The organism is Cellulosimicrobium sp. I38E (genome assembly GCF_001647255.1).
Lineage (GTDB): Bacteria > Actinomycetota > Actinomycetes > Actinomycetales > Cellulomonadaceae > Cellulosimicrobium > Cellulosimicrobium cellulans_E.
In genome coordinates this window covers 1-56854 of sequence record NZ_LUAZ01000021.1, presented here as the reverse complement: position 1 = coordinate 56854, position 56854 = coordinate 1, and the positions used below count along the sequence as shown (strand labels likewise).

General features: G+C 74.8%; 52 protein-coding genes (1 of these 52 cut by a window edge). 26 read left to right on the top strand and 26 right to left on the bottom strand.

Going from position 1 to position 56854, the window contains the following annotated elements; all coding sequences use genetic code 11:
* Positions 1-408, top strand: the 3' portion of a protein-coding gene (locus A0J59_RS07775) for a hypothetical protein (protein WP_064315751.1). The gene continues 33 nt to the left of window position 1, outside the view; only the last 408 of its 441 coding nucleotides appear in the window; its start codon lies beyond the left edge, outside the window; its stop codon occupies positions 406-408.
* Between the two features lie 19 nt (positions 409-427).
* On the opposite strand, the gene A0J59_RS07770 is transcribed toward A0J59_RS07775, so the two are convergent.
* From A0J59_RS07770 to A0J59_RS07745, 6 genes are all read right to left on the bottom strand, one after another.
* Positions 428-886, bottom strand: a complete 459-nt coding sequence (locus A0J59_RS07770) for a hypothetical protein (protein WP_047232678.1) — start codon at positions 884-886, stop codon at positions 428-430.
* 79 nt (positions 887-965) lie between these two features.
* The gene (locus tag A0J59_RS07765) at positions 966-1475 is read right to left on the bottom strand and encodes a GNAT family N-acetyltransferase (RefSeq protein ID WP_064315739.1); all 510 of its coding nucleotides are present in this window, start codon (positions 1473-1475) and stop codon (positions 966-968) included.
* Positions 1476-1516: 41 nt separating this feature from the next.
* Positions 1517-1837 carry an AzlD domain-containing protein gene (locus A0J59_RS07760; RefSeq protein ID WP_047232680.1) on the bottom strand — a complete coding sequence of 107 codons (321 nt, stop codon included), beginning with the start codon at positions 1835-1837 and terminating at the stop codon, positions 1517-1519.
* Positions 1834-2658 (bottom strand): AzlC family ABC transporter permease, encoded by an 825-nt coding sequence (locus A0J59_RS07755; protein ID WP_082141171.1) that lies wholly within the window; start codon positions 2656-2658, stop codon positions 1834-1836. Before A0J59_RS07755 ends, A0J59_RS07760 begins: the two co-directional genes overlap by 4 nt.
* Positions 2655-3239, bottom strand: coding sequence for a TIGR00645 family protein (locus tag A0J59_RS07750; protein WP_220084455.1), 585 nt, complete (start codon positions 3237-3239; stop codon positions 2655-2657). The genes A0J59_RS07755 and A0J59_RS07750 overlap by 4 nt, the downstream gene beginning before the upstream one ends.
* A 181-nt stretch (positions 3240-3420) precedes the next feature.
* Positions 3421-4905, bottom strand: a complete 1485-nt coding sequence (locus tag A0J59_RS07745) for an NAD-dependent succinate-semialdehyde dehydrogenase (RefSeq protein WP_064315738.1) — start codon at positions 4903-4905, stop codon at positions 3421-3423.
* Between the two features lie 112 nt (positions 4906-5017).
* Between A0J59_RS07745 and dapA the strand changes: the two genes are divergently transcribed.
* Complete coding sequence (gene dapA, locus A0J59_RS07740; protein WP_047234711.1) at positions 5018-5962, top strand: 4-hydroxy-tetrahydrodipicolinate synthase; 945 nt, start codon at positions 5018-5020, stop codon at positions 5960-5962.
* Between the two features lie 50 nt (positions 5963-6012).
* A complete protein-coding gene (locus A0J59_RS07735) occupies positions 6013-7698 on the top strand; it encodes a ribonuclease J (RefSeq protein WP_047234710.1) in 1686 nt (561 codons plus the stop codon).
* Between the two features lie 135 nt (positions 7699-7833).
* Here the strand turns inward: A0J59_RS07735 and A0J59_RS07730 are convergent, their stop codons facing one another.
* Positions 7834-8421 carry a TetR/AcrR family transcriptional regulator gene (locus A0J59_RS07730; RefSeq protein WP_064315737.1) on the bottom strand — a complete coding sequence of 196 codons (588 nt, stop codon included), beginning with the start codon at positions 8419-8421 and terminating at the stop codon, positions 7834-7836.
* A 109-nt stretch (positions 8422-8530) separates the two neighbouring features.
* On the opposite strand from A0J59_RS07730, the gene A0J59_RS07725 reads away from it, so the two are divergent.
* Together A0J59_RS07725 and A0J59_RS07720 are read left to right on the top strand one after the other, a co-directional pair.
* A complete protein-coding gene (locus A0J59_RS07725) occupies positions 8531-8941 on the top strand; it encodes a hypothetical protein (protein WP_064315736.1) in 411 nt (136 codons plus the stop codon).
* A gap of 97 nt (positions 8942-9038) precedes the next feature.
* Positions 9039-9404, top strand: coding sequence for an Imm51 family immunity protein (locus A0J59_RS07720; RefSeq protein WP_053371624.1), 366 nt, complete (start codon positions 9039-9041; stop codon positions 9402-9404).
* Between the two features lie 68 nt (positions 9405-9472).
* Here the strand turns inward: A0J59_RS07720 and A0J59_RS07715 are convergent, their stop codons facing one another.
* Positions 9473-10408 (bottom strand): MBL fold metallo-hydrolase, encoded by a 936-nt coding sequence (locus A0J59_RS07715; RefSeq protein ID WP_082918837.1) that lies wholly within the window; start codon positions 10406-10408, stop codon positions 9473-9475.
* Between the two features lie 143 nt (positions 10409-10551).
* On the opposite strand from A0J59_RS07715, the gene A0J59_RS07710 reads away from it, so the two are divergent.
* From A0J59_RS07710 to A0J59_RS07695, 4 genes are all read left to right on the top strand, one after another.
* Positions 10552-13386 (top strand): DNA translocase FtsK, encoded by a 2835-nt coding sequence (locus A0J59_RS07710; RefSeq protein WP_082380086.1) that lies wholly within the window; start codon positions 10552-10554, stop codon positions 13384-13386.
* Positions 13387-13493: 107 nt separating this feature from the next.
* Positions 13494-14123, top strand: a complete 630-nt coding sequence (gene pgsA / locus A0J59_RS07705; RefSeq protein WP_052877822.1) for a CDP-diacylglycerol--glycerol-3-phosphate 3-phosphatidyltransferase — start codon at positions 13494-13496, stop codon at positions 14121-14123.
* Complete coding sequence (locus tag A0J59_RS07700) at positions 14120-14674, top strand: CinA family protein (RefSeq protein WP_053371628.1); 555 nt, start codon at positions 14120-14122, stop codon at positions 14672-14674. The genes pgsA and A0J59_RS07700 overlap by 4 nt, the downstream gene beginning before the upstream one ends.
* 358 nt (positions 14675-15032) lie before the next feature.
* Positions 15033-15374, top strand: coding sequence for a helix-turn-helix domain-containing protein (locus tag A0J59_RS07695; RefSeq protein WP_047234712.1), 342 nt, complete (start codon positions 15033-15035; stop codon positions 15372-15374).
* Between the two features lie 51 nt (positions 15375-15425).
* Here A0J59_RS07695 and A0J59_RS07690 read toward each other — a convergent pair whose 3' ends face one another.
* Positions 15426-16265 (bottom strand): DNA-formamidopyrimidine glycosylase family protein, encoded by an 840-nt coding sequence (locus A0J59_RS07690; protein ID WP_047234706.1) that lies wholly within the window; start codon positions 16263-16265, stop codon positions 15426-15428.
* A 65-nt stretch (positions 16266-16330) separates the two neighbouring features.
* Positions 16331-21454 carry a DEAD/DEAH box helicase gene (locus A0J59_RS07685; protein WP_064315735.1) on the bottom strand — a complete coding sequence of 1708 codons (5124 nt, stop codon included), beginning with the start codon at positions 21452-21454 and terminating at the stop codon, positions 16331-16333.
* A gap of 119 nt (positions 21455-21573) precedes the next feature.
* On the opposite strand from A0J59_RS07685, the gene A0J59_RS07680 reads away from it, so the two are divergent.
* The 5 genes from A0J59_RS07680 to A0J59_RS07660 all read left to right on the top strand — a co-directional run bounded on the left by A0J59_RS07680 (position 21574) and on the right by A0J59_RS07660 (position 26809).
* On the top strand, positions 21574-21807 hold the full coding sequence (locus A0J59_RS07680) for a DUF3046 domain-containing protein (RefSeq protein WP_047233744.1): 234 nt from the start codon (positions 21574-21576) through the stop codon (positions 21805-21807).
* A gap of 69 nt (positions 21808-21876) precedes the next feature.
* A complete protein-coding gene (locus tag A0J59_RS07675; RefSeq protein ID WP_064315734.1) occupies positions 21877-24060 on the top strand; it encodes a phage holin family protein in 2184 nt (727 codons plus the stop codon).
* Positions 24057-24857 (top strand): MBL fold metallo-hydrolase, encoded by an 801-nt coding sequence (locus A0J59_RS07670; RefSeq protein WP_064315748.1) that lies wholly within the window; start codon positions 24057-24059, stop codon positions 24855-24857. The genes A0J59_RS07675 and A0J59_RS07670 overlap by 4 nt, the downstream gene beginning before the upstream one ends.
* 210 nt (positions 24858-25067) lie before the next feature.
* Complete coding sequence (recA, locus tag A0J59_RS07665) at positions 25068-26183, top strand: recombinase RecA (protein ID WP_053371631.1); 1116 nt, start codon at positions 25068-25070, stop codon at positions 26181-26183.
* Between the two features lie 116 nt (positions 26184-26299).
* Positions 26300-26809, top strand: a complete 510-nt coding sequence (locus tag A0J59_RS07660; RefSeq protein WP_231581877.1) for a regulatory protein RecX — start codon at positions 26300-26302, stop codon at positions 26807-26809.
* A 5-nt stretch (positions 26810-26814) separates the two neighbouring features.
* On the opposite strand, the gene A0J59_RS07655 is transcribed toward A0J59_RS07660, so the two are convergent.
* The 4 genes from A0J59_RS07655 to A0J59_RS07640 form a co-directional block, all read right to left on the bottom strand.
* The gene (locus A0J59_RS07655; RefSeq protein WP_053371632.1) at positions 26815-27717 is read right to left on the bottom strand and encodes an amino acid ABC transporter permease; all 903 of its coding nucleotides are present in this window, start codon (positions 27715-27717) and stop codon (positions 26815-26817) included.
* Positions 27714-28403 carry an amino acid ABC transporter permease gene (locus tag A0J59_RS07650; RefSeq protein ID WP_064315733.1) on the bottom strand — a complete coding sequence of 230 codons (690 nt, stop codon included), beginning with the start codon at positions 28401-28403 and terminating at the stop codon, positions 27714-27716. Before A0J59_RS07650 ends, A0J59_RS07655 begins: the two co-directional genes overlap by 4 nt.
* A gap of 99 nt (positions 28404-28502) precedes the next feature.
* Positions 28503-29378 carry a glutamate ABC transporter substrate-binding protein gene (locus A0J59_RS07645; RefSeq protein ID WP_053371634.1) on the bottom strand — a complete coding sequence of 292 codons (876 nt, stop codon included), beginning with the start codon at positions 29376-29378 and terminating at the stop codon, positions 28503-28505.
* Positions 29379-29481: 103 nt separating this feature from the next.
* Positions 29482-30300, bottom strand: a complete 819-nt coding sequence (locus A0J59_RS07640; protein WP_082141369.1) for an amino acid ABC transporter ATP-binding protein — start codon at positions 30298-30300, stop codon at positions 29482-29484.
* Positions 30301-30402: 102 nt separating this feature from the next.
* On the opposite strand from A0J59_RS07640, the gene miaB reads away from it, so the two are divergent.
* Positions 30403-32076: a tRNA (N6-isopentenyl adenosine(37)-C2)-methylthiotransferase MiaB gene (miaB, locus tag A0J59_RS07635; protein WP_064315732.1), complete on the top strand. Its 1674-nt coding sequence runs from the start codon at positions 30403-30405 to the stop codon at positions 32074-32076.
* A 55-nt stretch (positions 32077-32131) separates the two neighbouring features.
* Here the strand turns inward: miaB and A0J59_RS07630 are convergent, their stop codons facing one another.
* Both A0J59_RS07630 and A0J59_RS22325 read right to left on the bottom strand, forming a co-directional pair.
* Complete coding sequence (locus A0J59_RS07630; protein WP_052877713.1) at positions 32132-32644, bottom strand: YbjN domain-containing protein; 513 nt, start codon at positions 32642-32644, stop codon at positions 32132-32134.
* Positions 32641-33237 carry a YbjN domain-containing protein gene (locus A0J59_RS22325; protein WP_369799758.1) on the bottom strand — a complete coding sequence of 199 codons (597 nt, stop codon included), beginning with the start codon at positions 33235-33237 and terminating at the stop codon, positions 32641-32643. The genes A0J59_RS07630 and A0J59_RS22325 overlap by 4 nt, the downstream gene beginning before the upstream one ends.
* Positions 33238-33448: 211 nt before the next feature.
* Between A0J59_RS22325 and A0J59_RS07620 the strand changes: the two genes are divergently transcribed.
* Complete coding sequence (locus tag A0J59_RS07620; protein WP_064315731.1) at positions 33449-34105, top strand: hypothetical protein; 657 nt, start codon at positions 33449-33451, stop codon at positions 34103-34105.
* Here A0J59_RS07620 and A0J59_RS07615 read toward each other — a convergent pair.
* Genes A0J59_RS07615 through A0J59_RS07605 form a run of 3 tightly spaced genes read right to left on the bottom strand, consistent with a single transcriptional unit; the run spans position 34095 to position 38616 of the window.
* Positions 34095-36128: a hypothetical protein gene (locus tag A0J59_RS07615; RefSeq protein ID WP_064315730.1), complete on the bottom strand. Its 2034-nt coding sequence runs from the start codon at positions 36126-36128 to the stop codon at positions 34095-34097. The genes A0J59_RS07620 and A0J59_RS07615 overlap by 11 nt on opposite strands.
* Positions 36125-38119 (bottom strand): HSP90 family protein, encoded by a 1995-nt coding sequence (locus tag A0J59_RS07610; RefSeq protein WP_082918836.1) that lies wholly within the window; start codon positions 38117-38119, stop codon positions 36125-36127. The genes A0J59_RS07615 and A0J59_RS07610 overlap by 4 nt, the downstream gene beginning before the upstream one ends.
* Positions 38116-38616, bottom strand: coding sequence for a YbjN domain-containing protein (locus tag A0J59_RS07605; RefSeq protein WP_047233752.1), 501 nt, complete (start codon positions 38614-38616; stop codon positions 38116-38118). The genes A0J59_RS07610 and A0J59_RS07605 overlap by 4 nt, the downstream gene beginning before the upstream one ends.
* A gap of 177 nt (positions 38617-38793) precedes the next feature.
* On the opposite strand from A0J59_RS07605, the gene miaA reads away from it, so the two are divergent.
* Positions 38794-39849 carry a tRNA (adenosine(37)-N6)-dimethylallyltransferase MiaA gene (gene miaA, locus A0J59_RS07600; protein WP_082918835.1) on the top strand — a complete coding sequence of 352 codons (1056 nt, stop codon included), beginning with the start codon at positions 38794-38796 and terminating at the stop codon, positions 39847-39849.
* Positions 39846-40874 carry a diaminopimelate epimerase gene (gene dapF, locus A0J59_RS07595; protein ID WP_082918834.1) on the top strand — a complete coding sequence of 343 codons (1029 nt, stop codon included), beginning with the start codon at positions 39846-39848 and terminating at the stop codon, positions 40872-40874. Before miaA ends, dapF begins: the two co-directional genes overlap by 4 nt.
* 52 nt (positions 40875-40926) lie before the next feature.
* On the opposite strand, the gene A0J59_RS07590 is transcribed toward dapF, so the two are convergent.
* Entirely contained in the window at positions 40927-41616 is a 690-nt protein-coding gene (locus A0J59_RS07590) for a class I SAM-dependent methyltransferase (protein ID WP_064315729.1), read from the bottom strand.
* 158 nt (positions 41617-41774) lie between these two features.
* Between A0J59_RS07590 and hflX the strand changes: the two genes are divergently transcribed.
* The 3 genes from hflX (at position 41775) to A0J59_RS07575 (ending at position 46642) form a co-directional block, all read left to right on the top strand.
* The gene (gene hflX / locus A0J59_RS07585; protein ID WP_064315728.1) at positions 41775-43334 is read left to right on the top strand and encodes a GTPase HflX; all 1560 of its coding nucleotides are present in this window, start codon (positions 41775-41777) and stop codon (positions 43332-43334) included.
* Positions 43335-43542: 208 nt separating this feature from the next.
* Positions 43543-45582, top strand: coding sequence for an ATP-dependent DNA helicase (locus A0J59_RS07580; protein WP_053371639.1), 2040 nt, complete (start codon positions 43543-43545; stop codon positions 45580-45582).
* 49 nt (positions 45583-45631) lie between these two features.
* On the top strand, positions 45632-46642 hold the full coding sequence (locus A0J59_RS07575; protein WP_082141374.1) for an L-lactate dehydrogenase: 1011 nt from the start codon (positions 45632-45634) through the stop codon (positions 46640-46642).
* A 96-nt stretch (positions 46643-46738) separates the two neighbouring features.
* On the opposite strand, the gene lexA is transcribed toward A0J59_RS07575, so the two are convergent.
* Positions 46739-47473 (bottom strand): transcriptional repressor LexA, encoded by a 735-nt coding sequence (gene lexA / locus A0J59_RS07570; RefSeq protein WP_047233756.1) that lies wholly within the window; start codon positions 47471-47473, stop codon positions 46739-46741.
* A gap of 332 nt (positions 47474-47805) precedes the next feature.
* Here lexA and A0J59_RS07565 point away from each other — a divergent pair, with 332 nt between their 5' ends.
* Positions 47806-48174 carry a LysM peptidoglycan-binding domain-containing protein gene (locus A0J59_RS07565; protein ID WP_255365071.1) on the top strand — a complete coding sequence of 123 codons (369 nt, stop codon included), beginning with the start codon at positions 47806-47808 and terminating at the stop codon, positions 48172-48174.
* A gap of 148 nt (positions 48175-48322) precedes the next feature.
* A complete protein-coding gene (locus tag A0J59_RS07560) occupies positions 48323-48715 on the top strand; it encodes a barstar family protein (RefSeq protein ID WP_220084454.1) in 393 nt (130 codons plus the stop codon).
* A 33-nt stretch (positions 48716-48748) separates the two neighbouring features.
* Here A0J59_RS07560 and A0J59_RS21525 read toward each other — a convergent pair.
* Positions 48749-49628 (bottom strand): IS5 family transposase gene (locus A0J59_RS21525; RefSeq protein WP_172820033.1). Its coding sequence is split into 2 segments (ribosomal slippage): positions 48749-49279 and positions 49281-49628, totalling 879 coding nucleotides; the frame shifts between segments, so codons are not numbered across the junction.
* Positions 49629-50102: 474 nt separating this feature from the next.
* On the opposite strand from A0J59_RS21525, the gene nrdR reads away from it, so the two are divergent.
* On the top strand, positions 50103-50636 hold the full coding sequence (gene nrdR / locus A0J59_RS07545; RefSeq protein ID WP_064315723.1) for a transcriptional regulator NrdR: 534 nt from the start codon (positions 50103-50105) through the stop codon (positions 50634-50636).
* A gap of 62 nt (positions 50637-50698) precedes the next feature.
* Here the strand turns inward: nrdR and A0J59_RS07540 are convergent, their stop codons facing one another.
* Positions 50699-51790, bottom strand: a complete 1092-nt coding sequence (locus tag A0J59_RS07540; protein ID WP_053371641.1) for an aldo/keto reductase — start codon at positions 51788-51790, stop codon at positions 50699-50701.
* A gap of 166 nt (positions 51791-51956) precedes the next feature.
* Between A0J59_RS07540 and A0J59_RS07535 the strand changes: the two genes are divergently transcribed.
* Positions 51957-52151 (top strand): DUF5302 domain-containing protein, encoded by a 195-nt coding sequence (locus A0J59_RS07535; protein ID WP_047233781.1) that lies wholly within the window; start codon positions 51957-51959, stop codon positions 52149-52151.
* A gap of 59 nt (positions 52152-52210) precedes the next feature.
* Here the strand turns inward: A0J59_RS07535 and A0J59_RS07530 are convergent, their stop codons facing one another.
* The 3 genes from A0J59_RS07530 to A0J59_RS07520 form a co-directional block, all read right to left on the bottom strand.
* Positions 52211-52630, bottom strand: a complete 420-nt coding sequence (locus A0J59_RS07530; protein WP_053371642.1) for a pyridoxamine 5'-phosphate oxidase family protein — start codon at positions 52628-52630, stop codon at positions 52211-52213.
* Positions 52631-52748: 118 nt separating this feature from the next.
* Complete coding sequence (serA, locus tag A0J59_RS07525; RefSeq protein WP_047233761.1) at positions 52749-53948, bottom strand: phosphoglycerate dehydrogenase; 1200 nt, start codon at positions 53946-53948, stop codon at positions 52749-52751.
* Between the two features lie 96 nt (positions 53949-54044).
* Entirely contained in the window at positions 54045-56342 is a 2298-nt protein-coding gene (locus tag A0J59_RS07520; protein WP_082918832.1) for an AAA family ATPase, read from the bottom strand.
* A gap of 181 nt (positions 56343-56523) precedes the next feature.
* Here A0J59_RS07520 and A0J59_RS22320 point away from each other — a divergent pair.
* Positions 56524-56854 (top strand): response regulator (locus A0J59_RS22320; RefSeq protein WP_255365070.1); only part of this gene is annotated, 331 nt, incomplete at its 3' end.

Below are 56854 nucleotides of genomic sequence, written 5' to 3'. Positions count from 1 at the left end.
GCGCTCTACGTGTGGCAGGTCGCCGGCCGCGCCGCCGCGCTCGTCGGCACGGGCGAGCCCGTGGCGATGGTGATCGGCGCGGGAGTGCTCGTCCTGCCTCTGCTCGTGGTGGGGCTGGTCGGGCGCGAGTTCGCGCTCGCCGGCACCGTGCAGCGCATGGCCGACGACCTCGCCGCCCAGGGCCGGCTGCCGGTCGACGACCTGCCGCGCTCGCCCGGCGGGCGCATCGACCGGGAGGCCGCCGACGCGGCGTTCGGCCCCTACCGCGACGCGGTCGACGCCGACCCGCAGAGCTGGGAGGCCTGGTACCACCTCGCGTTCGCCTACGACGCGGCGCGCGACCGGCGGCGTGCGCGCGAGGCGCTGCGCAAGGCCGCGGCGCTCTACCGCTCGCGCCGCCGCGCCTGACCGCGCCCGGGCACGAGGGTCACAGGCTGGTCCAGCAGTAGAGCCGGTGACCGGCGTCGTCGGCACGGGCGCACAACGCGGAGAGCCGGTGCAGCGCGTCCGCGAGGTCCGCGGGGTCGGACCCCTCAAGCTCCTCGGTCGCGGCCCACCGCACGGCGACCTCGTCGAGTGCCGCAGGCGTCGCACCGGCGAGGGCGCCCACGAGGGTGTCGGTCACCGAGACCACCCACGGCCCCTCGTCCCCGGCGGTCGCGACGAGCGACCCGTGACGGGCGTCGGCGGTCACCTCGGCGTACGGCCGGTCCGTGAGCAGGCTGGTCAGCGTGCCGGCCACGACGAACGGGTCGATGCCCTTGAGCTCCACCGTCGCGAACGCGGGCTGGGAGGTCAGCGGGTCCGGAGAGTCGGGGCCCAGAGCCGCGGCGGTCGCGGCCCGGGTGTCGTCGGGAGCGGCGAAGTAGTCGGTGAGGATGCCCATGGCGGTCGATCCTCGCAGGTCAGTTGCGCGGACGGGTCACGGCGGTGTCACGGGTGCGTGACGAACAGGGACCCGAGCCTCAGATCTCGGCGGTCCAGCGCCGCTCGACGACGTCGCGCACCCCGGTCGCGAGCGTGCGGGTCCGCCCGTCGGGCCCGAGGCCGGCCCCGGCGAGGAACGCCTCGCGCGCGGTGTCGCCGTCGAGCACCCAGGTGACGACCTCCTCCGCGCCGTCGCGGCGCAGCCGGTCGACCGCGGCCGCGAGCAGGCGCGACCCGTGCCCGCCGCGCTGGTGCCGCGGCTCCACCTCGAGCGCGAGGACCTGTCCGGGCGCCACGGCGGCGAACCCGACCACGTCCGCGCCCGCGCACGCGACGAGCACGCCGAAGCCCGGACCCGGGGGCGAGGAGATGGCGGCGGCCCACTGCTCGCGCATCCGCACGTTGTCGAGCGCGTCGAGCACGTCCTCGCCGAGGACCTCCTCGTGCGACGAGCGCCACGCGCCCACCTGGATCGCGGTCATCGCGACGTCGTCGCCGGGCACGGCGGGGCGGACGGAGACGTCGGCGGTCTCGCGGAAGAGGCTCACGGGCTCACCCTACGAGACCTCGGGGGCACTTCCGGCCGGAGTCATCCCCAGCCGAGGGCACGCAGACCCGCGGCCGTGGCGGCGGCGAGCACCACGACGACGATGAAGGGCGCGCGCAGCGCGAGCGCGACCGCCGCCACGCCGAGCGCGGGCAGGCGCGCGTCCACGACCAGGGCCTGCCCGTCGCCGACGGTCTGCACCGCGACGAGCGCGGCGAGGAGCGCGGCGGTCACGAGCGCCGCCGTGCGCGCGACACGCTCGTCGGCGAGCCAGTGCTCGGGCACGAGGTGCCCGGCGAGCTTGAGCGCGAAGCACACGGCGGACGCGGCCAGCACGACGACCCACACGGTCGCTGACGTCATGAGGTCTCCTTCTGCGGCGGTCCGTCCGTGGACGACGAGGGCGACCCGCCCGCGGCGGCGCGCCGACGTCGCACGTCGACCTGCCCGATGACGATCGCGACCGCGGCGGCGGCCAGCACCGGTACACCGCCCGGCGCGACCGGGATCAGCAGGACCGCGACGAGGACGGCCGCCGCCGCGGCGAGCTGCATCGCCCGCGCGGCGAGCCGGGGCCACAGGAGGGCGAGGAACGCGGCCGCCGCGGCGGCGTCGAGCCCCCACGCGCGCGGGTCGCCGAGCGCGTCGCCGGCGAGCGCCCCGACGAGCGTCATGGCGTTCCACAGCACGAAGATGCCGACGCCCGTCCACCAGAACCCGGCCCGGACGGCGCGGCGCGAGCGCTGGGCGGTCGCGACCGCCGTCGACTCGTCGATCGTGAACTGCGCCGCGACGACCTTGTGCCACGACCGCAGCGCGAGCAGCGGGCCGAGCTGCGCCCCGTACAGGGCGTTGCGGACCCCGAGGAAGCCTGCGGTCGCGATCGCCGCGGTCGGCGCGCCGCCGGCGCCGACCACCCCGATGAGCGCGAACTGCGACCCGCCCGAGAACATGAGCAGGCTCAGCGCCATGGTCTGCGCGACGTCCAGCCCCGCGACCACCGACAGCGCCCCGAACGAGATCCCGTACAGCCCCGTCGCGACGGACACCGACACGGCCTGGCGCACCGCGGCACGGACCTCGTCCTCGACCGCATGCTCGACGGCGTCGGTCACCTCGGCGTCGAGCGACGCCGGGGCGTCGGTCTCGGCGCCGGGGCGCGGGACGTCGTCGGGCCGGCTCATACGTGCGGGTCGGCCGGGCCCTCGCCCGCCGCGGCCGCGTTGGCCGCACGCTGGTGCGCGGTGAGGGACATGCGGTCGATCGCCGCGAGCGCGAGGGCCGAGACGACGAACGCCAGGTGGATGATCACCTGCCACATCATGACGTCGCCCGTGATCCGGCCGGTGGACGACTCGATGAAGGTGCGCAGCAGGTGGATCGACGAGATCCCGATGATCGACATCGCGAGCTTGGTCTTGAGCACGTTCGCGTTGACGTGGCTCAGCCACTCGGGCTGGTCGGGGTGACCGTCGAGCCGGATGCGCGACACGAACGTCTCGTAGCCGCCGACGATGACCATGATGAGCAGGTTGGAGATCATGACGACGTCGACGAGGCCGAGGACGGCGAGCATGATCTCCTCGGCGCCGAACGCGTGCGACACCATCTCGTGCGTGGCGGGGTCCTCGACCGTGTGCTCGCCGGTGAACCCGCCGACGATGAGGTGCCACAGCTCCTTGAGGAACTGCCAGACGTAGACGACCTGGGCCACGATGAGGCCGAAGTAGAGCGGTGCCTGGAGCCAGCGGGACGCGAAGATCATGTATCCGACGGTCGTGACGCGGGCGCTGGGCGAGGGGGCGTTCGGGCTGATGGTCGACGCGGGCGACGAGGGCACGGGCGTGGGCTCTCCGGGAGTCGGTGGCAGGGGAGCGTCAGGCTACCAACGCCGGGTGACGGCCCGACGACGCCGGCCACGCCCGCAGCAACGCGGACGACGGGCGTCAGAGCGCGACGTAGACCGTCTCGAGGTACTCCTCGAGTCCCGCCTCGCCGCCCTCGCGGCCGAGGCCGGACTGCTTGAGCCCGCCGAACGGCGCGCTCGCGTCGGACACCATGCCGCGGTTGATGCCGATCATCCCGGCCTCCACCTCCTCGGACACGCGCACGGCGCGGTCGAGCGAGGACGTGTACGCGTAGGCGGCCAGCCCGTACTCGGTGGCGTTCGCGAGCGCGAGGCCCTCGTCGTCGTCGCCGAACGCGACCACGGGCGCCACGGGACCGAAGATCTCCTCGGTGACGACGCGCGCGTCGGGGTCGACGCCGGAGAGCACGGTCGGCGCGTAGAAGTACCCCGTGGTCCGCGGCCGGTCGGCGCCGGTGAGCACCTGGGCGCCGCCGTCGGACGCGGCGTCGACGAGCTCGGCGACCTTGTCGACGGCCTTCGCCTCGATGAGGGGGCCGACCTGGGTCCCGTCCTGCGCGCCCGGGCCGACGCGCAGGCCCTCGAACGCGGCGGCGAGGCGCTGGGCGAACTCGCGCGCGACGGCGTCGTGCACGAGGAAGCGGTTGGCCGCGACGCACGACTGGCCCGCGTTGCGCAGCTTCGCGACGAGCGCCCCCTCGACGGCGGCGTCCAGGTCGGCGTCCGCGAAGACGAGGAACGGCGCGTTGCCGCCGAGCTCCATCGACGTGCGCAGCACCTGGGACGCCGCCTTCTCGAGCAGCGTGCGCCCGACGGCCGTGGAACCCGTGAACGACAGCTTGCGCAGGCGCTCGTCGGCGAGCAGCGGTTCGGTCACGTCCGCGGCACGCGACGACGGGACGACGTTGACGACGCCGGTCGGCAGCCCGCGGTCGGCGAGCTCGGACCGGATGACCTCGGCCACGAGCGCCGTCGTGAGCGGCGTGAGCCGTGCCGGCTTGATCACGACCGTGCAGCCGGCCGCGAGCGCCGGGCCGATCTTGCGCGTCGCCATCGCGATGGGGAAGTTCCACGGCGTGACGAGCAGGGCCGGGCCCACGGGCCGGCGGAAGACGAGCTGCCGGTTGCCGCCGGCCGGAGCCGTGCGCGCGAGGCCCTCGGCCCGCACCGCCTGCTCGGCGTACCAGCGCAGGAAGTCGGCGCCGTAGAGCACCTCCGCGCGCGCCTCGGCGAGCGGCTTGCCGCACTCGGCGGTGATGAGCGCGGCGACGTCATCGGCCCGCGCGACGACCCGGTCGTAGACGGCGCGCAGCACCTCGCCGCGCTCCCGCGGGGGCGTCGCGCGCCACGCGGGTGCCGCCCGGTGCGCGGCGTCGAGGGCGCGCAGGGCGTCGGCCGGGCTCGCGTCGGCGACGTCGAAGAGGGACTCCTCCGTCGCCGGGTCCTCGACCTCGAACGTCCGGCCGCCCTCCGCCGGTCCCCAGTGGCCGTCGACGAGCAGCCCCGTGGGCACGTGCGCGACGAGCGCGGGGGAGAGGTTCGACGTGGAGGCGGGACGGGACATGCTCCGAGTATCGCCCTCGGGGTCGCGGGGACGCACCCGGGCGGTGGTCGAGGGCCGGGCACCGGCCTGGACGGGCGCGGTGCGGGGACCCGCCGCACGGTAGTTTGTGCACATGGTCCTTCCCGCCACCCCCGCGCGCCCGTTCGGTGCCGTCCTCACGGCCATGGTCACCCCGATGACGCCCGACGGCGCCGTCGACCTCGCGGCGGCGGCCCGGCTCGCGAAGCGCCTGGTGGACGACGGGAACGACGGCCTCGTGCTGAGCGGCACGACGGGCGAGTCGCCCACGACGCACGCGCCGGAGAAGCAGGACCTCGTGCGGGTCGTCGTCGACGCGGTCGGCGACCGCGCGGCGGTCGTCGCCGGTGCCGGGTCCAACGACACCGACCACGCCCTGCGCATGGCGGAGCAGGCGGCCGAGGCCGGGGCCGACGGGCTCCTCGTCGTCTCGCCCTACTACTCGCGCCCCAGCCAGGAGGGCGTGTACCGGCACGTGACGGCGATCGCCGACGCGACCGACCTGCCCGTCATGCTCTACGACGTCCCCGGGCGCACGGGCGTGCGGATCGCGCCCGCGACCTACGCGCGGCTCGCGGCGCACGACCGGGTCGTCGCGAGCAAGGACGCGACGGGCGACGTGTACGCCGCCGCCAAGCTCGCCGCCGCGACCGGGCTCGCGTTCTACAGCGGCGACGACGGCCTGCTGCTGCCGTTCCTCGCGCACGGCGCGGCCGGCATCGTCTCCGTCTCCGGGCACGCGGTGGCCGGGCCGTTCGCCGAGGTCGTGCGCCGCTTCGACGCGGGCGACCACGCGGGCGCGCTCGAGGTCTTCCTCACCACGACGCCCGTCATCGACGCGCTCAACGGCGCGGGCTTCCAGGCCGTGATGGCCAAGGCCGCCGTCGAGCTGCTCGGCCTCACCGACAACCGCTTCCTGCGCCTGCCGAACGTCGCGGCGACCGAGGACGACGTCGCGCTGGTCCGCGACGCCCTCGCCGCCGCAGGCGTGCTCGTCGGCGCGAGCGCCGCGGCGGCCACCGCCGCACCCACGAACTAGCGAGGGCAGGAGCCCTCGAAACCCCCGGCTCAGCCACGACAGGAGGCCCCGTGAGCCATCCCCACCCCGAACTCTCCCTGCCTCCCGAGCTCCCCACCGGAGGGCTGCGCATCGTCGCCCTCGGCGGGCTCGGGGAGGTCGGCCGCAACATGGCCGTCCTCGAGTACGACGGGCGCCTGCTCGTCATCGACTGCGGCGTCCTCTTCCCCGAGGACAACCAGCCCGGCGTCGACCTCATCCTCCCGGACTTCGACTACATCGCGGACCGGCTGGACGACATCGAGGCGATCGTCCTCACACACGGCCACGAGGACCACATCGGCGCCGTCCCGTACCTGCTGCGCCTGCGCCGCGACATCCCGCTCGTCGGGTCGCAGCTCACGCTCGCGTTCGTCGAGGCCAAGCTCAAGGAGCACCGCATCTCGCCCGTGACCCTCGCGGTCAAGGAGGGGCAGGTCGAGCAGCTCGGCGTGTTCCGCTGCGAGTTCGTCGCCGTCAACCACTCGATCCCCGACGCGCTCGCGGTCGCCGTGACGACCGGTGCCGGGACCGTGCTGCACACGGGCGACTTCAAGATGGACCAGCTCCCGCTCGACGGGCGCATCACCGACCTGCGCGCGTTCGCGCGCCTCGGCGAGCAGGGCGTCGACCTGTTCATGGTCGACTCGACCAACGCCGAGGTCCCGGGGTTCGTCACGCCCGAGGTCGAGATCGGCCCGGTGCTCGACAACGTGTTCGCCGCGTCGGAGAAGCGCATCATCGTCGCGTCGTTCTCCTCGCACGTGCACCGCGTGCAGCAGGTCCTCAACGCCGCGCACCACCACGGGCGCCGCGTCGCGCTCGTCGGGCGGTCCATGGTCCGCAACATGACGATCGCGGCCGAGCTCGGGTACCTGCACGTGCCCGAGGGCGTGCTCATCGACCTCAAGAAGGTCGACTCGCTGCGCGACGACGAGATCGTGCTCATGTGCACGGGTTCCCAGGGCGAGCCCATGGCGGCGCTGTCGCGCATGGCCAACGGGGACCACAAGGTCCAGGTCGGCCACGGCGACACGGTGATCCTCGCGTCGTCGCTCATCCCGGGCAACGAGAACGCCGTCTTCCGCATCATCAACGGGCTCACGCGCCTCGGCGCGAGGGTCGTGCACGGCGGCAACGCCAAGGTGCACGTGTCCGGGCACGCAAGCGCGGGCGAGCTCCTCTACTGCTACAACGTGCTCAAGCCCAAGAACGTCATGCCGGTGCACGGCGAGGTCCGCCACCTCGTGGCGAACGGGGCGCTCGCGGTCCGCACGGGCGTGCCGGCCGACCGGGTCGTGCTCGCCGAGGACGGCGTCGTCGTCGACCTCGTCGACGGCAAGGCGTCGGTCGTCGGCGCGGTCCCGTGCGGGTACGTGTACGTCGACGGGTCGAGCGTCGGCGAGATCACCGACGCCGAGCTCAAGGACCGGCGCATCCTCGGCGAGGAGGGCTTCGTGTCCGTCTTCGCCGTCGTGGACTCCGCGACCGGCAAGGTGCTCGCCGGGCCGCAGATCCTCGCGCGCGGGTTCGCCGAGGACGACAAGGTGTTCCAGGACATCCAGCCGGAGGTCGTCAAGGCGCTCGAGGACGCGATCGCGGGCGGAGCGACCGACACGCACCAGCTCCAGCAGGTCATGCGCCGCGTCATCGGGCGGTGGGTCTCCAACCGCCTCCGGCGCCGCCCGATGATCGTCCCAGTGGTCGTCGAGGCCTGACCGGCGCGCCGGACGCGCCGGAGGTCCCCTCAGGGGCTCGGTCGGCGCGAGAAGCGAGACGTGGCCCCTGCCGCCGTTCTGGTGGGGGCCACTTCTCGTGTCTCGGGAAGAGCCCGCGCGACCGGACGGGGGCCGTCACCTCCCGGTGCGCCGGACCAGACCGGGGCCGACGGCGGCGAGCGTCGCGCCAAAGCGCGCGGCGCGCTCCGCGTCGTCGCCGGGGACGAGGCCGGCGAGCTCGAGCGAGACCAGCCCGTGCACGAGGCCCCACAGCCCGAGGGCGACGTCGTCGGCGGTCGTCGCGTCCGGCACGAGCCGTGCGACCGCGTCGCGCAGCACGAGGAACGTCGCCTCCTCGACGGCACGCGGGCGGTCCGCGGCGGGCCGGACCCCGCGCGCGAACATCACGGCGTAGAAGTGCGGGTCCGCGAGGGCGAACCCCCGGTAGGCGTCGCCGAGCGCGGCGAGGTCGGCACCCGGGTCGTCGGTCCGCTCGACGGCCGCCAGGCGGGCCGCGAACCGCCGGAAGCCCTCCGCCGACACGGCCGCCACGAGCTCGTCGCGGCTGCCGAAGAGCGCGTACACGGCCGACGGGCTCGTCCCCGCGGCCGTCGCCACCGAGCGGACCGTCACGGCACCCTCGCCGTGCTCGGAGATGGCTCGCGACGCCACGTCGAGGAGGCGGTCGCGCAGGGCGTCGTCGTGCAGTCGAGGTCGTGCCACGCGACGAGTCTAGAGGGCTTGACACGGGTTTGCGAACGCTGTTCTATAACAGCGTTCGGAAACTCGCGGCGTGCCGCGCGCCGAGTGTCCCGCCACCTCAGGAGGTCCCGTGCTCGAGCTCACCGACGCCGCCCGCATCACCGCGGGCGTCGTCCTCCTCACGGTCGTCGGCATCGAGTCAGGCGGCGCGTTCCTCGTCAAGGTCGTCACGCGCCGCGTGCCGGCGACCGGCTTCCAGACCTCCTTCTTCCGCGCCGGACACGCGCACGCGGGCGTGCTCGTGATCCTGGGGCTCGTGTGCCTGCTGCTCACGGAGGCCACCTCGCTCGAGGGCTTCTGGCGGTGGCTCGCCGCCACCGGGGTGCTCGTCGCCGCCATCCTCCTGCCCGCCGGGTTCTTCCTCTCCGCCGTGGGCTCGGGGCGCGAGGCGCCGAACCGGGCGGTCGTGCTGCTCCCTGCGGGCGGCGTGGTCCTCGCCGCGGGCGTCGTGACGCTCGCGATCGGGCTCTTCCTCGCCTGACGATGGTGGGGCTCAGGCCCAGGCCCGGTCCCGGGCCCGGCCGGCGTCGCGGGAGGTCCGCCGCGGCGTCGTGGGTGGTCAGCGCTACGTTTCCCGTATGACGAACGCCGAGGACTTCGCCCCGCTCGCCCCTGTCCACCTCGTGACCCAGGCGCAGGGGTGGAGCATCATCTACTCGCCCGGCGGCCCGGAGTGGCACCAGCACAAGGGCGCCCTCGAGCGGCACGGCATCGAGGGCTCCGGGTACGACTTCTCCGGCGCGCTGCGGGCCACGCTGACCGACCACGAGCCCAGCGTCCTGGACGCCGTCGGGTTCGATCCCGAGGGCGGCATGGTGAGCGTCTACGGGTCGGACCTCGGCGCCCTGCACGCCGCGGCACGGCACCTGCACCGCCTGGTCACCGACGAGCACGAGCTCGACGCGGCGCTCGCCCGGTCCGTGGAGCTCGGGCTCGACGACTGAGCCCCGGCGACCTGCGTCGGCAGCGCTCCGGCTCGCCTCTGCACCGCCCGTGGGAGGGTGGTGCGGCTTCAGTGCGAGCGCAGCGCCTCGACCTGCGCGTCGTGCCACTCGGCGACGTAGCCCGTGAGCCGACGGTCGTCGGGCAGGGTGCCGCCGCGCAGAGCGGCGTCCAGGGCGTCGAGGTAGGCGCGGTCGGCCGCGAAACGCGCGGCGACCGCCGCGCGTCCGAGGGCGGGGCTCCCGTGACCCGGGACGAGCGCGTCCACGTCACGAGCGGCGAGCTCGAGCGCGTCGAGCGCACCTCGGTAGACCGCGACGGGGTCGCGGGCGTCGGTGTCGACGAGCGGCACCTCGACGTCGGAGAGCATGTCGCCCGCCACGAGCACGCACCCGTCCGGCGTGCGCACCACGAGCGCGGCGTGGCCCGGCGCGTGGGCGTCGTGCTCGACGACGGTCACCGTCCTCGGGCCGGTCGGTGCGGCGTCGGGCCAGGGGAGCCGGCGTGCGCCGCGGGAGAGCGAGGTCAGCGCGCCCACGAGCGCGGGGTCGTGGCCGGGGGCGGCGGCCTCGGTCGACGCGAGCACCGCGGCCCGCCGCCGCTGCGTCGCGTCGGCGGTGCGGGCCGTCGCCCAGCGGGGTGCGTCGCCGAGCCCCGGCGACCACAGCACGTGGTCCCAGTGCGGGTGCGTCGCGAACCCGGCGGTCACCCGCCAGCCGCGCGCCCGGACCGCGGCGGCGAGCCCCTCGACCTCGGCGACCGTCACCGCCGGGTCCACGACGAGCGCCTCGCCGTCCGGCGTGGTGACGACGGTCGACGTGGTCGTCCAGATCTCCGCGGTCGCGACCCAGACCCCCGGGACCGTCTCGACGAGGTCACGCGCTCGGGGCGCGTCCGCCGACCTGACCCTGGCGGCGGTGGCCCGGTCGGTCGGTGGTTCGCTCGGTCCGCCGCCCGGTGCGTCGCTCGGGACGTCGCTCCGCTCGGCGTGCGTGGGCTCGTGCACGGTTCCTCCGGTCCTGGTCGCTCACGGGTCGTCGGTCACGGGCGTCGCTCGCGGGGTCGCCGGCCGCCCGGCTGCACTCCGGCGGGGACACGCGCCGCCGGGTCCGCGTCCGTGTCGTCCCCCGCAGGTAGGTTAGGACCACTATGGCGACCCGCACGTCCCCGCAGGCACGTCGGACCGCGAGCAACCGCACACCAGCGCCCCGCACCTCGGCGCGCGGCGGTTCGTCCTCGGCCCGCGGCACGTCGCGCGCCGGCACCGGTCGGGGGCGGTCCACCTCCTCCGGCACGCGCCGGCCCGCCCGGCGCCCGGCATCGGGGCCGCCGTGGCCCGTCCGCGCGGTGCGGGCGGTCTGGCTCGGCGCCGCGCACGGCCTCGGAGCGCTCGTGCGCACCATCGGAAAGGGAGCAAGAGAGCTGGACCCGGCACACCGGCGCGACGGCGTCGCGTTCTTCCTCATCGCCCTCGCGGTCGTCGTCGCGGCCCGCGAGTGGTGGGGCATCGAGGGCACGTTCGGCAGGGTCGTGCACGGCGTCGTCGCGGGCACGTTCGGCCTCGCGGGCGTCGCGGTGCCCGTCCTGCTGCTCTGGCTCGCCGTGCGCATCATGCGCCACCCCGAGCGCGCGCAGGCGAACTCGCGCGTCGCGATCGGGCTCACGCTCATCGTCGTGTCGGTGTGCTCGCTCGTGCACATCTCCGAGGACCTCCCGGCGCCGCGCGACGGCTTCGAGGCGGTGCAGGACGCGGGCGGGATCGTCGGCTACCTCGCCGCGACGCCCGTGACCACCGGGCTCACGCCCTGGTTCGCCGTCCCCATCTTCCTGCTGCTCGGGTTCTTCGGGCTCCTCGTCGTCACCGCGACGCCGGTGCACCGGATCCCGAGCCGGCTGCGCGGCCTCTACGACGTGCTCACGGGCAACCACCGCGCGGAGGACGATGCGCTGGACGCCGACGGGCTCGCGCTCGCGGAGGGCGTCTCGCGCCACGACGGCACGGACGTGCCGGCGGGCCGTCGCCCGCGCAAGCCCCGGAAGACCAGGGCGCAGCGCGCGGCGGAGGCCGCCGAGATCGAGAAGCCCGAGGGCGGGTTCTCCGGCGACGAGGCGTTCGAGACGGCGGCGTTCCTCGACTACGAGGAGGACTCCGCGCGCGGCCGGGGCAAGAAGCGCCGCGGGGAGGACCCGGCGCCCGGCACCGCGCCCACCGAGGCCGTGCCCGCCGTCGGGCAGGGCACCGCGCAGGACACCGCGGCCGCCGCGATGAGCGCCGTCGCGCCCGACCCCGCCGACGGCGCGGGCAGCGTCCCGCCGCCCCCGCCGAGCAGCCCCCTGCCGCGCGGCGTGCAGCCGATGCTCGAGGGCGACACGGTCTACCTCCTGCCCAACGAGGACTCCCTGGTCAAGGGTGCGCCGCACAAGGTCCGGTCGGCCGCGAACGACCGCGTCGTCGAGGCGCTCACCCAGACGTTCGAGCAGTTCGAGGTCGACGCGAAGGTCACCGGCTTCACGCGCGGACCGACGGTCACGCGCTACGAGGTCGAGGTCGGTCCCAAGGTCAAGGTCGAGCGCATCACGTCGCTCTCGAACAACATCGCCTACGCGGTCGCGAGCGCGGACGTGCGCATCCTCGCGCCGATCCCCGGCAAGTCCGCGATCGGCATCGAGATCCCCAACACCGACCGCGAGACGGTCGTGCTCGGCGACGTGCTCCGCTCGTCGGCGGCGCGCCGGACCGAGCACCCCATGGTCATGGGCGTGGGCAAGGACGTCGAGGGCGGCTACGTCGTCGCGAACCTCGCGAAGATGCCGCACATCCTCGTCGCGGGCGCGACGGGCGCCGGCAAGTCGAGCTTCATCAACTCCATGATCACGTCGATCCTCATGCGCTCGACGCCGGAGCAGGTGCGCCTGGTGCTCGTGGACCCCAAGCGCGTCGAGCTGACGATCTACGAGGGCATCCCGCACCTCATCACGCCCATCATCACCAACCCGAAGAAGGCCGCCGAGGCCCTCGACTGGGTCGTGCGGGAGATGGACGCCCGGTACGACGACCTCGCGGCGTTCGGGTACAAGCACATCGACGACTTCAACGCCGCCGTGCGCTCGGGCAAGGTCAAGCCGCTGCCGGGCTCCGAGCGCAAGATCGCGCCGTACCCCTACCTGCTCGTCGTCGTCGACGAGCTCGCGGACCTCATGATGGTCGCCCCGCGCGACGTCGAGGCGTCCATCCAGCGCATCACGCAGCTCGCGCGCGCCGCGGGCATCCATCTCGTGCTCGCGACGCAGCGGCCGTCGGTCGACGTCGTCACCGGCCTCATCAAGGCCAACGTGCCGTCGCGGCTCGCGTTCGCCACCTCCTCGCTCGCGGACTCGCGCGTCGTGCTCGACCAGCCGGGCGCCGAGAAGCTCATCGGTCAGGGTGACGCGCTGTTCCTCCCGATGGGAGCCGCGAAGCCCATGCGCGTCCAGGGCGCGTGGGTCTCGGAGTCCGAGGTGCACTCGGTCGTCGAGCACGTCAAGGGGCAGCTCAAGCCGGTCTACCGCGAGGACGTCACGCAGACCGCGGCGAAGAAGCAGGTCGACGAGGACATCGGCGACGACCTCGACCTGCTCCTCCAGGCGACGGAGCTCGTCGTGACCTCCCAGTTCGGCTCGACGTCGATGCTCCAGCGCAAGCTGCGGGTCGGGTTCGCCAAGGCGGGTCGCCTCATGGATCTCCTCGAGTCGCGCGAGATCGTCGGCCCGTCCGAGGGGTCCAAGGCGCGCGAGGTGCTCGTGACGCCGGAGGAGCTGCCGTCGGCGCTCGCGCTGATCCGCGGCGAGCCGGCGCAGGACGTCTTCGACGGCCAGGCGCCGGCGCCCGCCGCGGCGCCGGGCGGCGGCGCGGGGCACGACTACGGCGAGGGCACCGACGGGCACATGCCGCCGGTGGCGACCGACTACCACGACGGCGCCGACGTGGAGTCGGGCTGGCGCTGAGCGCGCACCGCGTGCCCACCGAGCCCGCCCGGTACCGGCACGGTGTCGCGCGGCCGCGGCGGCGGACGAGGGTCGGGGCACCCCTGGGGACCCCCTAGGCTGGTCACGTGGTCAACGCCGTCCCCTCGCCGTGGAACTCCGCGAACCTCGTCACCATGGCGAGGATCCTGCTCGTCCCGTTCTTCGCGTGGGCGCTCCTCGTCGACGGCGGGGAGTCCGTCACCTGGCGGCTCGTCGCGACGGGCATCTTCGTCCTGGCCGCGACGTCGGACCGGCTCGACGGCTACCTGGCGCGCAAGTACGACCTCGTCACGGACCTCGGCAAGCTCTTGGACCCGATCGCGGACAAGCTGCTCGTCGGCACCGCGCTCGTCCTGCTCGCGTGGCCGCTCGGCGAGCTGCCGTGGTGGGTGCCCGTGGTCGTGCTCGCGCGCGAGCTCGGCGTCACGCTCCTGCGGTTCGCGGTCCTCAAGTACGCGGTCATGCCCGCCTCCCGCGGCGGCAAGCTCAAGACCGTGCTCCAGACCGTCGCGATCACGCTCTTCCTCCTGCCCCTGTCGCACCTGCCGGGGTGGATCGGCGTCGTGGCCTGGGTCGTGCTCGCCGCGGCGATCCTCGTCACGGTCGTGACGGGGCTCGAGTACGCCTACCAGGGCTGGCGGCTGCGGCGCGACGCGATCCGCGCGGCTCGCCTCGCCGAGCGCGGGGCGGCGCCGGACGGCGCGTCGGCGTCGTGACCGGGGCGGCGCGCGACGCCGAGGGGGCGGGGAGCTCGGCCGCGCGACCCGAGGTCGTCGGCCTCCTCGCGACGCTCGAGGCGCGGGGGTGGACGCTCGCGACGGCCGAGTCGCTCACCGGGGGGCTGCTCTCCGCGACGATCGTCGACGTCCCGGGGGCGTCGCGCGTGCTCCGGGGCGCGGTCGTCGCCTACGCGACGGACGTCAAGCAGTCCGTGCTCGGGGTCGACGGCGGCCTCCTCGCCGCCCACGGGGCCGTCCACCCGGAGGTCGCGCGACAGATGGCGGAACGGGTGCGGGTCGTGCTCGGTGCGGACGTGGGGGTCGCGACCACGGGCGTCGCGGGACCGGACCCGCAGGACGGCCAGCCACCGGGAACGGTGTTCGTCGCGGCGAGCGGTCCGCGAGGGACGCGCGTGCGGCGGCTGCACCTGGCCGGCGAGCGTGCGGCCGTCCGCGCCGGGACGGTCGCTGCGGCGATCGACCTCGCCCGTGGGGTGGTCGACGGACCCGCCGCGGACGACGGCAGGCCGGGTGAAATCGGCGGGTGATCTGCGGTCGCCCTGCCGGGCGGCCGCCGTCTCCGATGCGGCGCGTGGAGAGGTCGTGAACGTGCCGCGGGGAGTTCGCCGGGCAGGCGGCCGCGGGAACAAGGCCCCACGTCGGGGCGTTGCACAGCACGTGATCGCCAACAGGACCGTCAACCGACCGGTGGGCCGCACGGACAACGCGCCGACGGCCGGTCCGGCACGCCGCACCGGAGACGTGATCGGACCGCGGGCGGGGTACGGTAGGACGACCCCGTCACGCGGGGCAGTGAACAGGAAGACCGGCACGAGCAGTTCGCGCACCCAGGTGGGGGCCACACCGGCTCCCGGGGGCGCACGGGACACGGAAGGGGGTCGCCAGATGATTGTTCTTCGACGAGAGATCGGGGACGTGCTGCGAGACGCTCGCCAGCGACAGGGGCGCACCCTGCGAGAGGTGTCCTCGGCCGCACGGGTCTCGCTGGGCTACCTCAGCGAGGTCGAGCGCGGTCAGAAGGAAGCGTCGTCGGAGCTCCTGGGCTCGATCTGCGAGGCGCTCGACATCCCGATGTCGTTGGTGCTGCGCGAGGTCAGCGACCGGGTCGCCGTCGCCGAGGGTCTGCTCATCCCGGACACCATCCCGGCCGACTTCGCGACCGCGGTGCTCGGACGGCAGAACCCCGAGGGCACGGCACGACGAGAGGACCTTCAGCCCGTCGGCTGACGGTCCACGCCGGGTAGGCCCGGAGCAGGTGCCGGGGCAGCGACGCCGCCGTCACCGCCCCGCGGGCTGCGCCTGGCACGAGGGACACCAGAAGACCGGGCGGTCGTACGGCGGCTCGTTCGCCGTACCTTCGACGACAGGCGTGCCGCACACGTGGCACGCCTTTCGTGTGCGCCCGTGCACGTGGCGCACGACGCCGGCGCGGGGGTCGAACCCGTGCCGCACCGTGCGCTGCATGAGTGCACGGGCGGTGAGGAGGAGCCCTTCCAGGTCCTCGACGTCGCGCACGGGCGTCCAGGGGTAGACGCGCTCGGCGAAGAGCGACTCAGCCGTGTAGATCGTGCCGATCCCCGCGACGAGGTGCTGGTCGAGGAGGGCCTCCGCGACGGGGACGCCGGTCGCGGCCCGCTCCGGCCGGTGCCGGGGGCCGCTCCCGCCCGTCGCGTCGTCGGCCCGCATGCGCGCGACCGCCTCGGGCAGGCCGGTCTCCGGGAAGTCGTCGCCGAGCACGTCGGGTCCGAGGGGCCCGACGATCACCCGCTCGTCCGGGGTGCGCAGCACGTGCAGCATGCCGATCCGGTTCCCGACCGCGGTCCACCACTCGTTCGCGAGCACCACGCGCACGTTCGGCTCCGCGCCGCGCGCGTCCCGCGCACCCGTGCGCGCGATGCGCCACGACCCCTCCATGCGCAGGTGGGTGTGCAGCGACCGGCCGTCGTCGAGGCGTGTGAAGAGGTGCTTGCCGTACGCCACGTTCTCGACGACCGTCCGGCCGGTCAGGACGACCTCGGCGGCGCTCGGCCAGCGCAGCTCCGCGCGCACGAGGACCCGGCCGGCGAGGGCCTCGTCGAGCCGTGCGGACACGAGGCGCAGGATGTCACCCTCGGGCACGGCCGCACCCCCTGGCGGTCGCGCGCGGACGGCGGCGCGCGCGTCCCGTGCCCTCGGCCGTCACCTCAGGCCGCCCGCAGCCCGCGCGGCGTCGCGCGGAACCCGGCGTCGAGGAGGGCGCGCACCGCGTCGTCGGCGGACGTGGCCGTCGTGCCCGCGCCGGCCAGTGCCTCGACGCCGTCCACCCGCTGCACGACGACCTTGCCGAGCCTGCCCGCGCGGACCGCCCGGACGAGCTCGGCGCTCGCCTCCGCGAGCCGCGGGCCGTCGACGAACGACAGGACGGACCGGCCCCCGCGCTCGACGTACAGCGCGAGGTCGCCGTCGCTCAGCACGACGACGGCCCCGGCCTTGCGCCCGGGGCGGTGCCCGCGCGACGCGTCGGCACCGGTCACGGCGCGGTCCGTCGGCGCGGCACCGCCGCCGGCGTGCGACGCGACGGTCGGCGTGGTCGCGGCACCCGGCCCGACGGCGGACGGTCGCGCCGGCCACGGCAGCGCCGCGCCGTACGGGTTGGCGGGGTCGGTCGCGGCGAGGAGGACGGCGCCCGGGCGCGGACCGCCGCGCGCGGGCCGGGTGCCGCCGGGCACCGGGTCGTCGAGCACCGGGTCGTCGAGCATCGGGTCGCCGGACGCCGGGGCGAGGCCGCCGCCGGGTGCGCGGCGCAGCCCGCGGGCTGCGGCCGCCTCGAGCGCGCGCTCGCGGTCCTGCCCGTCGGTCCGGAGCTGGTCGACCGCGCCCGGGAGCGCGAACTGCGAGCCGCCGAGGTGCTCGACGAAGTACCCGCGCCGCGCCGCCCCGGTCGCCTCCAGCTCGCTCAGCACCCGGTACACCGCGCGGAACGATCCCGCCACGCCCTCGGCGGGCGCGACGGCGCGCGTGAGCACACCGTGGCGGTCGAGCAGGACGCGCGCGAGCGCGTGCGCCCTGCGGGTGGGGTCGGCCTCGCGCGCGGGCAGCGCCGACCAGCGGCCCGCACCCCCGCGCAAGGTGGTGTCGGGGGAGACCGGGGGGCGCAGCCCGGCGAACCGCCCGCGCCCGACCGGACGCGCGCGCGCCGGCGCGCGGGGTGCGCGGTGGGCACCGCCCCCGGCACCGAGCCGGGCGCGCAGCGAGCCGAGCCCGTCGTTCGTCACGTGGCCGGACCACACGAGGTCCCACAACGCCTCGAGCGTCGGGCGGACGTCCGCGCCCGCCCGCTCCGCGAGGCGCGGGAGGAAGTACCCGCCCGAGCCGTCGAGGAGGTCGAGGAGGGTCGCGTGCAGCCCGGCCTCGGGCGCCGGCCCGGGGTCGGGGAGCGTGAGCGGCGCCCACTCCGCGAGGTGCAGGCTGACGAGCCCGTCGCCGCCACCGGACCCCGGGAGGGCCGCATGACCGCACCAGACGACCTCTCCGGTCGTCGTCAGCTCGTCGAGCATCGTCGGCGTGTAGTCGGTGACGCGGGACGGCAGGACGAGCGTCTCCAGAGCCGAGGCGGGCACGGCCGCCCCCGAGAGCTGCTCGACGACGCGCAGCAGGCCGTCCGTCCCGCGCAGCGCCCCGAGTCCCTGCCACCGCGGCAGGAAGACGCCGAGCGTCTCCGCGGGGACCGGTTCGACCTCCGCGCGCAGCGCCGCGAGCGAGCGGCGCCGCAGCACGCGCAGCACCTCGGCGTCGCACCAGTCGTCGCCCGTGCCGCCGATCGACTCCGGCCGCAGTCGGCCGCGCACGACGAGCCGGGCACCCTCGAGCCGCTCGAGCGTCTGCAGGACGACGGCGACGCCCAGGCCGAGGCGTGCGGCGACGTCGGCGGCGGTGAACGGGCCGTGCGTGCGCGCGTGACGGCGTACGAGGTCGCCCAGCGGGTCGGGGACGGGTTCGGTGAACACCTCAGGGATGCCCACGGGCAGCGCGACGCCCAGCGCGTCGCGCAGCCGCCCGGCGTCCTCGACGACCGCCCACTGCTGCGCCCGGTCGGGGTCCACGCCCGCGAGCCGGACGCGCATCACGCGCCGCACGGACTCGAGCTCGCGGAGCCAGTCCGCTGCGGCGTCGCGCGCGTCCGCGCGCGTGCGGGCGACGACCTCGGCCTCCGTGAGGGGCCCCAGCCGGCGCAGCACGTCCCACACGTCCTCGGCGTGCCGGGCCTGCCGCTCGGGCGCCAGCGCGCCGAGCTCGGCCTCGGTCCGCTCGATCTGCGCGGGGTCGAGCAGGTCGGCGAGCTGTGCCGCGACGCCGTCGCCGCCCAGCAGCTCGGCGAGCAGGGTCGGGTCGAGCGACAGCGCCGCCGCCCGCCGCTCCGCGAGCGGGGCGTCGCCGTCGTAGAGGAACTGCGCCGTGTACCCGAAGAGGAGCGACTGCGCGAACGGCGACGGCGTCGGGGTCGTGACCTCGACGAGGCGCACGCGCCCCGCCGCGAGGTCACGCATGAGGTCGGTGAGCGCCGCGACGTCGAAGTCGTCCTGGAGGCACTCGCGTGCGGCCTCGAGGACGATGGGGAACTCCGGGTACTCCGACGCCACCGACAGGAGCTGCGCCGAGCGCTGGCGCTGCTGCCACAGCGGCTGGCGCCGGTCCGGACGCCGCCGGGGCAGCAGGAGCGCGCGGGCGGCGGCCTCGCGGAACCGTGACGCGAACATAACCGACCCGCCGAGCTCGTCGCGCACCGCGTCGAGCACGTCGTCCGGGTCGAGCAGCAGGTCCTCGACGCCGACGACGGGTGCGTCCCCGCCGAGACCGCCCGAGCCGTCGGTCGCTCCCTCGAGCCACGAGTCCCCGGTGTCCGGGAGCCGCAGGACGATGCCGTCGTCGGCGTGCATCGCGGCGGCGTCGACCCCGTAGCGCTCGCGCAGGCGCGCGGCGAGCACGAGCGCCCACGGCGCGTGCACCTTCGCGCCGTACGGCGAGTGCACGACGACGCGCCAGTCGCCGAGCTCGTCGCGGAACCGCTCGACGACGACCGTCCGGTCGTCGGGCACGCGCCCGGTCGCGTCGCGCTGCTCGCGGAGGTACGCGAGGAGGTTGTCGCTCGCCCACGCGTCGAGCCCGGCGGCGCGCAGCCGGTCGGCCGCGGCGTCGTGGTCGTCGGCCGCGAGCGCGTCGGTCTCGCGCACCCAGGCGCCGAGCGCCCGGCCGAGCTCGGCGGGCCGCCCGGGGGAGTCGCCCTTCCAGAAGGGCAGGCGCCCGGGGATGCCCGGCGCGGGCGTGACCAGCACGCGGTCCGGCGTGATGTCCTCGATGCGCCACGTGCTCGACCCGAGCGTGAACGTGTCGCCGACGCGCGACTCGTAGACCATCTCCTCGTCGAGCTCGCCGACGCGCTTGCCGCCGCGCGGGGCACGCCCGCCCGCCGTGTCCGGGTCGCCCGCCACACCTCCTGTCGCGGCGTCCGTGGCGAGGAAGACGCCGTACATCCCGCGGTCGGGGATGGTCCCGCCGCTCGTCGCCGCGAGCCGCAGCGCGCCCGGTCGCCCGGTGAGCCGGCCCGACGCGCGGTCCCACACGATGCGCGCGCGCAGCTCGCCGAAGTCCTCGCTCGGGTACCGCCCCGCGAGCATGTCGAGCACCGCGTGCAGCGAGGCGTCGCCCAGGTGGGCGTACGGCGCGCTGCGCCGCACCACGGTGGCGAGCTCCGCGACCGTCCACTCGTCGACCGCGACCATGGCCACGACCTGCTGCGCGAGCACGTCGAGCGGGTTCGCGAGCACGTGGAGCTCCTCGATGCCGCCGGTGCGCATGCGCTCGGCGACGACCGCGGAGGGCACGAGGTCGCCCCGGTGCGTGGGGAACACGACGCCGTGCGACACCGCGCCCACCTGGTGCCCCGCGCGCCCGATGCGCTGCAGCCCGGACGCGACCGACGGCGGCGCGCCGACCTGCACGACGAGGTCGACCGCGCCCATGTCGATGCCGAGCTCGAGGCTCGACGTCGCGACGACCGCGGGCAGCCGCCCGTCCTTGAGCTCGGTCTCGGTCCGCGTGCGTTCCGCACGGCTCATCGAGCCGTGGTGGGCGCGCGCGATGACGGGCTCGACGCCGGAGCTCGCGCCCGACTGCGCCTGCACCTGCGCCGCGGTGATCGTGCCCGGGTCGAGCACGTCCTCGCCCTGGCGCTCCGCCCACACCTCGTTCATGCGTGCCGTGAGGCGCTCGGCGCCGCGGCGGGAGTTCGTGAACACGAGGGTCGAGCGGTGGTCGGCGACGAGGTCGACGACGCGCTCCTCGACGTGCGGCCACACCGACGGGCGCTGCGGCCGGACGTCCGGCGCCCCGGTCGGGCGGGACGTCGCGGGCCCCGAGAGGTCCCGCTCGCCCGGCGGCAGGGGTGGCAGCGCGCTCGCGCTCGTCGCCCCGGGCGCCGCGCCACGGGCCCCGCCTGCTTCCTTGCCCGGGCGCGCGCCGGCGTCGGGCACCAGCGCGGCCGTGCCGAGGTCCGCGAGGTCGGGGACGGGCACCACGACGTCGACCTCGATGCGCTTGGTCGCGGGGGGCTGCACGACGACGACCTCGCGGCCCGCCTCCGCTTCCGGGCGGTGGCCGCCGAGGAACGTCGCCACGGCCTCGACGGGCCGGACGGTCGCCGAGAGCCCGATGCGCTGCGCGGGCGGGCGGTCCTGCGCCTCGAGGAAGGCGTCGAGACGTTCGAGCGACACCGCGAGGTGCGCGCCGCGCTTGGTCCCCGCCACGGCGTGGATCTCGTCGACGATCACGGTCTCGACGCCCGCGAGCCCCGCGCGCGCCTGCGAGGTCAGCACGAGGAACAGCGACTCGGGCGTGGTGATGAGGATGTCCGGCGGGTGCGTCGCGAGGTGGCGGCGCTCGCTCGTGGGCGTGTCGCCCGTGCGGGTGCCGACGACGACGTCCGGCACCTCGAGCCCGAGCCGCACCGCCGCCTGGCGGATGCCCGCGAGCGGGGAGCGGAGGTTGCGCTCGACGTCCGCGGCGAGCGCCTTGAGCGGCGAGACGTACACGACGTGGCAGCGCTGCTCGCGCACGACCTCGCCGGCTGCGGGGGCGCTCATGATCCGGTCGAGCGACCACAGGAACGCGGCGAGCGTCTTGCCCGACCCGGTCGGAGCGACGACGAGCGCGTGCCGGTCGCTCGACACCGCGTCCCACGCGCCGGCCTGCGCCGCGGTCGGGGCGTCGAACGCGCCCGAGAACCAGGCGCGCGTGGGCGCGGCGAAGCGCGCGAGCGGGTCCGTGGTCACGGGCCCATTCTCGCCGCGACCACCCACACGCGCCGCGCGACGGGAGACCAGCGGCCCGCCCGCGCGAGGGAAGTCCTCCGAGCGGACCGAGAGGGCGCGCGGCGTGGGAGGCTGGTCCCGTGCGCTACCGCGAGTTCTCCGAGCTGGTCGACGAGGTGTTCGGCGCGTCCCTGGGACGCGCCTACGTCCGCGAGCAGGTGCTGTCCGCGCTCGGCGACCGGACGGCCGCCCAGGCGCTCGAGGACGGCGTCGAGCCGCGCGTCGTCTGGCACGCCCTGTGCGACGCGCTCGACGTGCCCGACGCGCGGCGCTGGGGCCACGACGACCACCGCCAGGCCCCGCCGCGCCGCTGACCCGGCCCCTGCCGGTCCACGGAGGACCGCCGAGGGGCGCGACGGGCCTCTCGCCGCGATGATGGCCGCATGAGCGCTCCCGCCCGAGGCCGTGCCGCGGTCCGCGTGACCGCGGCCGACGTGCGCGGAGCCGTCTGGTCGCTCGTCTCGACGGCCGTCGGCCTCGGGCTCGCGATCTGGTTCGTCCCCGGGGTCGAGGTCACCAACCCGTGGTCGCTCGTCCTCGCGGCGCTCGCGGTCGGGCTGGGCGACGTGCTCCTGCGCCCCGTGCTCCGGCGTCTGGCGCACCGGTTCGGCGTGGTCGGCGCGCTCGTGTCCGGCGTGGTGGCCCAGCTCGCGGTCGCGTGGGCGGCGCTCACGTACCTGCCGGGGTTCCGGAGCGGCTCGTGGGTGGACGTGCTCGCGGTGCTCGTGCTCGCTGCCGTCCTCATGGCGCTCGGACGCTGGGTGGTCGGGGCGAGCGACAACGAGTACGTCCTCGGCGACCTGCTCCGGCGGGCGCGCCGGCAGGCCGGCGTGCCGCGACGCGAGCCGGGGGCCGCGGGTGCGACCGAGCGCCCGGCGGGACTGCTCGTCGTCCTGCTCGACGGCGTCGCGCGCCCCACGCTCGACTACGCGCTCCAGGCCGGGCTCGCCCCGACGCTCGCCCGCTGGCTGGGCAGCGGGAGCCACCACCTCACGACGTGGTGGGCGCGCGTGCCCGCGACGACGCCCGCCTCCACGATCGGCCTCCTGCACGGCTCGACGGAGCACGTGCCCGCGTTCCGCTGGTGGTCGCGCGCGCTCGGCCGGCTCGTCGTGACGAACCGACCCGCCGACGCGGCGGCGGTCGAGGCGCGCACCAGCGACGGTTCCGGGCTCCTCGCGGGCGGGGGAGTCGCCGTCTCCACGATGTTCTCCGGCGACGCGGCGACGAGCCTGCTCGTCATGAGCCGGGCGCGCGAGGGGCTCGGGCCCGGTCAGATGTTCGTGCACTTCTTCGCGAGCCCGTTCGTGCTCGTGCGTGCGGTCGTCGTCGCGCTCGGCGAGCTCTTCAAGGAGCTCTACCAGGGCTGGCAGCAGGCCGTGCGGGGCGTCGAGCCCCGGGTGTCGCGCCTCGGCTGGTACCCGGTGCTGCGCGCGGTGACGAACGTCGTGCTGCGCGACCTCAACACGACGCTCGTCGCGGAGCAGCTCGTGCGCGGGGCGCCGGTGGTGTGCGTCGACCTCGTCGACTACGACGAGATCGCCCACCACGCCGGGCCGCTGCGCCCCGAGTCGCTGCGCGCGCTGGAGGGCCTCGACCGGGTCGTCGGGCTCTGGGAGCAGGTCGCCGCCGTCGCGCCCCGCCGCTACGACGTCGTCGTGCTGTCCGACCACGGGCAGTCGCTCGGCTCGACGTTCGAGCAGGTCGAGGGCCGGTCCTTCCTCGACGAGGTCCGGCGCCTCATGGCCCCCGGGCCCGGCGCGCGCGCCGGGGTGCGCCGCGGCGAGGAGGACGCCCGGGCCGAGGGACGCCGTCGGGCCACCTCGCCCGACAGCGAGTCGTGGGGCCCGGCGAACACCGCCCTCAACGCGCTGCGGCCCGGGACGTCGGGCGAGGAGGCCGCAGAGCCCGGCCGCATGATGGTCGGCCCGGACCGGACCGAGCGGCGCCCTGGCGCCGAGGACGCCGCGCTGCCCGAGGTCCCGGAGGTCGCGGTCGTGGGGTCGGGCAACCTGGGCATGGTCTGGTTCCCGCGCGAGCCGCGCCGGCTCACGGGCGACGAGGTCCGCGAGCGGTGGCCGGGGCTGCTCCCCGGTCTCGTCGCGAACCCGGCCGTCGGCGTCGTCGTCGAGCGCGGTGCGGGCGGCGAGGTGCGGGCGCACGGGTGCGGTGGCTCGCGCGACCTGCGGTCCGGGGAGGTCGTGGGCGAGGACCCGCTCGCGGGCTACGGGTCGAGAGCCGCGGCGGACCTGCTGCGCGTGGCGGTGCTCGAGGACGCGGGCGACCTCGTGCTCGTCTCGCGCGTGGACGATGTCGGGATGGTGCACGCGTTCGAAGGGCTGGTCGGGTCGCACGGCGGCCTCGGCGGGGCCCAGAACGAGGCCGTCCTGCTGCACCCCGCGCACCTCGGGCTGCCCGACGACGAGCTCGAGGACGTGGACGGCACGCCGATGCTCGTCGGCGCGGAGGCGGTGCACCGTCGCCTCGTGGCGTGGCTCGTCGACCTCGGCGTGCGGTCCGTCGCCCCGGCGGCGGACGGCGCGGGGCGGCGGGCGGGGGAGCCGTGAGCGTCCGCGTGACGTGGCTCGGCCACTCGAGCGTCGTCCTCGACGTGCGGTCCGGACGCGCGGGGGTGCCGGACGTGCGCCTCGTCACCGACCCGCTCCTGCACCGGCACGCGGGGATGCTGCGGCGGCGCGGAGAGCGGCCCGCCGCGGTGTGGCAGGACAGCGACGCCGTCCTGCTGTCCCACCTGCACCACGACCACGCGGAGCTGCGCTCGTTGCGCCTCCTCGGCGACGCGCCCGTGCTCACGGCCCCGGCGAACGCGCGCTGGCTGCGCGCCAGGGGCCTGCGCGGGGTCGGTCTCGACGACGCGTGGCACGCCGTCGGGGCGGAGGCGGCGGGGGTCGAGGTGCGCCTCGTGGCGGCGGTGCACGGGCACCGGCCGATGCCGCACCGGCCCAACGCGGCGAACGGGCACCTCGTGCGGGCGGACGGCCCGGACGGGGCGCGGGTGTGGGCGGTCGGGGACACCGAGCACCACCCGGACATGGTCCACCTGCCGGCGCTCGCGGGCGGTCCGGTGGACGTCGCGCTCGTGCCGGTCGGCGGGTGGGGACCTCGGCTCTCGGGCGGGCACCTCGGCCCCGTGCAGGCGGCACGGGTGTGCGCCGAGGTGGGCGTGGGCGTCGCGATCCCGGTGCACTGGGGCACGCTCCACGCGCCGGGCGGGCGGCACCTCCCGCGCGGCTGGATGGACCACGCGGGGGCGGCGTTCGAGGCGGCCGCGCAGCGCGAGGCGCCCGGGACGCGCGTCGTGGTCCTGCGACCGGGGGAGTCGTGGTCGTCCGACGACGCGTGAGCGGCGCGGTCGTGACACGCCGAGGTGCGCGTTCCGGGATCGAACACGTGTTCGGCTAGAGTTGTGCACAGGACGCGCTCCGGCGGGTCCAGGACGCCGGTCCGGCACGACGATCCACAGGCTCGAGGGTCGCCGGAGCCGCGTGTCGGTGGCTGCCCGTAGCGTCGGGCCACAACGAACAGATGAACGTCGAACCGAAGGTGGACTGACATGCCCGCACCCGCAGACCGCGAGAAGGCGCTCGAGGCGGCCCTCGCCCAGATCGACCGGAGCTTCGGCAAGGGCTCCGTCATGCGCCTCGGCGAAGAGGGCCGCGCCCCCGTCGAGGTCATCCCCACGGGCTCCATCGCGCTGGACATCGCGCTCGGCATCGGCGGCCTGCCGCGCGGGCGCGTCATCGAGGTGTACGGCCCGGAGTCCTCCGGAAAGACGACCGTCGCGCTGCACGCCGTCGCGAGCGCGCAGCGCGCGGGCGGTATCGCGGCGTTCATCGACGCCGAGCACGCCCTCGACCCGGAGTACGCCAAGAAGCTCGGCGTCGACACGGACGCGCTCCTGGTCTCCCAGCCGGACACCGGCGAGCAGGCGCTCGAGATCACGGACATGCTGATCCGCTCGGGCGCGCTCGACATCATCGTCATCGACTCCGTCGCGGCGCTCGTGCCCAAGGCGGAGATCGAGGGCGAAATGGGCGACAGCCACGTCGGTCTCCAGGCCCGCCTCATGTCGCAGGCGCTGCGCAAGATCACGGGTGCGCTCAACGCGTCCGGGACCACCGCGATCTTCATCAACCAGCTCCGCGAGAAGATCGGCGTGTTCTTCGGCTCGCCCGAGACGACGACCGGTGGCAAGGCGCTGAAGTTCTACGCGTCCGTCCGCCTGGACATCCGTCGCATCGAGACGCTCAAGGAGGGCACCGACGCGGTCGGCAACCGGACCCGTGTCAAGGTCGTCAAGAACAAGATGGCCCCGCCCTTCAAGCAGGCCGAGTTCGACATCCTCTACGGCGTCGGCATCTCCCGCGAGGGTGGCCTCATCGACATGGGCGTGGAGCACGGGTTCGTGCGCAAGTCCGGGTCGTGGTTCACCTACGGCGGCGACCAGCTCGGTCAGGGCAAGGAGAACGCGCGTTCGTTCCTGCGCGACAACCCGGACCTCGCCAACGAGCTCGAGAAGAAGATCAAGGAGAAGCTCGGCGTCGGGGCCAAGATCGACGCTCCGGCCGACCCTGCGGCGGGCGTGACGGTCCCGGCCGACGGCGCGGCCGCGCCCGCCGCGGCGAAGGCCCCGGCCGCGGCCGCCAAGGGGAAGAAGTCGCCGTTCTGATCGACGAGCGGGACGGTGAGGACGGCTTCGAGCCGTCGGACCTGTCTGAGGAGGACGACGGGCGCCGCACCGGCCGCAAGGCCGGGCGGCGCCCGCGCCCGACCCTGCACGAGCTCGTGGAGCGCGGCGAGATCAGCGACGCCGACCTCGCTGAGCGCGCTCGGGAGACGGTGCTGCGCATCCTCACGGCCGCGCCGAAGAGCCGTGCGGAGCTCGCGCAGTCGCTCGCGCGCAAGGGCTACCCCGAGCACGTCGTCCTGCCGATCCTCGACCGGTTCGAGGAGGTCGGTCTCGTCGACGACGCGCAGTACGCCGAGATGATCGTCCGCACCCGGCACGCCGAGCGCGGGCTGTCACGCCGCGCGATCTCGACCGAGCTGCGGCGGCGCGGCATCGACGGCGAGGTCGGCGCCGCGGCGCTCGAGCAGGTCGACGACGACTCCGAGGCGGACGCGGCCCTGGAGCTCGCCCGCACGCGCCTCGCCCGCACGCGCGGCCTCGACCGCGAGGTGCGGGTGCGCCGGACCGTCGGGGCGCTCGCCCGCAAGGGCTACAGCCCGTCGCTGGCCTTCGAGATCGTCCAGCGAGAGCTCGACGCCGAGGCCGCCGAACCCCCGCTCGACTGAGGCGGTCAGCGGGTGACGGAGACCGCGGGTGCGTCCTCGGCCGGTCCGCCCGCGACGACCGTGGGGTTGCCGATGCCCGGGCCGGCGGCCGTGGCCCCCGCGGTGCGACCGCTGAGGAAGCGGGAGAGCCATCGCGCCACGAGGGTCAGCAGCCAGTTGATGACGATGAAGATCACCGCGGCGAGCACGAGCGACTGGAGGATGTTGCCGTTGCCGACGCCGTAGAGCTGCGCGGCCCGCAGGAGCTCGTTGTACGTGATGATCTGGCCGAGCGCGGAGTCCTTGAGGACGACGACGAGCTGCGAGACGAGCGCGGGGAGCATCGCGATGAGCGCCTGGGGGAGCTGGACCGAGCGCAGCGTCTGCCCCTGGGTGAGCCCGATCGCGAGCCCGGCCTCGCCCTGGCCCTTGGGGAGGTTCCCGACGCCCGAGCGGACGAGCTCGGCGATGACGGAGCCGTTGTAGAGCACGAGCGCGAAGACCACGGCGAGGAACGGGGCGTCGTCGACCTTGCTGAGGCCGAGCAGCAGCCAGAAGAAGATCATCATGAGCAGCACGGGAACGGCCCGGAAGAACTCGACCACGATGCCGCTCACGACGCGCACGGCGCGCAGGTGCGAGAGCCGGCCGGTGCCGAACAGGAGCCCGAACGCGAGCGCGCCCACGATGGCGAACCCGGCGGCCCGCAGCGTGTTCTGGAGGCCGGGGATGAAGTAGTACTGCCAGGCGTCGGCGGTGAACAGCGACGACCACAGCTTCGGGTCGAGCTGGCCCTTGTTGCCGAGCGCCACGAGCACGAGCGCGGCGATCCCGAGGACGACGATCGCGCCGACGATGTTGCCCAGCAGGATCGCGCGGCGCGCGCGCGGACCGGGGGCGTCGAAGAGGACGGACTGCTGGGTGCTCATCGGCGGACCGCCAGTCGGTTGGAGAGGGACGTGGTGAGCAGGCCGATGGGGATGACGAGGATGACGTAGCCGATCGCGAACGTCAGGAAGATCCCGTAGATGTAGTTCGAGTTGAACTCGATCATGGTCTTCATGAGGCTCGAGGTCTCGGTCGTGACGCTCGCCGCGGCCGCGACGGTGGAGTTCTTCAGCAGCGCGATGAGCGTGTTGCCGAGCGGCGCGATCGAGCCGCGGAACGCCTGGGGCAGGATGATGAGCCGCGCCGCGGGCAGGAACGACAGGCCGATCGCCCGCGCCGCCTCCGCCTGGCCGAGAGGCACCGTGTTCACGCCCGACCGGATCGACTCGCACACGAACGCGGCGTGGTAGATCGCCAGGCCCACGACGGCGAGCCGGAAGAAGTTCGCCGCGAAGTCAGGGGCGAGCGTGACGTTGAGCTGCCCCCACAGGCCCAGCACCATGAACGTCATGATGATCGTCAGCGGCGTGTTGCGGAACACGTTGACGTACGCGGTCCCCGCCCAGCGCAGGCTCGGCACGGGGGAGATCCGCATGAGCGCGAGCGCCGTGCCGAGCACGAGCGAGAGGATCGCGGCCCAGAACGTCAGCTGGATGTTGACCCAGAACGCGCCGAGCACGTCGTACTCCCGGGCGAGCGCCCAGGTCTGCGACAGGTAGTCACCCACGGTTGGTGGTCCTCCGGGAGGGTACGTGCCGGGCCGCGTCGACGGCCCGGCGGCCGGGGGAGCGGCGCACCGGCGCGCGGCTCCCCCGACCGTGGACGGTCAGGCGCAGGGGTCGACCGTCGGCGGGTTCTCGCTGGCGTTGGGCGTGTACCCGGTGCCCTCGGTGTTCTTGGTGACGAACTCCTCCCAGGAGCCGTCCTCGATCATCTTCTCGATCGCGGCGTTGACGTCCTCGCAGACGTCGTTGTCCTGCGGGAGCCCGACGCCGTAGCGCTCGGTCGAGAACGGCGCCCCGACGACCTTGACCTTGCCCTTGTTGGCCGGCTGGGCGGCGAGGCCCGCGAGGATGATGTCGTCGGTCGTGACGGCGTCGACCTGGCCGGCGGTGAGCGCGGTGACGCACTCGGCGTACCCGGGGCGCTCGAGGAGCTGCACGCCCGCGGCGTACTCGTCCTTGATGCGCTGCGCGGACGTCGAGCCCGTGACGGAGCACAGGTTCTTGCCCTCGAGCGACTCCGGCCCCGTGATGTCCGTGTTGTCCTCGGCGACGAGCAGGTCCTGCCCGGCCACGAAGTACGGACCCGCGAACGCGACCGTCTCCTTGCGGGTGTCGGTGATGGAGTAGGTCGCGAAGATCATGTCGACCTGACCGGTCTGGAGCATCGTCTCGCGCTGGGCGGACGGCGCCTCGACCCACTCGATCTGGTCCTCGCCGTAGCCGAGCTCGCCCGCCACGTACGTGGCGACGTCGACGTCGAAGCCCGTGTAGGTGGAGCCGTCCTGGTACCCGAGCCCCGGCTGGTCGAACTTGATGCCGATCTTGATCGAGCCCTCGGCGCCACCGCCGGTGTCGCCCGAGTCGGTGGCTCCGTCGGTCGCGGTGTCCTCGCCGCCGACCTCGCCGCCGCCGCACGCCGCGAGCGTGAGCGCGGTGAGAGCGGCCAGCACGGCAGCACCTGCGTGTCGTGTGCGCATCGTTCCTACCCTTCGTGAGTGGTGGACGCCCGCCGAAGGTGTGCCTCGACGGTCGACCGGGTTCTGGGGCTGTCGGGCCGGGCCCGTAGGTGCCCGGCGGGCTTCAGTGGGTGAGGATCTTCGAGAGGAAGTCCTTGGCGCGGTCGCTCTTGGGCGCCGTGAAGAACTCCTCGGGGTGGGCCTCCTCGACGATCTGGCCGTCGGCCATGAAGACGACCCGGTTCGCGGCCTTGCGAGCGAAGCCCATCTCGTGCGTGACGACGATCATCGTCATGCCCTCCTTGGCGAGGGCGACCATGACGTCGAGGACCTCGTTGATCATCTCGGGGTCGAGCGCGGAGGTCGGCTCGTCGAACAGCATGACCTTGGGCTGCATCGCGAGCGCGCGGGCGATGGCGACGCGCTGCTGCTGCCCGCCGGAGAGCTGGGCGGGCATCTTCTGCGCCTGGTTCATCACGCCGACGCGGTCGAGCAGCGCGAGCGCGCGGTCCTTGGCGACCTTCCCCTTCTCACGCCGCACCTTGACGGGGCCGAGCGTGACGTTGTCGAGGATCGTCTTGTGCGCGAAGAGGTTGAAGGACTGGAAGACCATGCCGACGTCGGAACGCAGGCGGGCGAGCTCCTTGCCCTCCTCGGGCAGGGGCTGCCCGTCGACGCGGATCTCCCCGGAGTCGATCGTCTCCAGCCGGTTGATCGCGCGGCACAGCGTCGACTTGCCGGAGCCCGACGGGCCGATGACGACGAGCACCTCGCCGCGCCGGACCGTGAGGTTGATGTCCCGCAGCACGTGCAGGTCCCCGAAGTGCTTGTTGACGTCGCGCAGCTCGACGAGCGGCTCACCGAGGACCTGCTCGGCGGGGAGGGGCTGAGCGTCCTGCGCGCTGCGCTGCGCGTCGGACGGCGAAGAGGTTTCGTCGGCCATTCCTGGACACTATGTCCCTTCTGTTGCACGGTGCCACCTCATCCGGCAACAGTCGGGCAACAGTTCAGTAACACGGCACCCGGCGCCGTACCCTGGACGGTGATGTCCACGATCGCCCCCGCCCCCGTCCCGGCCGCACTCGCACCCCGTGCCACTCCCGGTGCGCCGGTCGACGACGCGCACCCGCGCACCTACGTCGTCCGCACGCTCGGCTGCCAGATGAACGTCCACGACTCCGAGCACATGGCGGGGATGCTGGAGGAGGCGGGGTACACGCGCGCGAGCGCGGACGACGAGGCCGCGAACCGCGCCGACGTCGTCGTGATCAACACGTGCGCGGTGCGGGAGAACGCCGCGACGCGCCTCTACGGGAACCTCGGCCAGCTCGCCTCGGTCAAGGCGGCCCGGCCCGGGATGCAGATCGCAGTCGGCGGCTGCCTCGCCCAGAAGGACCGCGGCACGATCGTCGAGAAGGCGCCGTGGGTCGACGTCGTGTTCGGTACGCACAACCTCGACGCGCTGCCCGTGCTGCTCGAGCGGGCGCGCCACAACGAGGCCGCGCAGGTGGAGATCGCCGAGTCGCTCCAGGTCTTCCCCTCCACGCTGCCGACCAAGCGTGAGTCGGTCTACGCCGGCTGGGTCTCGATCAGCGTCGGCTGCAACAACACGTGCACGTTCTGCATCGTCCCGCACCTGCGCGGCAAGGAGCGCGACCGCCGCCCGGGCGAGGTCCTCGCCGAGGTCGGGGCGCTCGTCGAGGCCGGAGCCATCGAGGTCACCCTGCTCGGCCAGAACGTCAACAGCTACGGCGTCGAGTTCGGCGACCGCGGTGCGTTCGCCAAGCTGCTGCGCGCGTGCGGGACGATCGACGGGCTCGAGCGCGTCCGCTTCACGTCGCCGCACCCGGCCGCGTTCACCGACGACGTCATCGCGGCGATGGCCGAGACGCCGAACGTCATGCCCCAGCTCCACATGCCGCTCCAGTCGGGGTCCGACCGGATCCTGCGCGCCATGCGCCGTTCCTACCGCTCCGAGCGCTTCCTCGGCATCCTCGACCGCGTGCGCGCCGTCCTGCCCGACGCCGCCATCACGACGGACATCATCGTCGGGTTCCCCGGGGAGACCGAGGAGGACTTCGCGGAGACGATGCGCGTCGTCGAGGCCTCCCGCTTCTCCTCGGCCTTCATGTTCCAGTACTCGCCCCGCCCCGGGACGCCCGCCGCGACGATGGAGGACCAGCTCCCCAAGGAGGTCGTGCAGGAGCGCTTCGAGCGACTCCAGGCGCTCCAGGAGCGCATCGCGGGCGAGGAGTCGGCCTGTCAGGTCGGACGGACGGTCGACGTGCTCGTCGGCGAGGGCGCCGGTCGCAAGGACGGCGCCACGCACCGCGTGACCGGACGCGCCCCCGACAACCGGCTCGTCCACCTCGCGCTCCCCGTCGACGTCGTGCCCACGGTGCCCGACGACGCCGCGCCGGCCCCCGCCGCCACGCCCGCGTCCGCGGACCCGCGCCTCGCGGACGACCTCGACCCTCGCCTGCCCCGGCCGGGCGACGTCGTGACGGTGGAGGTCACGCGCTCGGCACCCCACCACCTCATCGCCGACTCGGCGCTCGCGGGCGGCTCGTTCGTGGTGCGCCGCACCCGCTCCGGCGACGCGTGGGCGACGCGCGAGCGCGCTCGCCTCGGCGGTGGCGACGACGACCACGGGCACGGGCACGGCGGCGGCGCCCCGTCCGGCCCGGTCGTCCTGGGCCTCCCCACGCTCCGCGCCTGAGCCGCTGATCCCGCCGGCGGACCCGACCGCGCGTGCCTGGCCGCGGCGGCCGGCGTCAGTCGTCCAGCGTTCCCGGGGGGAGCTGCGCGCCGATGGCGTGGAAGAGCTGCACGGCGGTCCCGAGACCGCACGAGACGGTCTGCGCGAGCTGGTCGTCCGTCGCGCCGTGCTCGAGGTCCACGGAGACCTCCGCGTAGAGCGCGAGCCGGCCCGCCTCCTCGCGGACGTAGACCTTGGGCCAGATGCGCTCGCGGTTCCAGTCGTTGACGGCCTGGAGGGTCACGAGGCGTGACTCGAGGGGGAGCGACGTCGACCAGCGACCCCGGACCTGGAGGATCTCGGACCGGTCGCCGAGCAGCAGGAACCAGAACCGGTGCCCGTCCCACGTCCCGGTGATGTCGCCGTCGTCGTCCACGCGGAAGTGGTAGCCGCGCCGCGTGAGGTGGTCGCCGATGCGCGCCATCGACAGCGCGCGCGGCAGCTCCTCCTCGCGCGGGAGCGAGTCGGGCGCCTTCGGGCGGCGGTTGCCGAACAGGCGCGTGAACCAGTTGGTACGGGCCTGCGTCATGGCGCCTGCCTCGCGGGGTCGGGGTAGAACTCGTCGAGCGCGTCGAAGAACATCGACCCGGTGCTCAGCCCGCACTGGAGGAGCTGGTCGAGCTGGTCGTCCGTCACCCCGTGCTCGAGGTCCACGGTCACCTCGGTGAAGACCTGGATCATCCCGTTGTCGCGCACGCGCGTGTACGTCTTGGGCCAGATCCGGTCCGCGTTCCACTCGTTGCAGAACTCGAGGATCTCCTCCAGCCGCTCGAGCGCGAGGTCGCGGTTCCACTGACCGCGGACCTGGAGGATCTCGTCGCCGTGGCCGAAGAGCAGGAAGTAGAAGAGCCGACCGTGCCACAGCCCGCCCACGTCACCGTCGGAGTCGACGAAGTAGCTGTAGCCGCTGTCCGTGATCCACTCGACCACCCGGGAGAGCGCCAGCGGGGTCGGGGGACGGAGCACGTCGGTCGCGACCTGTCCCAGCTCTCGCGCCAGGAGGTCCTCGACCTGCGACTGCAGATCGTCCCCGGCGCGGCCGGGCGCCGCCCCGCCGTCCGGAGCCCCGCCGGGATCACCGTCCCGCCGGTCGTCGTCGTCCCGCGCCCCGAAGAACCTCACCCACCCACCGTACTCGCGCGCGCCCCCGCACGTCGCATCGCGGACCTCGTCCGTCGTCGCCCGTGGCAACGCACCCGGGCCGCTGCACGACGTCCGCACGGAACGGCCCCGCCGCATCGACCCGTGCCGTGGGGCGCCGCCGCCCCTGCTGCCGTCCGTCGCCGGGTCCGGGCTGACCGGACCTCGTGCCGACGACGGCTACGGTGGGCCCGTGACCGTCCGCGCCGTCGTCCTGCCCGGTACCCCGCTCCTCGTCCCCGGCGCCGCGGGCGACACCACGGTGCTCGACGACACGCGCGCCGCGGCGCTCGCGGCGCTGGGCCGACTCGTGGACGGTGCCCGGGCCGTGCAGGGGGACGGGACCGCGCCCGTGGTCGTCGTCGCGCCGGGACCCGCGCCGGGACCCGCGCCGGGACCCGCGCCGGGATACGCGCCGACGCGGGGTCCGGCGCGAGCGTCGCTCGCGGCGGCGGGCGTCGCGGACGCCTGGCTCGACACCACGTGGGCGGTCGCGACACGCTCGGCCGCGCGGGACTGCCCGGTGGCGGGGGCAGCCGCGTCGGTGGGGCTCCTCGCGCTCGCCGGCGCGGGCTGGACGGGCCCCGTCGACGTCGTCGAGCTCGACGACGCCGACGCACCCGCCGCGCACGCGCTCGGCGCGCGCCTCGCCCGGCAGGGCGCGCGCCTCGTCGTCGTGCACGACCCGCGGGCCGCGGCGCCGGACGCGGTGCTCGCCGGGTTCGGCGCCGCGCCCGACGCCGGGCACCGGCACGTCGCGACGGGGGAGTACGAGCAGCGCCGCTACGAGGTGCGCTGGTACTACGACGTCGCCCCTTGCGCCCCGGCCGGCAGGTCCGTCAGCCGCTGAGCCCCGCGCCGACGGCCGCGGCGTCCTGCTCGCGACCGAGGCGACGCAGGGTCGCGACGAGCTCGTTGGCGACCAGCGTCCGCGCGTCGCGGTCGTGGACGATCGCAAAGCCCTCCATCGCGGACTCGAGGAGGTCGACGGCCTCCGCGTCGGCACCGGCCTCGCAGCGGGAGCGCCCCGCGAGCCAGAACGCGTGGGCCGCGTCGCCGACCTGCCCCGCGCGCGCGAACTCCTCGGCCACGGCCTCGGCGAGCGTCGCGGCGGCGTCGAGCTCTCCCGCGGTCGCCAGCAGGCGCGCGCGGGTGTCCCGCAGGTCGCGGCGCTCCTGCTCGTCGGCCGCCGTGTCCCGCTCGACGAGGTCGGCAGCGCGGGGGACCTGCTCGGCGACGGCCGGACCTGCCGCGTCGAGGTCGTCCAGCGTGCGCTGGAGCTGCGCGAGCGCTCCGGTCACGTCGCCGCGCCCGGCCTCCAGCCGGGCGTACGCACGGACGATCGGGCCGACGAACCGGGGTGCGACTCCACCCGCGCGGACCAGCGCGAGGGCGCGCACGAACGCCGGGGCGGCGCCCTCGTCGTCGCCCTCGACCGCGGCGAGCTGGGCCGCCTCGGCGAGCGCGAACCCGGCCCGGTCGAGGTGGCCCGCCGACTCCAGCAGCGCCGACGCGCGCCGCAGGAGCTGGGCCGCGCGCACCGGGTCCTCGCCCGCGACGTCGTCGGCGAGCCGGAGCATCCCCTCGGCGTCGGTCGGCTCGGCCGAGGCCTGCCCGACGTGCCCGGAGCCGTGCTCCGTACCGAGGTCCGCGCCGGTCGCACTGCCGGGGAGCGAGGGGGTCGCGCCGCCCGACGAGGACGTCGCCCGGACGTCCGCGCCGTCGTCGCCCACCGCGAGACCGGCCGGGTCGCCCGCTCCGGGCTCCGGCGCGGGCGACAGGACCGAGAGGTCGACGCGGAGCGTGCGGGACCCCTGGTCCCACGCGGCCCGTAGACGCTCGGACGCGGCAGGCGTGCCGTTGCGGGCGTCGAACGAGGATGCGAGGTCGGCCGCCTCGCGGCGGACCCAGTCGTCAAGCTCCGCGACGGTCGTCGCGGGCACGTCGCGCAGGGCGAGCGGCGCGTCCGCGTGCTCGGCCCGCAGCACGCCTGTGGCGACGCTCACGCTCGTGAGGAAGCCGAGACGGTCGCCCGGCGAGTCGGCCTCGGTGAGGAACGCCTGGTGCTCGCCGAGCAGGCGCAGCGCGCGCGACGCGTTGCCCGTGCGCGCGAGGAACTCGACGTGCCGGCCCTTCGGGCCCGTCATCGAGACCCCGGTGTCGAGGTGTCGCAGACCGCGCCGGTGCGTGCGGGCGGCAGCCTCGGCGTCGCCGACCTCCACGTACGCGAGCTGGAGGTGGGAGAGCATGTCACCGGGCTCGGTGGCGCACGCCGGCGACCCCTGGAGTACCTGCTCGAGGAGCCGGATGCCCTCCTCGTGGCGGCCCGTCTCGAAGAGGTACGCGGCGCGGTCGCCGGGCTCGCACGCCTCGCACTGGGAGTACTCGTCCCGCGGGGTCGCGACCCATGCGCGATACGCGTCCTCGACGTCCGCGCCGCCCCGCTCGCGGGCCCACTCGAAGCGCTCCAGCTCGACGGCGTTCGTCCCGTTCCCCGCGAGCGCGTAGCGCCGCGCCATGTCGTCGAGCGTGCGCTCGATCTGCGCGGCGGGGACGGCGGGGAACTCCATGAGGTGCCCGACCATCCACTTGAACGACCAGAAGAGCGAGTGCGCGTCCTCCGCGTCGAAGTGCTCGGGGTGCTCGTCCCACCAGCGCAGCATCTTGGTGAACGGCAGGTAGGCCTTGGTGACCTCGCCGCCCCAGACGTACGACTCGACGAGGACGAAGAGCGCGTACGCGCGCGCTCCCTCCGGCCCCTCGGCCTCGACGCGCTCGACCTCGGCCGCGGCGGCCGTGGAGCGGGCGAGGCCGTAGGGCATGCGGCGGACGTCGTACAGCGCGGCGTTCACCTGGTCCACGGACCGGGTCATCGGTTCTCCTCGTCGGTGTGCTCGGTGTGCTCGGTGTGCTCGGTGTGCTCGGTGTACTGGCGGGGGCGGGGGTTTGCGAGGGCGCGGGCCAGCAGGAGCGACAGCGAGTCGTTCATGAGCGCGGCCTCGACGGGCTGGAGCGCCTTGCCCGACGCCAGCACCGCGGTGACGTACAGGGACCGGGCTCCCGCGGCACGGACGTCGGCGTCGGGACTCGCGAGCAGGTCGCGCACCGTGTCGTTCGCGTCGTTGAGGACCAGCCGACGAGGGCGGGCCGGGCCGCTGAGACCCGCGAGGATCTCGCCCCACAGGTCGTCCGTCTCGGCCACGCGGGCCGCCTCGCGCGCGTGGTCGCCGTCGCGGTCGTGCAGCAGCATCGCGGGCAGGGCGTCCGGCTCGTACCGCCGCAGCACGACGTCGCAGTCCTGGTCGGCGAGCGCGGCGTCGACCGACGCGAGCGCCTCCGCGACCTCGAGCTCGCGCAGGGGCTCGACCTCGGCGAGGACGTGCGCGACGTCCGTGGCGGAGACCGGCGACAGCCGCCACTGCGGGAACCGCGCCGCGACGCGCTCGAGCAGGTCCGCGTCGTAGACGTACCCGCCGTTGACGACGGCTAGGCCCTGGGCGGCCGCGACCGGGGCGATGCGGCGGAACTCCTCCACGCTCGAGGCGTAGAGCAGGCGGCCCTCCGGTCGAGCGTCCGCGAGGTCGGCGAGCGTCCCGGCCCCGGCGGTCGTCTCGAACGGCAGCACGCGCGCCGCGACGTCGAGCATCTCGTCGTCGGTGAGCGCGAGGGCTCGGACCGCGAGGTGGTGGGTCTCGAGGAAGCGTCGCGCGAGGACCGTGTCCGCCGCGAGCGTCTCGAGCAGCCACCGGCGGACCTGCGCGCCGAGAGCGTCCCGGGTCGCGAGCAGGACCTCGTCCTCGTACAGGCCCTCGCGCGACGCGGTCGGACGCAGCACGGACGCGTCGAGCACGCACCGGACGAAGAACGCCCACGGGGGGAGCAGGTCGTCGACCGCGCTGCCGAGCAGCATGCGCTTGAGGTAGACCCGGTGCCGCGCCGTGGTCGTCGGCGCGACCGCGGCCGGGAGCACGTACGCCACGCCGGACAGGCCCGCGAGGGGCAGGTCGAGGTCGATCCGGGCGAGCGGGCCGAAGCCCAACGTCCGCTCGGCGTAGCGCGTCAGGGCCGCGTCGCGGGCAGCGGGCGTCGGGTGCGCGGCCCGCCAGGGGAGCTCGTCGCCGCTCAGTCGGCGCAGCACGACGGGGGCGGCGTCCGCGCCGTCGGCGGCTTCGCCGTCGAGACGCGTCTCGACGAGCAGCTCGACGGGCAGGAGCGAGCCGAAGTCCTGCGCGAGCGCGACCACCGTCTCCGGTGCGAGCCAGTGCTCGGTGTCCCGGCGCGGGCGCAGCCGCACGACGCTCCCCGGCTCCGCGGGCGCGTCCGGGTCGTCCGGGCCCAGCTCGACGAGCTCGTACCGGCCGTCCGCCCGGCCCCGCCAGCGGACCGGGGCCGCCCGTCCTCCCGAGGGCGACGGGCGGGCGGAGCGCGACACGAGCTCGATCTCGTCGGCGACCATGAACGCCGAGAGCAGCCCGATGCCGAACTGGCCCAGGAACTCCTCGCGCCCCGAGCCCAGCTCGACGTCGCGCTTGGAGCTGCGCCCGATGGTGGCGAGCAGCTCTTGCGCCTCGTCGCGGGTCAGGCCGACGCCCGAGTCGTGCACCTCGAGACCGCCGTCCGGGAGCGGGCGCAGCAGGATGCGGCTCGGGGTCTCCGGGCCCTCCAGGGCGACGCGCGCCGTGATCGCGTCGACCCCGTTCTGCAGGAGCTCGCGCAGGTACACGCGCGGGCTGGAGTACAGGTGCCGGGCGAGGAGGTCCACGACGCCCCGCAGGTCGACCTGGAACGCCGCCGTCGCGTCCCCGCCCGGGGCCGTGCCGTGCGGGTGGCGCCCGCCGTCGGTGCGCTCGTGCGCCGCGCTCACCGCGCGTCGACGTCGGCGGTGCCGTCGGGGACCACGCCCTGCGCCGCCGTGTCGGGGAAGCGCTCGTCGAGCGCGTCGAAGAACTGGAGGCCCGTGAAGAGGCCGCACTCGACGAGCTGGCCGAGCTGGTCGTCGGCCGCGCCGAACTCGAGGTCGGTCGCGACCTCGGTGTACACGGCGACCTGGTCGTCCTCGACCCGCGTGTAGACCTTGGGCCAGATCTTGTCGCGGTTGAACTCGTTGGCGACGAGCACGACCTGCGCCTCCGCCGCGGCGGGCAGCGTCCGGTTCCACCGGCCGCGGACCTGGAGGATCTCCTGCTTCTCGCCCATGAGGAAGAAGAAGAACACCTTGCCGTCCCAGTTGCCGCCGAGGTCTCCGTCGGAGTCGACGAAGTACTTCCAGTCGCGGCTCTTGAGGAACGCCTCGACCCGCTCGCGCGTCAGCGGCGCGTTCTGGCTCGTCGGGGCGGCGTCCGGCTTGGTGAAGAAACCCATGTCTCGAGTCCTTGTCGTCGGTGTCAGGGTCCGTGCACCGCCCGCGAGAGGGCAGGTCGGGGCACGCGACGGGGTTGGGTGGCGGGCCCGCGAGCAGGCGGACCGTCCACCGGACACACTACGCATCACCGCCCACACGACCCAGGTCCGGGCCACCCGGCCGGTACCGTTGCGCGGGTGAAAACCGAGCACGACCCGACCGGCGCGCGGGACGGGGGCGATCGGCGCGACCGCCGCGTCGTCGTCGCCGTCGTGGGCCCGACCGCCACCGGCAAGTCGGACCTCGCCCTCGACCTGGCCGAGCGGCTGTCCGTCCCCGGGGCTCCGGCGGAGATCGTCAACGCCGACGCCTACCAGCTCTACCGTGGCATGGACGTCGGCACCGCGAAGGTCCCCGTCGACGAGCGCCGCGGCGTGCGTCATCACCTGCTCGACGTGATCGACCCCGTCGAGGACGCGTCGGTCGCGCGCTACCAGGCCGAGGCCCGGCGCGTGCTCGACGAGATCGCCACGCGCGGGGCGCGCGCGGTCGTCGTCGGCGGGTCGGGCCTGTACGTGCGCGCGCTCCTCGACGACATGCGTTTCCCCGGGACCGACCCGGCCGTGCGCGCGGCGCTCGAGGCGCGCGCCGAGGCCGAGGGCACGCGCGCGCTGCACGACGAGCTGGCGCGGCGCGATCCCGCGGCCGCCGCGAGCATCGGCCCCGCCAACACGCGGCGGATCGTGCGCGCCCTGGAGGTCATGGAGCTCACGGGCGAGCCGTTCACGGCGAACCTCCCGCGGCAGGCCTACGTGCGCCCGACCGTCCAGGTCGGTCTCGACTGCGACCGCGAGGTCCTCGACGCGCGGGTGGCGGGACGGGTCGAGCGCATGTGGGCGCAGGGACTCGTCGACGAGGTGCGCCGCGTCGAGGCGCAGGGCATGGGCCGGACGGCGCGGCGCGCCGTCGGGTACGCCGAGGTCCTGGCCGCGCTCCACGGGGAGACGACCGAGGACGCGGCGCGCGAGGCGGTCACCGCCAACACGCGTCGCCTCGCGCGCAAGCAGATGGGCTGGTTCGGCCGCGACCCGCGCGTGCACTGGCTCGACGCGCAGTCCCCGACCCGCGTCGAGGACGCGCTGACCCTCGTGGCCCGGGCGGACGAGCACGCGGACGCCGTCGCGCGGGGCGACGTCCCCGAGCCGGACGAAGCGGACAGCGACGCCCCGGTGCGCCGTAGTCTGGGCTCATGACGCGCACCCGCTTCACCAAGGGCCACGGGACCCGCAACGACTTCGTGCTGCTCGCCGACACGAAGGGCGAGCTCGACCTCACGCCCGAGCTCGTGCGCGCGCTCGCCGACCGCCGCGGCGGGATCGGTGGCGACGGGGTCATCCGCCTCGTGCCGACCGCGCTCGTGCCCGAGTCGCGCGAGGTTCTCGCCGAGGACCCGCACGCCATCTGGTTCATGGACTACCGCAACGCCGACGGTTCGGTGGCCGAGATGTGCGGCAACGGCGTGCGCGTGTTCGCCGCGTTCGCCGAGCGGCTCGGGCTCGTGAGCTTCGCGGGCGGGACCGAGGTGCCCGTCGGGACGCGCGCGGGCGTCAAGCGCGTGCGCAAGGAGGCCGACGGCTGGTTCGCGGTCGACATGGGCCGCTGGTTCCTCCCGGGCGGTCGACCCGCGCTGCACGACGGCTACGACGCGACGGTCATCGTGCGCGGCTGGGAGGTCCCGCGGCCCGCGCTGAGCGTCGACCTCGGCAACCCCCACACCGTGCTCGCCGTCGCGCGCGAGGACCTGCTCGACCGCGCCGACCTCACGGAGGCGCCCGTCGTCGAGCCGCACCCGACGCACGGGACGAACGTCGAGCTCGTGGTGCCGCTCGGCGAGACGACGGCCGACGACGGCACGCTCGTCGGGCGCGTCCGCATGCGCGTGCACGAGCGCGGGGTCGGGGAGACGCCGTCGTGCGGGACCGGCGCGTGCGCCGCGGCGCTCGCGGTCCGCGTCTGGGGCGGTCCGGACGCGCCGGACACCTGGCTCGTCGACGTCCCGGGCGGGACCGTCCGCGTGAGGGCGCTCGAGGGGGACCGTGTCGAGCTCGCGGGGCCTGCCGAGCTCGTGTACGCGGGCGAGGTCGACCTCGCGTCGTTCCTGCCCGCCCCCGCGGCGGCGGGGCCCGAGGGGGACGACGGGTCGGAGGCCGCCCGACGCACCGACTCCGGTGAGGGCGCCCCTGACGGGACGCCGGACCCGGAGCGCACCGCGGTCTGACGGACTGCTGCGCCCTCGGTCCGGCGGACCGGTCGCGTCGCGTCGGTCCGGCTCAGCCCGGCGCCACGACCTCCAGGACCCGGAAGCCCTTCGCGCTCGCGGCGCGCTCGACGACCGCGCCCGGCAGAAGGGGCGGCAGCGCCTCGGCGAGCCAGCGCTGGAGCGAGTCGGACCCGAGGTTGCGCTGCACGACGAGGTGCGCGCTCGCGCCCGGCGCGAGGCGCGGGAGCCAGTGCAGCAGCATCGAGTGCAGGACGTCCTTGCCGACCCGGATCGGCGGGTTGGACCACAGGGCGGCGAGCGCGACGTCGTCGGGCACGTCGTCGGGGCCGACGGCGCGGACGTTCGGCAGGCCCAGCCGCTCCGCGTTGCGCCGCACGAGGTCGAGCGCTCGCTCGTTGACGTCGACGGCCCACACGGTCGCGTCCGGGGCCTCGAGCGCCATCGTCAGCGCGACGGGGCCCCAGCCGCAGCCGAGGTCGAGGACGTGGGCCGGGCCGGCGCCGGCCCGGGCCGCCACGACCTCGTCGAGCGGCGGGATGGTGCGGAGCAGGACCTGCGTGCCGAGGTCGAGGCGACCGGGGGAGAAGACGCCGGACGCGACCTCGACCTCCACGTCCCGGCCTGCCAGGCGCACCGAGATCGTGCGGCGCTCGGCGGCGGAGGCCGGCTTCGCGGTGAAGTAGTGGTCGTGCGAGCCGTCCTGCGCGGGGTCGGCGGCGGGGTCCTGGTCCTCGGTCACGTCGGCCGATCCTACGCGGGGGCGTCCCTCGACGACGCCGGCCCGGCCCCTCGGCACGGGCCTCACCCGCTTATCCGCTGGCCTCGGGACGATTTTCCGTGCCACGCTTGTTCTCCTACCACGGCGCACGAGCGCCGCTCCCTGACGAAAGGCGGCACATGAGCGCTACCCCGGCAAACACCCCAGCGACCCCCACCCCGGCTCAGGACGAGCCGACCGGCGCGACGCGGGACATCGCGAGCGACGTCGTGGCACGGGTTCTCGCTCGGGCCGGGACGGCGCGCGCCGAGGGCGGGACGGTCCACGCACAGCACGACGGCGAGCAGCTCGAGCTCGAGGAGCGCAGCGCGCTGCGCCGCGTGGTCGGTCTCTCGACCGAGCTCGAGGACGTCACCGAGGTCGAGTACCGGCAGCTGCGACTCGAGAAGGTCGTGCTCGTCGGGCTGTGGAGCCCCGGCTCCGACCCGCGCGAGGACGGCGCGCCGAGCTCCGCGGAGGAGGCCGAGATCTCGCTGCGCGAGCTCGCGGCCCTCGCCGAGACGGCGGGCTCCCAGGTGCTCGACGGCGTCATCCAGCGCCGCGCGAAGCCCGACCCGGGCACGTACCTCGGCTCCGGCAAGGCGGCGGAGCTCGCCGACGTCGTCGCCGCCAGCGGCGCGGACACCGTCGTGATCGACGGCGAGCTCGCGCCCTCCCAGCGTCGTGCGCTCGAGGACATCGTCAAGGTCAAGGTGATCGACCGGACCGCGCTGATCCTCGACATCTTCGCCCAGCACGCCAAGTCCCGGGAGGGCAAGGCCCAGGTCGAGCTCGCCCAGCTCGAGTACCTCCTCCCGCGCCTGCGCGGGTGGGGCGAGTCGATGTCTCGGCAGGCCGGCGGCCAGGTCGGCGGCGCCGGCGCGGGCATGGGGTCGCGCGGCCCCGGTGAGACGAAGATCGAGCTGGACCGCCGCCGCATCCGCAACCGCATGGCGAAGCTCCGCCGCGAGATCCAGGCGATGGCCCCGGGGCGCGAGACCAAGCGCGCCTCGCGCAAGCGGCACGCCGTGCCGTCCGTCGCGATCGCCGGCTACACGAACGCGGGCAAGTCGAGCCTGCTCAACGCGATCACGGGAGCGGGCGTGCTCGTCGAGAACGCGCTGTTCGCGACGCTCGACCCGACGGTGCGCCGCACGCGCACCGAGGACGGCCGCGTCTACACGCTCGCCGACACCGTGGGGTTCGTGCGCGCGCTGCCGCACCAGCTCGTCGAGGCGTTCCGCTCGACGCTCGAGGAGGTCGGCGACGCCGACCTGCTGCTCCACGTGGTGGACGCGTCGCACCCCGACCCGGAGGGTCAGATCGCGGCGGTCCGGCACGTCCTGGCCGACATCCCGGGCGTGGAGGACGTGCCCGAGGTGATCGTCCTGAACAAGGCGGACCTCGCGGACCCGGAGACCATCGCGCGCATCCGCCTGCGCGAGCGGCGCACGGTCGTCGTGTCGGCGCACACGGGCGAGGGGATCGAGCACCTGCGCGAGCTCATCGCGCACGAGCTCCCGCGCCCGGACGTGGAGATCGACGTCGTCGTGCCCTACCACCGTGGTGACCTCGTGCACCGCGTGCACACCGAGGGCGAGATCGACCACGAGGAGCACACGCCCGAGGGCACGCTCCTGCGGGGTCGTGTCGCCCAGGCGCTCGCGACCGAGCTCGTCGGGGTCTCGACGCAGGGCTGAGCACGTCGCCCCGGGAGGCCGGCCCGACGTCCTCCGCGACCCCGTACGGCATGCGTCGTGCGGGGTCGTGCCGCGCCCGCGCCGTCGTCCACAGGGCGGCCGGCCCGTGGGCGCCCGACCGTAGACTCGGCGGGTGCCCCCCTCCACACGACCCGCCCCCGACCGCGTCGACGCCGAGGGGTCGGGCACGACGGCCGGCACCCCGGGTATGGGCGACGTGCCCGAGGTGGACGCGCTCCTCGACGTCGCCGTCACGCGCCTGGGCGGTGCGCGGCGCGACGGCCAGCACGCGATGGCGCGCGCGGTCACCGAGGCGATCGAGGGGTCGGAGCACCTCGTCGTCCAGGCGGGCACGGGCACGGGCAAGTCGCTCGGGTACCTCGTGCCGGCCGTGCGGCACGCCGTCGCGACGGACGAGCGGGTGATCGTCTCGACGGCGACCCTCGCGCTCCAGCGTCAGGTCATCACGCGCGACCTGCCGCTCGTCGCCGACGCCGTGGCGGACCGTCTCCCGCGGCCCGCCACGATCGCGCTGCTCAAGGGGTGGCACAACTACCTGTGCGTCCACAAGGTCGCGGGCGGGTACCCCGCCGACGAGCCGACGCTGTTCGACCTGCCGGGCGAGTCCGCGGGAGCCGCCGACCACCCCGCCGCGCGCGGCGGGACCAGCGCGGCCGCGCTCGGAGAGCAGGTCGTGCGGCTGCGGGAGTGGGCCGACGAGACGTCGACCGGCGACCGGGACGACCTGGTGCCCGGCGTGAGCGACAAGGCGTGGCGTCAGGTCTCGGTCACCGCCCTCGAGTGCCTCGGCCAGCGGTGCCCGATGCTCGCCGAGTGCTTCCCCGAGAAGGCGCGCGCGACGGCCCGCGAGGCCGACGTGGTCGTGACCAACCACGCGATGCTCGGCATCGCCGCGATGGGTTCGCCCGGCGTGCTGCCCGAGCACGACGTGCTCGTCGTCGACGAGGCGCACGAGCTCGCGGACCGGGTGACGGCGGCCGCGACGGTCGACCTGTCGGTCCCGGCGATCGAGAGCGCGGCACGGCTCGCGCGCCGGCACGGCGGCGTCACGACGGACGCGCTCGACGCGGCGTCGGCGGCGTTCGGGACGGTCGTCGGCGCTCTGCCCGCCGAGCGGTTCCCGGACGGGCTGCCCGACGCCGCGCGCTCGGCCGTCGCCGCGGTGCGCGACGCGGCGCGCGAGGTCCTCTCGACGCTCAAGCCCGAGACCGGGGTCACCAAGCCCGCCCAGCCGGACTCCGGGCTGAAGATGGCCCAGTCGACCATGCTCCAGCTCTTCGAGGTCGCCGAGCGCATGGCCGCCGACCCGACCGGGCACGACGTGCTCTGGTGCTCCCGCCCCGGCGAGGGCGGCTGGTCGGCCGACCGGTTCGGCGAGGGCGCCAGCCGCCTGCACGCCGCCCCGCTCGGCGTCGCCGGTCTCATCCGCACCCACCTGCTCGCCGAGCGGACCGGGGTGTTCACGTCCGCGACGCTCGCACTCGGCGGGAGCTTCGACGCCGTCGCGCGCACCTTCGGCCTCGGGAACGGCGGCGAGGGCGGCGACGCCGACGCGCCGCGGTGGCGCGGGCTCGACGTCGGGAGCCCGTTCGACTACGCGCGGCAGGGCATCCTCTACGTCGCCAAGCGCCTGCCCACTCCGGGCCGCGAGGCGTCGACGGAGCACCAGCTCGACGAGATCGCGGCCCTCGTCGAGGCTGCGGGCGGGCGCACGCTCGGCCTGTTCTCGTCGCGCCGCGCCGCGGTCGCCGCGGCGGAGGCGATGCGCGAGCGGCTCGACGTGCCGGTCCTGTGCCAGGGCGACGACCAGCTCCCGACGCTCGTGCGCGAGTTCGCCGCCGACCCGGCGACGTGCCTGTTCGGCACGCTGTCGCTGTGGCAGGGCGTCGACGTGCCGGGCCCGTCGTGCCAGCTCGTGCTCATCGACCGCATCCCGTTCCCGCGCCCGGACGACCCGGTGAAGTCGGCCCGGGCCCGTGCGGTCGAGGCCGCGGGCGGCAACGGGTTCATGCAGGTCTCCGCGACGCACGCCGCGCTCCTGCTGGCGCAGGGCGCCGGCCGGCTCGTGCGGTCCACGGCGGACCGGGGCGTGGTCGCGGTCCTCGACCCGCGTCTCGTGACCGCGCGCTACGGCACGTTCCTCACGCGGTCCATGCCGGGGTTCTGGCAGACGACCGACCGCGACGTCGCTACCGCTGCGCTCCGGCGCCTCGCCGCCCTAGGCTGAGTCCTTCCCGCGAGCATCAGGGAATCCAGCGAACTTTCACGGAGGCGAGATGACGACGAGCACGTCCCCGCAGGGCACCGGCGACGCGACCACGGGCGGTCCGGGAGGGGGAGCGCGGACCACGAAGCTCGCGATCGTCGGGGCCGGCGCGGTCGGGTCGACGCTCGCGTACGCGGCCCTCATGCGCGGCGCCGCGCGCACGGTGGCGCTCCTGGACGTCAACAGGGCGAAGGTCGAGGCGGAGGTGCTCGACCTCCAGCACGGCATCCAGTTCATGCCGATGGCTCGGGTCGAGGGCTCGGACGACGTCGCGGTGTGCGCGGGGGCGGACGTGGTCGTCGTGACGGCGGGGGCGAAGCAGAAGCCCGGCCAGACGCGGCTCGACCTCGCCGAGGGCACGATCGGCCTCATGCGCACGATCCTGCCCGGGCTGGTGGAGGTCGCCCCGGACGCGGTCTACGTCATGGTGACCAACCCCGTCGACATCGTCACGTACGCGGCGCTCAAGTTCTCCGGGCTGCCGCCGACGCAGCTCTTCGGCAGCGGGACGGTGCTCGACTCGTCGCGCCTGCGCTTCCTCGTGGCCCAGCACTGCGGCGTCGCGGTGCAGAACGTCCACGCGTACATCGCGGGCGAGCACGGCGACAGCGAGATCCCCCTGTGGAGCTCCGCGACCATCGGCGGCGTGCCGCTGCTCGAGTGGCCCGGCCTCGGCGGGCGGGGGCCCCTCACGGGGGAGGTCCGTGACGACATCGCGCGCGAGGTCGTGCAGTCGGCCTACCGGATCATCGAGGGCAAGGGCGCGACGAACTACGCCGTCGGGCTCGCGGGCACGCGCATCATCGAGGCCGTGCTCGACGACGAGCACCGCATCCTGCCGGTCTCGACGCTCCTGGACGGCGCGTACGGGCTCGACGACGTGTGCCTCTCGCTGCCGACGCTCGTCGACCGCCGGGGCGCCGCCGAGCGGGTCGAGGTCCCGCTGGCCGACGAGGAGCTCGCCGGCCTGCGCTCGTCCGCCGAGTCGCTGCGCGCCGTCGCCCGCCGCTTCGGTCTCTGACCGGCCGGGCCCGGCGGCCGGGCCAGAGCACCGCGAGAGCCGGGTGGTCGACGACCACCCGGCTCTCGGCGTGCTGCGGGGTGGGACCCCGGTCGCTCAGAGGCTGCGCAGGACGGAGACGACGCGCCCGAGGACCTGGGCGTCGTCGCCCGGGATCGGGTCGTACGCGGCGTTGTGCGGCATGAGCCACACGTGGCCGTCCGCGCGACGCAGAGACTTCACCGTGGCCTCGCCGTCGATCATCGCCGCGACGATCTCGCCGTTCTCCGCGACCGGCTGGCGGCGCACGACGACCCAGTCCCCGTCGCAGATCGCGGCGTCGATCATCGAGTCGCCCTGGACCCGCAGGAGGAAGAGCTCGCCCTCGCCGACGAGCTGGCGGGGCAGCGGGAAGACGTCCTCGACGACCTGCTCCGCGAGGATCGGCCCGCCGGCGGCGATGCGACCGACGACCGGGACGTACGACGGCGCGGGGTGCGCCTCGTCGTACGCGGGCTGGGGCGCGGCGCCCGCCGTCCCGAGCGGGGTCGCGCGGCGCGCGTCGTCCGGCTGGACGACCTCGATCGCGCGGGGGCGGTTCGGGTCGCGCCGCAGGAAGCCCTTGCGCTCGAGCGTCGTGAGCTGGTGCTTCACGGACGACGGGCTCGTCAGGCCGACGGCCTCGCCGATCTCCCGCATGCTCGGCGGGTAGCCACGCTGCTCGACGCAGGCGCGGATGGTCTCGAGCACGAGGCGCTGCCGCGGCGTGAGCCCGTCACCCCCCGCCGACCCGTCCGGGAGCTCGCGCACCTCGGCGAGCCCCCGTGCCCTGTCCGTGCCTCGTGCCGCCATGGTCGCTCCGCCTTCGTCCGTCGCGGCCGCCGACGCCTCCCGGCCTGCGGCCTCCCCTCCCCGGGGCGTGCGCCTCGGGACCTCGGTCGTTCCTCCAGGTCCGAGCGGACATGTCCGGCGAACCGACCTGACACCAGGCTAGGGGAGGTTGCGACACGAATCAAACACCTGTTCGAGCATGTCTCGACTCTGTCGGTCGTTCGTGATAGACCTTCGTACAGGTGTTCTACGTACACGTGTTCGACCGACCCGGTCGGCACGGAGGCAAGAGGCTCGCGGCGTCCGATCGACCGGGGAAGGCGATCGGGCCCGCGGGCCGGGACGGAGCAGGCATGGATGCGATGGCGATCTCTGCGGTCGGGCCGCTCGGCCGCGCTGGCGGGGCTGCGGCGCCGGAGCGCGCGGGCGAGCGGCCGCTGCGGCTCACGCGGCGGGGCCGCGTGGTCCTCGTGCTCCTTGCGGCCGTGCTGCTGCTGCTCGCCGCGCGCGTGGGCGTCGCCGTCGCGGGCGCGCCGGGCGAGCCCGTGGAGGTCCGGGTCCACGTCGTCACCGCAGGGGAGACGCTGTGGGAGCTCGCGCAGGGCGTGGCGGCTCCGGGCGAGGACCTGCGGGACGTCGTGAACGGGCTCGCCGAGCTCAACGGGCTCTCGTCGTCGGGCCTCCAGGCCGGGCAGAAGATCCTCCTCCCGGCGTCCGCCTAGGGCGTGTCTCCCAAGACGCCAGCTGCGTAGCATCTCGTGGGTGAGCAAGTCCTCGTCTGGAGCGGTCCCATCGGCAGGTCATGCTCGTGAACCCTTGGCGAGTCTCCCGGTGACGGTGTTCTCTCGGCGTTCAGAACTCGATGGGGCTGTGGAGGAGCTCACTGCCCGAGGGCTTCAGGTAGTGGTACTTGATGCTGGTTCCTGGTCGACGGGCCCGGAAGTGCATCGCGGTCTCGCAGTGGCGTTGGACTTTCCCGCCTACTACGGCCGGAATCTCGATGCGCTGAACGACTGCCTTTCAGACGTTGTCGCACGGGAGTATGGCTGGCAGCCGTCGGCGGCGGGCCTGGCGCTGGTGTTCCTCGGGTTCGACCGCTTCGCCGCGGCACTGCCTGACTTCGCTCCGGCCTTGATGGACATCTTTGTCACCCAGGCGCGCGGCGCGGCCGAGGCTGGCGCCACGATGGCGTTGCTCCTACAGAGCGACGACCGTGAACTCGGCAGCGACTCGATGGGCGCTCCCCGTGCCGTTGGGCTGTGACGAACGTCGAGACTGGGCCCAGGTACGAGTTAGTCAGGGAAGCCAGAGCAGGATCGCTGCGAGAACGGCGCCACCGCGGTAGACGAGCGCGTGCTTGTCGTAGCGGGTCGCGAGTGCTCTCCACTGCTTGATGCGGTTGAAGAACCGCGCGACCGTGTTGCGGCCCCGGTAGGTGACGCGGTCATAGGTCACGGGCCGACCACCGCGTGACCCGCGTCGGCGACGGTGGGCCTGCTGGTCACGCGGCTCGGGGATGACCGCGACGATGCCGCGCCGGCGCAGCTCTGACCGGATCGCGCGCGAAGAGTACGCCTTGTCGCCCAACACGGCGTCGGGAGTGGTGCGCGGGCGTCCCGCCCCTGCCCGAGGGACCCGGATCGCGTCCAACAGCGGCAGACACATCGGCGCGTCACCGCCCTGGCCCGGTCCCACGAGCACCGCGAGCGGTCGCCCGTCGCCGTCGACCGCGGCGTGGATCTTCGTCGACAACCCGCCCCGAGAGCGACCCAAGGCGTGGTCAGCCGGTTCTCGCCGTTCCGGATTCTTGTGATTCGCCAGTGCCCCCCGTGGTCCGCGGCAACGTGGCGGCGTGCTGGTGCGCCCGGTTGATCGTGGAGTCCACGCTCACCCGCCAGTCGATAACTCCGTTCGCGTCCGCGCGAGCCTGCAAGGCCGCCAGGATCTTGTCCCACGTCCCGTCGCGCGAGAACCGCGCATGGCACTTCCACGCGGTCTGCCACGGGCCGAACCGCTCGGGAAGATCACGCCACGCGACCCCGGTCCGATACCGGTGAACGATCCCCTCTACGACCTGACGATGATCCCGGCACGGACGCGAGCGGCCCGACACCTTCGGCATCAACGGGCCGATCACTGCCCACTGCTCGTCCGACAACTCCCGACCACGTTCCACGACCGCACACTCTGCAGCATCGGGGCTGCGCGACTAGGGAGACACGCCCTAGGGGGCGCGCGCAGTCCGTCGTCGTCGGCGGGTCCGAGTCCGGTGTGACGCAGGACACGGCAGGAAACCCTCGTGTGTCGGGTCGCAGGGGTTGCATCCCTGATTAGGCGCACCTAAGTTAGTGTCACCTCACAACGCCGGCTGGGGGGCTGGGCGGACGAGGCGAGGAGCGCGCGGTCCACCGCGACTCCTGTGCACGTCGCCGCGCGTGAGGCGAGTCACGCGCGTGATGGGGACGGGGGCGTCCCGACGGGGGCGGTCGATCACGACCGCCCCCGTTCTGCTGTCCACGGGCGGCCGCCTGTGCGCCGTCGTCCCACCCTCGACGGGGTCCCGTCGTCGGAGGCGTGTTGCACCGCCCCGCCGCGACGGCATACGTTCGTCGCGCCGACCCGTCGGCGCGAACCCGCGGAGGAGCCCGCCATGCACTGCCCGTTCTGCCGCCACGCGGACTCCCGCGTCGTCGACTCGCGCACCTCGGACGACGGCGCGTCGATCCGTCGGCGCCGCCAGTGCCCCGAGTGCAACCGCCGCTTCACGACGATCGAGACCGCGAGCCTGTCCGTGGTCAAGCGCTCGGGCGTCACGGAGCCCTTCTCGCGCGAGAAGATCGTCAACGGCGTGCGCAAGGCCTGCCAGGGACGCCCCGTCAACGAGGACGACCTGGCGGTGCTCGCGCAGCGCGTGGAGGAGACGATCAGGGCGAGCGGCAGCGCGGAGCTCGACGCGTACGAGATCGGGCTCGCGATCCTCGGGCCGCTGCGTGAGCTCGACGAGGTCGCGTACCTGCGCTTCGCGAGCGTCTACCAGGCGTTCGACTCGCTCGAGGACTTCGAGAGCGCCATCACCTCGCTCCGGGTCGAGCGCGAGGAGCGCGAGTCGGCGGCACGGGCCGATGGCCCGGACGGCGCCGCTCCCGCCGAGGACGTGCGCGAGGAGCCCGCGCCCCACGCCTGAGACGGCGACACCGTGCCCCGTCGTCGCTCGCGCGCCGTGGCCACCGGACCGCGTCCGCGGTGCTAGAGGTCGCTGGACCGCGAAGCCCAGATGTTGATGCCCGTGTCCGCGGGCAGGGCGTCGACCGCGGCGAGCTCCTCCGCGGTGAGAGCCGGCGCGTCGAGCGCGGCGAGGTTCTCGTCGAGCTGGCGTGTCGAGCTGGCGCCGAGCAGGACCGTGGTGACGCGTTCGTCCCGCATCGCCCAGAGGATCGCCGTCGTGGCGAGGCTGCGCCCGTGGGCGCGCGCGAGGCCGTCGAGCCGGCGCACGTGGTCGAGGTTCGCGTCCGAGAGGAACGCCGGACGCAGCGGCCCGCCGCGCGCCGCACGGGAGTCGTCCGGGACCCCGCGCAGGTACCGGTCGGTGAGCATCCCCTGGGCGAGCGGCGAGAAGGCCACGACGCCGAGGCCCTCGGCCCCGGCGACGTCGAGCACGGACGCCCCCGCGGGATCGTGCGGGTCGGGCTCCTCGACCCACCGGTTGAGCATCGAGTACGACACCTGGGTCACGACCAGGTCGACGCCGAGCCGCTCCGCGACGCGCAGCGCCTCCCGGGTGCGGCGCGCCGAGTAGGAGGAGATGCCCGCGTACCGCGCGCGCCCCGAGCGGACCGCCGTGGCGAGCGCGCCGACGGTCTCCTCGAGCGGCGTCGTCGGGTCGAAGCGGTGGGAGTAGAAGATGTCGACGTGGTCGAGCCCGAGGCGGCGCAGCGACGCGTCGAGGGAGGAGAGCAGGTACTTGCGCGAGCCGCCCTCGCCGTAGGGGCCCGGTCCCATGCGGTAACCGGCCTTGGTCGTCACGACGAGCTCGTCGCGCACCGGCCGCAGCTCGCGCGCGAGCAGGTGACCCAGCGACTCCTCCGCCGCTCCGCCCGGCGGCCCGTAGTTGTTCGCGAGGTCGAGGTGGGTCACCCCGCGGTCGACCGCGTGGAGCACGATCTCGCGCTGGGTCGCCCGGGGGTCGGCGTCGCCGAAGTTCTGCCACAGGCCCAGCGAGACGGTCGGCAGCGCGAGCCCGGAACGACCGAGGCGGCGGTGCGGCGGCGGGGCGCCGTCCGTGGGCGACGGCGGCGCGCTCGGTCGGGAGGCGGGGGCAGGAGAGGCGTCGGGCGGCACGGTGCCGACGCTACCGGACGCCGTCCGACGGCCGTCGGGGAGCCGGCGAGCCGGGGACAAATCAGGTGGCGTCCGGCGACGGGGTGCGGGAGGCTGGCGAGGTGCCCGCACCGTCGGGCCGACACCGCAGTGCACGACCGAGTTCCCCATCGACGAGGAGACCGCCATGGCGTCCGACCAGCAGCGATCCGCTGCAGACACCGCACCGACCGACGAGGCCAAGGCGAAGTTCCGGGAGGCGCTCGACCGGAAGAACGCGGCGCGCCACCGCACGGCGGACGGCGAGTCCAACACCGGGTCGGTGCACGGTTCCGAGACCGTCGGCCCCGTCCAGCGCACGTTCCGCCGCAAGTCCGGCTGACCTCCGTCCCGTCGTCCGGTCGTCCCGCAACGGGGCGGCCGGACGACGCATGTCCGGGGTCAGTCCTCCGACCGGGCGAAGCGCCGTCCCGTGAGCTCACGGGCCTCGACCACGACCCACTCCTCGGTCGGCACGTCGACCGTGGGGACCAGCGGGTCCGCACCGTCCTGGACGGCGTCCACCTCGTGCTCGCTCCGGACCCGGTGGGCGGTCCCCCGGGCGACCACGCTCCACGCCCCGTCGTCGTCGACGTGGTCCCACTCGAGCGCGACGCGCTCGTTGGTCGCGAGGGTCGCGAGCTTGGTCCCCGGCACGGTGCGGAACGCGAGCGTGCGCTGGTGCGCCCGCACGGTGACGGGGTAGATGTCCGGCTCGCCCCGCACGCTCACGGCGAGGCGTGCGACGTGGGTCCCCTCCACGAGGTCCCACGACGCGTCGGCGTCGAGGATCTGCGGCCCGTCGTGCGTGTATCCGGTCATGCCTCATCGTGGCACCGACGCGGACGCGGCGCTCAGCGGCGAAGGTCATGCCGCCCGGGGACCTTCGCCGCGTGCGCCGGGCGGCCGGCGCACGCGGCGAGATCGCTCGAGGTGGGCGTCAGTCCAGGACGCGCAGGGCGATCGTCTGCTCCATCGCGGCCAGCGCGTCGATGACGGCGGGCTCGACGCGCGAGCCGACGTCGGTGACGACGTAGCCGATCTCGCCACGGGTGGCGAGCAGCTGGCCCTCGATGTTCGTGCCGTGCTCCGCGAGCGTCGCGTTGACGGCCGCGAGGACGCCCGGCGTGTTCCGGTGCAGGTGCGTGATGCGCGTGATCCCGGTGGTCTGCTCGAGCGCGAGGTTCGGCACGTTGACGCTGAGCGTCGTCGAGCCCGTCGTGAGGTAGTCGCGCAGCTTGGCCGACACGAACTGGCCGATCGCCTCCTGCGCCTCCTCCGTCGAGCCGCCGATGTGCGGCGTGAGGATGACGTTCGGCAGGCCGCGCAGCTCGGAGTCGAAGCTGTCGCCCTTGCGCTTGGGCTCCTGCGGGAACACGTCGACGGCGGCGCCGGAGACGCGGCCCTCGACGATCGCCTCGCGCAGCGCGCCGTAGTCCACGACGAACCCGCGCGAGAGGTTGAGGAAGATCGAGCCCTGGCGCATGCGGGCGAACTGCTTGGCGCCGAACAGCCCGGCGTTGCCCTGGCGGCCGTCGACGTGCAGCGTGACGACGTCCGCCTGCTCGAGCAGCTCGTCGAGCGTGTCCATGCGGCGCGCGTTGCCGAGCGCGAGCTTCTCCGCCGTGTCGTAGAAGACCACGGACATGCCGAGGTTCTCGGCCACGACCGAGAGCTGGGTGCCGATGTTGCCGTAGCCCACGATGCCGAGCGTGCGGCCCCGGACCTCGTGCGCGCCCTCCGCCGACTTGTCCCAGCGGCCCTCGTGCAGCGCGCGGTCGCGCTCGGTGAGGCGGCGCGTGAGCGCGATGATCTCGGCGAGCGCGAGCTCGACCACGGAGCGCGTGTTCTGGAACGGGGCGTTGAACACGGCGACGCCCTGCGTCGCGGCGGAGCGCAGGTCGATCTGGTTCGTGCCGATGCAGAACGCGCCGAGCGCCACCAGGTCGGGGGCGTTCTCGAGCACGTTCGCGGTGACGTTCGTCTTGGACCGGATGCCGAGCAGGTGGACCCCGTCGAGGGCCTCGATCAGCTCGGACTCGTCGAGGGCGCCGGTGCGGACGGTGACGTCGATCCCCGCCGCCTCGAGGTTCGAGGCAGCGAGAGGGTGCAGGTTTTCAAGGAGGAGGGCGCGTAGCACGATCCCATGGTGCGCCCGGTCCGCGGTCCGGACCAAACGGGTCTTGACCCTCGGGACGAGGTGAACGCCCGGCCTGCGCGGCCCGGACACGCCGCCTCACGGGGCGACGCGGGCACCGCCGTCCGCGTCCGTGCTCACCCGGATGCTCTTCACCCCGGTGCCCGCTCGCGTCTCGGCGCCCGGCGCGCTGCCGGCGACGCCCGCGGGGAGCGCGCGGGCGTGCACGACGACCAGGCGCTGGGTCGGGCGGGTCATGGCGACGTAGAGGTCCGACGCGCCGGACGGGCCGGTCGCGACGTCGGAGGGCTCCACGAGCACGACGGCGTCGAACTCCAGCCCCTTCACCTGCACCGGGTCGAGCACCGTGACCGGGGCGTCCGGACCGGCGTCCTCGAGGCCGAGAGCGACGCGCAGGTCCGCGACGGCCGGCGCGGCGGCGACGACGGCGACGCGCCCCGACTCCGCGGCGACGAACTCCGCGCGGGCGGCCTCGGCCTCGGCCCGGACCAGGGCGGCGAGGTCGGCGGGCGCCGCCTCGACGACGCGCAGCGCGTCCTCCACGTCGCGCGCGGACGTCAGCGGCGAGACCGGCAGCCCGGCGGCGAGGGCGGCGCGCCGTGCGGCGTCGGCCACGGTCGCCGGGGTGCGGTAGTTGACGGTCAGCTCCGCGAGGCGCCACGCGTCGCGGAACACCGGGTCGAGCATGCCCTTCCACGAGCGCGCGCCGGCGAGCGACGACGTCTGCGCGACGTCGCCGACGACGGTGAACGAGCGCGTCGGGCACCGGCGCACGAGCATGCGCCACGCCATCGCCGAGAGCTCCTGCGCCTCGTCGACCACGACGTGCCCGTACGTCCACGTGCGGTCCTGCGCGGCGCGCTCGGCCGTCGTGAGGCGTGGGCCGCTCGCCGAGAAGCGCTCGGCCAGCACGTCCGCGCCGACGATCCCGCCGCCGGCGCCCGACGACTCGAGCACCTGCCGTGCGTACTCCAGGTCCTGCGCGCGCTGCGCCGCCCGGGCGGCGGCCTCGGCCCGCTCCGCCTGGTCGTCCTCGCCGAGCAGCTCGGCGGCCTCGTCGAGGAGCGGGACGTCCGCCGGCGTCCACGGCGCGCCCTTCGCCCGCTCCAGCAGGCGCCGGTCGGCCGGCGAGAGCTCGGGCGCCGCCTCGGCGAGCCGGTGCGGCTTGGTCCAGAGGTCCTCGACGAGGCGCTCCGGCGTGAGGGGCAGCCACGCGAGGTTGAGCGCGACGCGTACGTCCCGGTGGGAGCGCAGGTCCTCGAGGGCGAGCACGCGGTCCTCGCCGACGAGCGGCTCGCCGAGCTGGCGGCCGTACTGGTCGACGAGCCGCGAGAGCATCTCGCGGACGAAGGTCACGCGCGCGAGGTTGTGCGGCTTGTGCGTGCGCCGGGCCTTGGCGATCGCGTCGCGGACGTCGCGGCGCCGGATCAGCAGGTCGTGGCCGTCCAGGCGCACCGGGACGTCCGCCGCGGGCACGCGCTCGCGCGCCCGCACCGCGCGTCGCACCGCCCGGGCCATGACGGCCCGGCCCTTGACGCGGGCGACGCGGGGGTCCTCCGCGCCGTCGGCGACGACGCCGGGGAGGAGGTCGGCGATCGTCGTGCTGACGACCCCCGTCTCGCCGAGCGACGGCAGCACCTGGTCGATGTAGCGCAGGAACGAGTGGCTCGGACCGACGAGAAGGACGCCCGAACGCTCCAGCACCCTCCGGTGCGCGTAGAGCAGGTACGCGGCGCGGTGCAGGGCGACGGCCGTCTTGCCCGTGCCCGGGCCGCCCTGCACGACGAGCGCCCCCGCCAGCGCGGACCGGATGATCGTGTCCTGCTCGGACTGGATCGTCGCGACGATGTCGCCCATGCGGCCGGTGCGGCCCGCCGCCATCGCGGCGAGGAGCGCGCCCTCGCCCGAGAGCGTCGTCCCGGTCACGGCCTCGGGCGCGTCCAGGTCCAGGAGCTCGTCCTCCAGACCCGTCACGTCCCGCCCGCGCGTCACCAGGTGCCGCCGCCGGACGACGCCGTCGGGGTGGGCCGCCGTCGCACGGTAGAACGACTGCGCCGCGGGCGCGCGCCAGTCGGTGAGGAGGCTCGTGTGCTCGGCGTCGGTCAGGCCGATGCGCCCGACGTAGCGGCGCGTGCCGTCGTCGAGGTCGAGCCGGCCGAACGCGAGCCGGTCCTCGACGGCGTCGAGCTGCGCGACGCGGTCCTCGTACAGCGTCGCGAACGCGTCGCGCTCGCTCCGGTTCTGCGGCGAGCCGGACGGCCCGGACCGACGGACGCCGTCGAGCCGCGCGCGGGCGGCGGCACGCAGCTCGTCGAGGCGCGCGTAGAGGGTGTCCACGACCTCCTGCTCGAGCCGGAGCTCGTCGTTGCGTCCCACGCTGTCCCTTCCCTCGGCCGGGCGTCGCGCCCGAGCGCACGCCCGTGACACGGCCGTCCATTATGGCCCACGGGCGCCCGGCCCCGGACCGGTCCTCGGCGCGTCCCGCACCCGTGACCGGGCCCGACGCGCGGCTGGCGCTAGGATCGTGGGCCATGGCGACCAGAGGGGAGCGGGCGTCGTGACCGGGACCGACCGTCAGGTCCCCGCGCGACCCTCTGCGCGGGGCGACGAGGCCGGCGCGCGTGACCAGGTGCTGTCCGAGCGTGCGGTCCTCGCCCCCACGGACGAGCTGCGCATCCTCCTCGTCGAGGACGACGACGGGGACGCGATCCTCGTCGAGGAGCTGCTGTCGGACGGCGACCTCACGGTCGAGCTCCATCGCGCGACGACGCTCGACGCCGCACTCGAGATGCTCGCCTCCCGGCCCGTCGACTGCGTCCTGCTGGACCTCGGGCTGCCCGACTCCGTCGGGCTGTCGGCGGTCGAGCGGGTGCGGACCGGCACCCACC

Excerpts from the sequence above, each read along its gene's own strand:
- dapF (WP_082918834.1), top strand. The coding sequence starts at position 39,846 with ATGACGCGCACCCGCTTCACCAAGGGCCACGGGACCCGCAACGACTTC.
- A0J59_RS07580 (WP_053371639.1), top strand. The coding sequence starts at position 43,543 with ATGGGCGACGTGCCCGAGGTGGACGCGCTCCTCGACGTCGCCGTCACG.
- A0J59_RS07760 (WP_047232680.1), bottom strand. The coding sequence starts at position 1,837 with ATGACGTCAGCGACCGTGTGGGTCGTCGTGCTGGCCGCGTCCGCCGTG.
- A0J59_RS07720 (WP_053371624.1), top strand. The coding sequence starts at position 9,039 with ATGACGAACGCCGAGGACTTCGCCCCGCTCGCCCCTGTCCACCTCGTG.
- A0J59_RS07675 (WP_064315734.1), top strand. The coding sequence starts at position 21,877 with ATGAGCGCTCCCGCCCGAGGCCGTGCCGCGGTCCGCGTGACCGCGGCC.
- miaB (WP_064315732.1), top strand. The coding sequence starts at position 30,403 with ATGTCCACGATCGCCCCCGCCCCCGTCCCGGCCGCACTCGCACCCCGT.
- A0J59_RS07575 (WP_082141374.1), top strand. The coding sequence starts at position 45,632 with ATGACGACGAGCACGTCCCCGCAGGGCACCGGCGACGCGACCACGGGC.
- A0J59_RS07750 (WP_220084455.1), bottom strand. The coding sequence starts at position 3,239 with ATGATCTTCGCGTCCCGCTGGCTCCAGGCACCGCTCTACTTCGGCCTC.
- dapA (WP_047234711.1), top strand. The coding sequence starts at position 5,018 with ATGGTCCTTCCCGCCACCCCCGCGCGCCCGTTCGGTGCCGTCCTCACG.
- A0J59_RS07755 (WP_082141171.1), bottom strand. The coding sequence starts at position 2,658 with ATGAGCCGGCCCGACGACGTCCCGCGCCCCGGCGCCGAGACCGACGCC.
- nrdR (WP_064315723.1), top strand. The coding sequence starts at position 50,103 with ATGCACTGCCCGTTCTGCCGCCACGCGGACTCCCGCGTCGTCGACTCG.
- A0J59_RS07630 (WP_052877713.1), bottom strand. The coding sequence starts at position 32,644 with ATGACGCAGGCCCGTACCAACTGGTTCACGCGCCTGTTCGGCAACCGC.
- lexA (WP_047233756.1), bottom strand. The coding sequence starts at position 47,473 with ATGGCGGCACGAGGCACGGACAGGGCACGGGGGCTCGCCGAGGTGCGC.
- A0J59_RS07770 (WP_047232678.1), bottom strand. The coding sequence starts at position 886 with ATGGGCATCCTCACCGACTACTTCGCCGCTCCCGACGACACCCGGGCC.
- A0J59_RS07745 (WP_064315738.1), bottom strand. The coding sequence starts at position 4,905 with ATGTCCCGTCCCGCCTCCACGTCGAACCTCTCCCCCGCGCTCGTCGCG.
- A0J59_RS07535 (WP_047233781.1), top strand. The coding sequence starts at position 51,957 with ATGGCGTCCGACCAGCAGCGATCCGCTGCAGACACCGCACCGACCGAC.
- A0J59_RS07615 (WP_064315730.1), bottom strand. The coding sequence starts at position 36,128 with ATGACCCGGTCCGTGGACCAGGTGAACGCCGCGCTGTACGACGTCCGC.
- A0J59_RS07710 (WP_082380086.1), top strand. The coding sequence starts at position 10,552 with ATGGCGACCCGCACGTCCCCGCAGGCACGTCGGACCGCGAGCAACCGC.
- A0J59_RS07565 (WP_255365071.1), top strand. The coding sequence starts at position 47,806 with ATGGATGCGATGGCGATCTCTGCGGTCGGGCCGCTCGGCCGCGCTGGC.
- hflX (WP_064315728.1), top strand. The coding sequence starts at position 41,775 with ATGAGCGCTACCCCGGCAAACACCCCAGCGACCCCCACCCCGGCTCAG.
- A0J59_RS07645 (WP_053371634.1), bottom strand. The coding sequence starts at position 29,378 with ATGCGCACACGACACGCAGGTGCTGCCGTGCTGGCCGCTCTCACCGCG.
- recA (WP_053371631.1), top strand. The coding sequence starts at position 25,068 with ATGCCCGCACCCGCAGACCGCGAGAAGGCGCTCGAGGCGGCCCTCGCC.
- A0J59_RS07695 (WP_047234712.1), top strand. The coding sequence starts at position 15,033 with ATGATTGTTCTTCGACGAGAGATCGGGGACGTGCTGCGAGACGCTCGC.
- A0J59_RS07640 (WP_082141369.1), bottom strand. The coding sequence starts at position 30,300 with ATGGCCGACGAAACCTCTTCGCCGTCCGACGCGCAGCGCAGCGCGCAG.
- A0J59_RS07655 (WP_053371632.1), bottom strand. The coding sequence starts at position 27,717 with ATGAGCACCCAGCAGTCCGTCCTCTTCGACGCCCCCGGTCCGCGCGCG.
- A0J59_RS07605 (WP_047233752.1), bottom strand. The coding sequence starts at position 38,616 with ATGGGTTTCTTCACCAAGCCGGACGCCGCCCCGACGAGCCAGAACGCG.
- A0J59_RS07530 (WP_053371642.1), bottom strand. The coding sequence starts at position 52,630 with ATGACCGGATACACGCACGACGGGCCGCAGATCCTCGACGCCGACGCG.